The sequence below is a fragment of the Psychrobacter sp. WY6 genome (assembly GCF_018448495.1).
Classification (GTDB): domain Bacteria; phylum Pseudomonadota; class Gammaproteobacteria; order Pseudomonadales; family Moraxellaceae; genus Psychrobacter.
Genome location: NZ_CP049902.1, coordinates 2,133,843 through 2,191,513 on the forward strand (window position 1 = coordinate 2,133,843; position 57,671 = coordinate 2,191,513).

Consider the following 57,671-nt stretch of genomic DNA (forward strand, 5'->3'; position numbering starts at 1 on the left):
GTAGAAGAACCAACTTCACCATCTTTTAGGCGCTGTTTAAAATAGCCTAAGCTAATATATTGCCAAATATCACGGTTAAAATCGATTAAGATAGTATTAAAACGTTTGACAGCATCAAATAGCTCAGCGATATAATCATGCGGCTCAATTTGCGTGGTATAAGGGTTAAAAGTCAGCTCAAGACTTTCATCAATGAAGCGTTCTGCATGTGCTTGCCAATCGACGTCAGGGTATGAGGCGTAATGAGCGTTATAGTTACCAACCCGCCATTAATTTTGCCCAATAGTTCAACTTGACCGACTTGTTTGATTTGACGGGCTAGGCGATAAGCGACGTTTGCCATTTCTTTGCCTAGCGTCGTTGGGCTCGCGGTTTGACCATGGGTGCGTGATAACATGGGTTGATCAGCATGAGCAATCGCCAAATCAACGATGCTATCAGTCAATTGCTGCATTTTCGCAACCACAATCTCGCGGCTGTCTTTTAGCATTAACGCATATGATAAGTTGTTGATATCTTCACTGGTACACGCAAAATGAATAAATTCTAATGAATCTTCAAGCGCTGCCTGACCACGGAACTTGTCTTTGATGAAGTACTCAACGGCTTTTACATCATGATTGGTCGTCGCTTCGATGTCTTTGATAGCTTGGGCATCGGCTTCACTAAAGTCATCAACGATGCTGTTTAAAAAGGCATTGGTATCGGTATCAAATGCTGCCAATTCACCAATCGCATTGTTATCAGCCAATGACTGTAACCAGCGAATCTCGACAGTGACGCGGGCTTTAATGAGACCAAATTCAGATAAATAAGGACGCAAGCTGTCAGCTTTGGAGGCGTAGCGACCATCGATTGGGGAGAGTGCGGTAAGTAAGTTCATAATATGCCTTTAAATTAAAAAGTAAAAGTGATGAAAACTGTGAAATCACACAAATGAACACATCATATAACTGTGGTCAAAAAAATACGGGTAGTGTAGCAAATGTAGCCGTTGATAAAACCAAAATATGCATATAACGCTATTATTAAGGGGTATCGGGTGTATTAGAGTGTGTGGTGCCATACTTAGTATTAAAGTAAAAACTACGTTTTGTCCTTGGATCTAAAATTGAGGTTACCGTTTTAACAGTACCGTTATTGCCGATAGCGACACTGTCTGCGGCATATTCGCTTGCTTGATGAATTGGATTCGCAAGTTTTGACGTCACTATCGCGCCATTCACATTTTTTTCTTGCAAGACATCTTGTAGAACAAAGTGATTAATACTAAGGTTGGCTCGATTGGTCGCAGTAATTTTGTAGGCAATACATTGTCCTGGAGTTACTTCAGATAGGGCGGCTTTACTATAGGCAAGCTTGTTTTCTAGATTTGGTAACAATGAGGCGATTTTGCAATCGTTAAGTGCTTGTTCTTTTTCAAGGACTAAAGCTGTGCTTTTATCAATCACTCTGCCAAAGTTATTATTTTCATAGTTAGACTTGTTAGTAGTCAAGGAAATAACAGTCTTTTCATTAGTAGTACGAATGGGATAAGTGCTACCACTATTTTCTTCAATCAGGCAGACAGTACTTTTGCCAGTTAGAGAAGCGATAGGTATTTTAATCTCATATTTACCGACAATATTAGTAGGAATATTGATAGTTTCAAGAGGAGCATTGGTTGTACAGTCAACCAGCTTGACTGTGCTACCTGCAATACCACTTTCAGCAGAGTCAAAAGTACCATTGAAGAAGTTGGTATTGTTATATATACCGCTGTCTATCGTAGCGTTATCTTTTTTGACATTGATGTCGCTATCATTTATACCGCCATTATCATTGAATACAGTGCCTGAAAAGACGTAATTCAACGGTTCACTTTCTACCCCAAAGCTGATCCATTCGTTATAGGTTTCACCGATTACGTTACGCGCAATGCCGATATTACCATTCATAATCCCTTCATAAGTCAAAGTCACGGCGTTCGCGTTTCTTACCGCGACAACATAATTGCTTTGACTGTTTTCAATGCCATAACTGACATAACCACCATTGGAAATAGCGGTATTAGATGAGAGTGCAGAATACGTGCTGCCATTATTGATACTTTTAATAATATTTTCAAAAGTTGGCGTCGGTGGTAAAACTCCGTTATTTGAATTGAGGCTTACTTGTTTATTCGTATTCAAGGTAGGGGTATATGGGTTTTGGCTACCGGTAATACCAGCTAGATTAGTAATATTATAATAATAAACCACTACCATTCACATTTGAGCTATCGGTACGCAGCTGCGGGTTGAACACAGCATTTTGTGAATTCAGCTGGGTACTATTGACTTTGCTGCCCAAATAATCACCCATTGCATTATAGTAATAGGGGACATCTGGGTTGTTTTTGATAGTGGCTTGCGCAGGTATACTAATTTGACTATTTGAGTAAAATTTAACGTTTGACGTGCAATTTCTGAGTTACCACCCATTGAATAGCTGGCTTGACCAATCTTTATGGTATGTATAGAGGCGTTATCATTAGGCGTAATAGTAAAAGTGTACTTAAACTTATCTCTATCAATACTAGTATTAGAATCATTCCTGATCTCAATACCATTGGTACGCGTACCACTAGATGGTGTTATCTCAGCATTACTGTTATAACCAATATTTTCATTGCGCACTAAAGTAAAACGACCAGTAGCACCAGAACCTGCTGCGATATAGGTGCCAGAAGCAGTACCAGTCGAAGCATTAGAGCTGGTAACCGTAATACTACCCAGCTCTGATGGTGCTGACTGTGCACTAAATGACGCAGCAATAAAAGTAAGCGTAAGACCTCTCTTTACCCATATCGAACAAGAAAATGAGATATTCAGCAAGGCGAAAAGGCGAGCGGTCATTCAGTATCCTAAAAAAGACAAATCATTGTATTAATTAATGTTAACTGAGATGTCAAATTCCGCAAGGCGCATGAATAGAGGCAATGACGCCACCGCCCAAACAAACCTCATCGATATAAAACACCGCTGACTGACCTGGCGTCACTGCCCGTTGCGGCGTATCAAATATCACTCGTACTTCTAAACCTTTATCATCAACAGCAAACACTCGGCACGCTTGGTCTGGCTGACGGTAGCGCGATTTTGCCATACAACGTAAGCCGTCTTCGCTAAATATATCTGTAGGCGGTAAAATCGACCCAATCGAGCTTATAAGCTTGCAGCTCATTACTCAGCATCATGGGATGCTCATGACCTTGTCCAACGATCAAACGGTTGTTGTCCAAGTCTTTTGCCAATACAAACCAAGGCTCTTCTGGGCGATCTTTGACACCGCCGATACCAATACCACCACGCTGACCTAACGTATAATACATTAAACCATCGTGTTGACCGATAATGTGACCATCATCCGTGACGATATCGCCTTTTTGTGCCGGCAAGTACTGTTGTAAAAAGTCTTTAAAGCGGCGCTCACCAATAAAGCAAATACCCGTTGAATCTTTTTTTCAGTAATAAGATCATGTTCTTCAGCGATTTGACGAACCACTGGTTTTTCAAGCTCACCGACTGGGAACAGTGTCTTAGCGATTTTATCGCCGCCAACCGCATGTAAAAAGTAACTTTGGTCTTTATTGTTATCAAGCCCGCGTAATAGCTGCGCAACCTCAGTGCCATTAGCATTCGTATAGTTCATACTACGGCGCGTGTAGTGACCGGTGGCGATATAATCTGCGCCCAACGTCAAAGCATAGTCTAAAAATGCTTTGAACTTGATTTCTTTGTTGCACAAAATATCTGGATTGGGCGTACGACCCGCTTTGTATTCTGCTAAAAAATGCTCAAAGACGCGATCCCAATATTCCATGGCAAAATTAGCCGTATGTAGCTTCATACCGATTTTGTCACATACCGCTTGTGCGTCCGCTAGGTCGTCCATTGCCGTACAGTATTCGGTGCCGTCATCTTCTTCCCAGTTCTTCATAAACAGACCTTCGACTTTAAAGCCTGCTTGTTGAAGTAAAACGGCTGATACAGAAGAATCAACGCCACCTGACATACCGACAATCACGTGTTTGGCGCTAGGATTTTCGATATCGGCAAGTGTTAATGGACGATGAGGCGTAAAAGACTTAGAAATGGCTATGCTTGAGGTATCTTGTATGGCTGACATAAAGCGGCTCAACTATTTGTACGTTCTCCAAAATAGATATTGACGCCAAAAATTATGCCATTGCTACAATAGGTAGTCTCAGCAGAACGACGTCAGCTTATCTTTTGGATCTGGTATTATGATAAAATAAACGTCATATTATACCAGTTAATTGAAACTGGTGGCGACCGATGGTGTCTAGGCATTGGTAAAATCGCTTTAGAAATTTAGATAGTGGTTTTGAATTATTTTAATCACGTTTCACTCATCTTGGAATAATAATGATAAAAATTGGTCAAGGTATCGACGTTCACGCTTTTCACAATAATGGTCAGCAGCAGCATATGTGGTGAGCAGGTGTGCCTATTGAACACACGCACAGTTTGCTGGCACACTCTGATGGAGATGTGGTGCTGCATGCGCTTGCCGATGCACTGCTTGGCGCATTGGCGCTTGGAGATATCGGTCAGCATTTTCCTGATACAGATGCCGCCCATGCAGGTTTGGACTCGCGGGTGCTGCTACGTTATGTCTACAGTAAAGTGCAAGAGGCTGGTTATAGTCTAGGCAACGCTGATATCACTGTGATGTGTGAGCGTCCAAAGCTGGCACCGCACAGTCAAGCCATGCGTGATAATATTGCCAGTGATTTGCAGACGGCGGTTAATAATATCAGCGTTAAAGCCACCACCACTGAAAAGTTAGGCTTTACCGGTCGGCAAGAGGGCATTATGGCCAATGCCGTGGTATTATAGTCCCTAATGTTGTCGAATCTAGATAGCTTAGATCGGGTGTCATCGCTGCTTGAGCACTCCGAGTCATATTGACTTGGTGAGTTGAGCGTAGATTTTATATATAGACTCTATAGAGTTATACTTGTAATACCGTGGCGCTTGCCCCATGTATCAGCCATCTCTTTTCTCAATCATTTTGTAATATCAATCACTGTTTTCAATGAACCGCTTTATCAATAGGAGCTTTTATGAGTGAGCAAACCCCAAATACTGCTGCAAACGACGTTGAACAATTGATCCGTGATCAAATCCGTGACAATAAAGTTATTATATGAAAGGAACGCCGCAATTTCCGCAGTGTGGCTTTTCTGCTAAATCGATTGAAGTGCTTACTCAATCGGTCGTCCATTTGCGTTTGTAAATATTTTAGAAAACCCAGAAATCCGTGCGACGTTACCTAAAGTGGCTAATTGGCCGACTTTTCCACAGTTGTGGATTGACGGCGAATTGATGGGCGGATCAGACATTATTTTGCAAATGTATCAATCAGGCGAGCTTAAGCCATTGGTTGAAGCAAACAGCCCTGCTGCTTAATACTTGATAGTATGCTTTGGATGTCTTTGATATTCAAATAAACTTGATAAGATAAAGCACAGTAAACCCAAATGGTCAGTTAATGGCTATTTGGGTTTTTAGTGTCTTTACGCTTTAGTGTTTTTAGGCTTCGTTGTTTTATCGAATTTACCCCCATATAGTGTGCAAGATATCAGCGATATAAATAATAATTATCATACGAGTGAGAGAGCTTTATGAATAGTCAAGCAACGGAACAGCCGGACGTGCAAAAAGAAGCTGCTGAGCAAGCGGTAATCGAAAAACGCCGTGAGCATTTAAAAAATGAATCCACGCGCATCATTGAAATTGCTGGCAATGAGCCACATTCAGCGCTGAAATGTATTCATCAGCTTAGCGTGGCAGGCGGCGCAACAGAAGCCACTTATATTGCGATTGAGCAGCGTATCGTTGCGGATCAAGATTCTGCGGGCGCTTATCATTTGGCATTATTGGCACAGAATACGCCAGATTTACCCATTGATGCGCGTCAACTTATCGAGATGGTCGTTAATAAGGCGATAATCAGCAGCGTTTGGCATTGCTAAAAACTTGCTACTACCGCCAGTGGACATGATTAAAGAGCAAATTTTGGCGAGTAATGATGGCGATGCTATTGGCTTGATGAATGCTTATTTGCAGATCAATCCAGAAGGTTATGGCAGTCAGCATATGCTAAGCAGTGGTCAATCAGATCAAATCGTACCGCTGAGCCCTGGTAACTAGGCGCTAATTATTAAGTTACTAGTTACTAAGTTTAAAAATGATGCTTAACACTTAATGTAAATAGTTTCTACTGCGGCGTTTTTTAAGCATCAAAAAATTGTTATAATGATGGGTTAGCAATCCAATATCTAGCGGCTTTTCCAAGTCGTTAACTTTTTAAATCCGACTGACGTTTATTTGCTGATGACCATGCTATTTAGCCATAAAATTCTGGTAATGATAGTTTTTGGCTAAAAGCGGCGTTATGAGTCAAGTGAGGCGTATATGCAATACCCAAAAAATTACGACGTGGTAGTGATCGGTGGCGGTCATGCTGGCACAGAAGCTGCTTTGGCAGCCGCACGTATGGGCGCGCAGACCTTGCTGTTGACACATAATATTGAGACGCTCGGGCAGATGAGTTGTAATCCAGCAATTGGTGGTATTGGCAAATCCCATCTGGTACGTGAGATTGATGCACTTGGCGGTGCAATGGCACTGGCAACGGATAAGTCAGGCATTCAGTTTCGTGTGCTTAACAGTCGTAAAGGTGCGGCAGTTCGAGCTACGCGTGCGCAAGCAGATCGTATTTTATATAAAGCCGCTATTCGCCATACGCTTGAGAATCAGCCAAATCTTGATATATTTCAACAAGCGGCTGATGATATCTTAGTTGAAAATGGTCGTGCGACGGCAGTGGTTACTGCAACGGGTATTATCTTTAATACGCAAACGGTGGTACTGACCTCAGGTACGTTTTTAGGCGGAGTTATTCATATTGGTCTCGAAAGCTCAAAAGGTGGTCGCGCAGGCGATCAACCTTCTATCAAGTTGGCAGATCGTTTGCGTGAGCTTAAGCTGCCAGTCGGTCGCCTAAAGACAGGTACGCCCGCGCGGATTGATGCGCGTAGCGTTGACTTTAGTGTGATGACCGTACAGCCGGGCGACACGCCGCTACCAGTGATGAGTTATATGGGTGACGTGTCGATGCACCCTGAGCAGGTCAATTGCTACATCACGCATACTAATGCGCGCACGCATGACATCATCCGTGAAAACTTAGACCGTTCTCCAATGTTCTCAGGCAAAATTGAAGGTGTGGGTCCACGTTATTGTCCGTCAATTGAAGACAAGATTCATCGTTTTGCGGATAAAGACAGCCATCAGATATTTATTGAGCCAGAAGGTTTGACGACACATGAGCTATATCCAAATGGTATCTCAACGAGTCTGCCGTTTGATGTGCAGTTAGAGTTTATTCATAGTATGAAAGGCTTAGAAAACGCACACATTACCCGTCCAGGCTATGCCATTGAGTATGATTATTTTGATCCGCAAAACCTAAAGCCAACGCTTGAAACCAAATCTATCGATCGTCTTTACTTCGCTGGACAGATTAATGGTACAACTGGTTATGAAGAGGCTGGCGTACAGGGTTTGCTAGCAGGTACTAATGCCGCATTGGTAACCACTAATAACAGCGATTTTGACGTGTGGACACCGCGCCGTGATGAAGCCTATCTTGGCGTGCTCGTTGATGATTTGATTACCCATGGTACGACTGAGCCATATCGTATGTTTACGAGCCGCGCAGAATATCGTCTATTATTACGTGAAGACAATGCAGATCAACGCCTAACTGAGACGGGTCGCAAGCTTGGTCTAGTAGATGATGTGCGCTGGCAGGCTTATCAAGAAAAAATGGAAGCGATCACAACGGAGACCTCACGTCTCAAAGATATGTGGGCAACCCCTGCTAACGCGCTAGGCAAAAAAGTCACAGAGCAAACGGGCGAGGTGCTGTCAAAAGAATCGACTGCTTTTGATTTGCTCAAGCGTCCGCAGATTCATTTTGCTGATATCGCTGTCATCACTGATTCGCAAGTCGATGCCTAGGCGAGCAGATAGAAATCTCTGTGAAGTACGCAGGCTATATTGACCGTCAGCAAGAAGACATTGATCAGATGAAGCGCCTAGAAAATACAGCGCTGCCACTGGACTTTGATTATAGCGTAGTATCAGGCTTATCAAATGAGATTGTACAGAAATTGACGCAAATACGTCCTGCGACGCTCGCCCAAGCGGGGCGTGTAAGCGGTGTGACGCCTGCGGCCGTTCAATTGCTAGCCATGACAGTGAAGAAACAGAAAAAAGCGAAGGCCGCGCTAGATTCGTAATAGTAGTATAACTAGTATAACTAGTATAACTAGTATAACTAGTATAACAAAAGCCCATAACGATATATCGCTATGGGCTTTTGTTTGTTAAAAATACAGCCGCTGTTAAAAGAAAATAGAGCAGGCGCTTGTCTTACTTGCTATTTTGTCTCTATACTAGGTTAGAAAACTTAATGATTACTTGTCAATTTATCTCGCTGATGTCCATATCATGATGGGCTTGTCAACGAACTGAGCCTATTTATGATTGATGCTATTGTCTTTGCTATTACCATTGTCTTGCCCAACCTTGCCTTAATGTGGTTGGGTTTTTTTATGCAGAGACGCGGTGAGGCGAGCCAGACTTTTATTGATCAAGCATCGAGCTTTGTCTTTAATTACTGTTTACCCTGTTTGCTTTTTTTTAGCGTCGTTGATAGTGATGTCGATTACAGCAAACAAATCACGCTGATAGTGGCTGGTATTCTGGTGACATTCATCTTGTTTATAGGTGCAGAGATTTACGCCAAATATTTTGTGAGCAAACCGGCTGATCAAGGGGTGTTTGTACAAGGGATATTTCGGAGTAATATGGCTATTATTGGACTGGCAACGGTTGCTAATGCCTACGGAGAACGTGGCTTAAGTATCGGCGCTGTCTATATGGGTGTGGTGACGATACTGTTTATATCTTACTGTTATCACTCTCAGCCGTGTGTCCAAAAGTGTGGATGATACTTGGCTCAGTCGCAGTACCATGATTATTAAAAAACTATTTACTAACCCACTGATTATCGCATTGGTAGCAGCATTTGCTTATAAGGCATCACCACTGCCGCCTATTACAGGTGTGATTCATACGACTGGTGATTTACTGGCGGCAGTGGCATTGCCCTTAGCATTGATTTGCGCCGGTGCCAGTATTGATTTGAAGTCGATGTTGCACCCTTCAGGGCTATCCATGCAGGCGAGTATCGGACGTATTATTGTTGCGCCATTGATTGCCATCGCTATTGGACTCGGATTTGGTCTATCAGGTGTGCATATGGGTGTGTTGTTTTTGATGGCAGCTTCACCAACAGCCGCCGCCAGCTATGTAATGGCAAAAGCCATGGGTGGCAATGATGTGTTAGCTGCTAATATTTTGGCTTTTACCACCGTCGTAGGTATGTTTGGAATGGCGATTGGTGCGGCAATATTACGCGGGTCAGGATTAATGTAGTAGCCGTTTGGCGTGATAAAACATGTTCTAATAATAAATCTATAAATAGGAGTACTCAAATTGCAATTACTAAACAAAGCAATCGTGACCGAACATCTCAATATGCAATCTGCCATTGGGGCGATAGAAGCATTGTTGCATCAACAGGCAGCGCATCCCAATTGGATCAAAGCGCCTGAACGTTTGGTCATTGAAACTTTTAGTGAAGATGACGCCCATAGCTTAGGTTCGCATTTATCCATGCCAGCCACGATGTATGATGGTAAGAACGAGTATACAGCCGTAAAATTGGTCACCATTTGTCCTGATAATCCGAGCCGAAATTTACCAACCACAACGGCGATTATTACCGTGTCAAACAATGATACTGGTGAGATATTGGCAATTATGGATGGGGTTTATATTACCCAAGTGCGTACGGCAGCATTGTCAGGTATTGCGACCAAATATATGGCAAGCGCTGACTGTCAAAGTGTGGCGGTGGTCGGTTGTGGTGGCATGGCTTATGAGCAATTACATGCGGTAATGACAGTACGTCCTGAGATTAAAACAGTATATTTATGGAATAGAAGCAGGGAAGGCGCTGAGACTTTCAAAGTGAAATTTACTCGTGAGTATCCGCAATGGGACGTTACTATAACGGTTTGTGAAAATATCAATGATGCTGTCCGTGATGCAGATGTTATCAACGTCGCAACCCGCGCAACAGAAGGTTTGTTTGATCTCAACCATATTAAATCTGATGCACACATCAACGCAGTCGGTGCCTATCAGCCTTCAATGAAAGAGATAAGCAATGATGTCATTGCAAACAGTCGCATGGTCGTTGTCGATGATTTGGTTGGCAGTCGTCATGAAGCGGGCGATTTAATCCAAGCTCACGATAGTGTCGATTGTGCATGGACATGGGACGACCTCAGTGGTGACTTACAGGCGCTAGTCACAGGGGCGCTACAAGAAAAAACCGCTAAGTCTAATCATGGTGTTACGTTATTTAAATCGGTTGGTGCAGCCAGTTTTGATGCAGCAGTCGCTCTATATGTCGCACAACAAGCCGCACAAAAAAATCTTGGCTCGTCAGTTGAATGGTAATGCCATCTAAGTGAAAGTACGTAAAGATTGCTGTGTTTTTATTATGTAGCAAGCCAAAAAAAGCCCTCTTTCTAAATAAGAAAAGAGGGCTTTTTACATTGCTTTAAACGTTAAATTAATACGCCCTAGCATATTTTCAGAGCGGTTATTAATTTGGATTGTCTTTATTACGTTTGTCTTCGCGCCGCTGCTTACGTTTTGGGCTGGTGCGGTAGGTCAAATAACCACCGACAGCCATCACCGCAAGAAAAGCCACAATGTACATAAATATTGATGAGCCAATAAGTAGTGAGGCACCGATAATAGGAGTTGCATCCATGTCAAACATCCAGCTAAGGTTTATCAATAATTATGCAAGTGTCTGATTTCATTGTAAAGTAAATAAATTTAACTCAGGTGTAAGTTCCAGTGAACGCATGCGCGCTGCCTGATCGTAAACGTTAGCCGTCACAATCAGCTCGTCTGGCTCATACTGGGCAAGGAATGCCGCCAGTCTCGGTTTGACAGTTTCCACAGAACCGATGAATGACACTGACAATGCGCTATCCACCATCATTTTTTCAGCAGGGCTCCAGATACTGTCCATATCGTGAGTAGGTTTCGGCATTTGACCTGTTTCACCACGGCGCAAGCGTACGAAACTTTGCTGCGCAGAGGTAAAATGATACTGTGCAGTAGCATCGTCATCGGCGAGTAATAAATTGGCTGCCAGCATGACATAAGGCTTATCTAAATAGGCTGATGGTTTGAACTGTTCACGATAAGCTGTAATCGCTTGCCCAAGCATTTGCGGTGCAAAGTGTGAGGCAAACACATAAGGAAGTCCCAAATGCGCCGCTAACGTAGCCCCAAAAAGAAGAGCCTAATATCCAGATAGGAACGTTTGACTTTGCCCCAGGAAATGCCTGTACTGGGCTATTATCTGTACCGTTCCCTAAAAAGTACATCAATTCTTGGACGTCTTGCGGAAAGCGATCAGCATCTTGCATCTGACGGCGTAGTGCCTGAAAGGTTGCGCCATCAGTACCCGGCGCACGACCCCCCTAAATCTACGCGATCACCATATAATGCCTGCAAAGTGCCGAATTGCTCAGCGATGACGAGCGGTGCATGGTTCGGAAGCATCACACCACCCGCACCAATACGTATATGCTTGGTTTGGCTACCGATATGCGCTAGTAGTACTGACGTCGCTGCACTAGCGATGCCCGGCATATTATGGTGCTCTGCCATCCAATAACGGTTTAAGCCGACTTTTTCTGCTTGCTGTGCTGTCTCAACTGTTTGGGCAATGCCTTCAGCGATGGTTTTACCTTCAGGCACGGGGGCTAGATCTAAAAAGGATAAGGGAATAGCGTTACTCATAAATCACCTGTTTTTATGATGCCGCCTTTCAACGACATGGTTATATTGGTATTTGATTCTAGTTATAAAAGAGACTAGCGACAGCAATGATAAACCAGCACCTCAAGAATCTAGGGCTAATTCAATATTGCTGTAACTAGTCGCTCAATAGTTCATATAATGGGGCGGTTCTATTGAATATAAAGGTCAGAAGTTAAGACGATAACAAATCTTAATAATGGTGTAGAGTTATAATAATCACATGCGTGGCAGTCGATTTTGAGTAGAAATGAGAATAGAAAATGACATCATTATCTGTTGATAACGATGCCATTGACGTTTAGTGAAAATATGAATTAATGGTTCTTTACTGGCTAAATTGTTTTTGACACAGTTCCATAAATGCTCGACCATACTGACGAATTTCTGCATCATCACGTACCGCCATCCAACTGGTAAAGCGCCCAAAGTGATCTACAGGTATCGCCGTTAAATTTTGATAGTGACTCGGTTCAAACGCCATCTCTGCGATAATACCGATACCCAAGCCCAGACCTACGTAAGTACTGATTACATCAGCATCGAGTGCTGCTAGTACGATATCTGGTTCCAATCCTGCTTCTTCAAAAGTTTTGTCAATCGCACCGCGCCCCGTAAAGCCACCGTGATAGGTCACAATCGGATAGCTGGCGAGGGTCGGCAAATCCACAGACTCGTGATTGGCCAGTTCGTGATCGCTTGGCACAATGACGCGATGCGTCCAGTCATAATAGCGATAGCAGCGTAAATAATTGTTATGAAGTAAAGACTCGGTTGCAATGCCAATATCTGCCTGCCCGCGAATGACCATCTGCGCGATGGTCTCTGGATCCGCTTGTTGTAGTATTAGGTTGACTTTGGGGAAACGCTCTTTAAACTCTTTGACGACTTGCGGCAATACATATCGCGCTTGCGTGTGAGTGGTGGCAATCGTCAGCGTGCCAATATTCGGATTATTAAAATCGAGACTTAGGTTTTCAATCGTACGGATTTCGGCGAAGATAGATTCGATATGCGGCATTAGTGCTGTGCCCATGGTCGTAAGACCCGTTAGGCGTTTGCCTTGACGGACGAATACTTCCGTTTTGAGCTGATTTTCAAGTGCCGCAATATGTTTTGATAGGCTATTGGCTGGTGTGCAGTACGGTCGCCGCCTGACTTAAGTTATAGCCATTAATCACCGTATGCCATACTGTCTCCAACTGCTTGAGCTGAATCTGTAAATGCCGCTGATTGACCACTACGTCGATTGCCATAACTAAATCCTATTGTATAAATATACAAACCCTGTCTGTATACAAAAGTGAAAATGTACAAATATGCAGTAAGCAGGTAGTGTAAAACAAAGTGTTTATTCTTGTATATACTTAATAGTTATCTATTTATACGTATTTGGAATATGTGATTAAAAGTATACATTGAAATTGTTTTTGAGTACTCAGAAGTACTGATAGAATCTTTCATCTGCTAGACTCAGCAACTCTTCATCTTCTAATGTGTCTCCATAAGCATATATGTCAAAATTACTTAGATTATATTTTTGTTCAACCAACTGCTTTTTCGTTATTCCGCTACAGTCATCATTGAGATAGTTACCCGTCAATATACCATCAACGACATCTACCTTAGTACATATCAAGTCTAGTCCATATTTTATACACCATGGATTGAGATATAAATCCAAAGATGCAGAGACGATAACGACGATGTCTCCTCTTTGTTGATGCCATTTTATTTTTTCGAAAGCATTAGCTCTTATATAATTAGGTATCATCAGCTCAGAAAATGCTTCACCTTTTTTCTAAGCTGTCCCTCATTTGTCCCTTTAAAAGCGAAGTTATAAACTTTTTTTCGAATCTCGCTACCGTGTAATCTACCTAGCTTATATTTAACGATAGTTGGTAATAAAATGATTTTACCTACATTAATTTTTCTTTTATTTGCTGCGAATAATATAAATTTGGTAAAGGTGTCTGTGTTCGTTATGGTACCGTCAAAGTCAAATAAGGCTATATTCATAATTTAATTCTCTAATAAATAGGGCGTATTCATTATAATATTTACTTTGAATTAGATGTGATACAAACATAAAAAACAGCCATCTTTCGATGACTGTCTTAGCTTACAACTTCAATAATGATACGATTTGCGGCTGCCTCTAGCGAAAACGATCCGCATTCATCACTTTATTCCAAGCAGTTACAAAGTCATGAACGAATTTTTCTAGGTTATCGTCTTGTGCGTAAAGCTCAGCGTAAGCGCGTAGTATGGAGTTTGAGCCAAACACTAGGTCTACGCGGCTGGCTTGCCATTTTACATTGCCAGTAGCACGCTCACGCACTTCATAGAGGGCAGGGGCGCCATTATTGTCTGTCTTAACGGGATGCCAAGAATAGCTCATGTCTGTCAAGTTCACAAAGAGTCATTGCTAAGTGTTCCAGCACGCTCAGTAAAGACCCCTTGTTGGCTCTGAGCGTAGTTGGTATCCAAGACACGCATACCACCGATTAAAACGACCATTTCAGGTGCAGTCAAGCCCATCAGCTGAGTACGATCTAATAGCATCTCTTCAGGTGATATGGCATAGCTGCCTTTGATCCAGTTACGGTAGCCATCATGTCGTGGCTCTAAATCAGAGAAGCTCTGTTTCAGTCATCTCATCGCTCGCATCGCCACGACCCATCGAATGGCACTTCAATTTGAACACCTGCATTAGCTGCTGCTTTTTCAATGGCGGTGTTACCAGCGAGTACCACTAAATCCGCGATGCTGACGTCTTTATCAAAGTTCGTCTGGATGGCAGTGAGCGCCTCAAGTACGCGAGCCAATTGCTCAGGCTCATTACCTAACCAGTCTTTTTGCGGGGCTAAACGAATGCGTGCACCATTGGCGCCGCCGCGATAGTCTGAGGCGCGGAATGTACGAGCGCTATCCCAAGCGGTAATAATAAATTCGCGATGGTCGATACCACTGCCTAGTATCTGTGCTTTTAAGATCGCAATATCATCAGCGCTCAGATCAATATTGCCTTGTGGAATTGGATCCTGCCAAGTGAAGTCCTCGCTTGGCACATCCGCTCCTAAATAGCGAGATTTTGGCCCCAAATCACGATGGGTAAGCTTAAACCAAGCTTTTGCAAATACCTCATCGAAATATTCTGGATTTTGATGAAAGTTCTCTGAAATTTTACGGTAAGCAGGGTCTTTAATCATTGCCATATCAGCGTCGGTCATGATAGGGTTGCGGCGTACACTTGGATCATGTGCATCTAAAGGACGATCCTCTTCCTTGATATCGATAGGTTCCCATTGCCAAGCACCAGCAGGACTCTTAGTCAGTGCCCACTCATGATTTAGCAATAACTCAAAATATCATAATCCCATTGGGTTGGATGCGTGGTCCATGCGCCCTCGATACCGCTTGAGACGGTGTCGCCAGCATTGCCTGTACCTTTAGGGTTGCGCCAACCTAGACCTTGCTCTTGATATCAGCAGCTTCTGGCTCATCTTCTAATAAGGTAGCGTCACCATTACCATGACATTTACCAACCGTGTGACCACCAGCAGTCAAGGCGACCGTTTCTTCATCATTCATTGACATACGAGCAAAAGTGGTACGAATATCTTGTGCCGTTTTAATAGGATCGGGGTTGCCGTCGACGCCTTCAGGGTTGACATAAATCAAGCCCATCTGTACCGCTGCTAAAGGGTTCTCTAGTGATTCACGCTGATTATCATCTTCATAACGATTTTTGGTAGCCGCAAGCCATTCACGCTCAGAACCCCAGTAGATATCCTTTTCTGGATGCCAAATATCGGTACGTCCACCAGCGAAACCTAACGTTTTAAAGCCCATAGATTCATAAGCCATATTACCCGCTAGTATCATCAAATCTGCCCAAGAAAGTTTGTTACCATACTTTTTCTTGATTGGCCATAATAGACGACGTGCTTTGTCCAAATTGACATTGTCCGGCCAACTGTTTAATGGCGCAAAGCGTTGATTACCAGTGTTAGAACCACCGCGGCCGTCGGAGCGTCGATAAGTACCGGCAGAATGCCAAGCCATACGAATCATCAAACCACCATAATGACCCCAATCTGCAGGCCACCATGCTTGTGACTCAGTCATTAGATTTTTAAATCTTGCTTGACGGCTTCTAAATCTAATTGCTTAAAGGCTTTTGCATAATCAAAGTCAGGATCCATTGGATTGGTTTTGTGATCCTGCTGATGCAAGATATCTAAGTTTAAGCTATTCGGCCACCAATCGGTTGCTGCCGAGGCGTCGTAGTATGTGCTTGGTGCATGACAGGACAGCCACCCATGCTTGGACGTTGTGGCTCGTGCGAAGTATCTACATTTTCACTATGAATGGTTGGTCCATGACCATCTCCTTTATCATAAGTGGTGTTACTTGCAGCATCTGATGTTGAGTTTGAGTTAGTCATCATGTGGCTCCTAGGCAGTAATCAGATAAATAGCAATCGAGGGTGTTATTTACTATGTTTGCAAAAATTATTTGTCATCTCTAGCATATAGAATAATTATTGATTTAGGGAACTAATTTATACAAACGCATTGTTTTGTAAATAAATGATATATCTAATAAAATTATATTTTTTAAATATATAAAAGTAAGGATTTAGTAATAAGTTCTGGTTGTTGAAGCATTAATATTAATGACTTATCAGGATGATGAGGGCTAATCAAAAGAAGGGTTTGTATAAAATGGTTATGATGCAAAATGCGAGATTTTCCTTATTTTTATACCCATGCTCAATATGAAAGTAACCCTAGTCTATAAGCTAGGTTTTATTAACCAGTAGAAAGAAAGGTTAATGCAAAAATATCGTTAGAATGTCTAGTCAAGGTCAGCGTTCTCAAGTACCATAATTCAATTTTGTTGTAATGGCTGTATTTGTGCAACGTTAAGCAATTTTTATCGATCCCGTTTATCAGTGCTATTTATCAGTGTCAGTTACCGATAGATGATACTAATGATTGATAAAAATTGTGCGCGGTTGTGTTCTTTTTCTTAAGTGCTAGTGAGCGATTATGTCTGCTGTCAAATCTGTGCCACCCAATCAATCAGCTGTCAAAAAATCATGGGGAGAGGCTGCAAAGGCTTATTTAGACCCTCGTGTCATTATCATGTGTTTTTGGGCTTTTCAGCGGGTATTCCTATACTGCTTATTTTTTCAAGTTTATCACTTTGGCTGAGAGAGGCAGGCATTGATCGTAGTGTTGTGACCATGTTTAGCTGGGCGGCACTGGGTTATTCGTTTAAATTTATTTGGGCGCCATTAATAGATGCGCTTCCTGTGCCATTTTTGACCAAATGGTTGGGTCGTCGTCGCAGTTGGATGGTGGTATCACAGCTGCTTATCATATTGGCTATCTTTTTGATGGCAAATGTTAATCCAGTTAGTGAAGACGTTTTAGTCTACATGGCAGGCGCTGCGGTTTTGCTTGGCTTTTCTTCTGCCACCCAAGATATCGTGATTGATGCTTACCGCATCGAGCTTGCGCCGCCATCGATGCAGTCCATTCTATCCTCTATTTATGTGTCGGGTTATCGTATCGGCATGATCGTCGCGGGGGCAGGCGCGTTATATTTGGCAGATTTTTTGGCTCGAATGAGACTTTTTATAGTTATGAGGCATGGCGAAATACTTACTACATTATGGCAGGTGTCATGACTTTAGGAGTATTAACCACGTTTGCCAGCTATGAGCCAACGGCTGAAATGTTGCAAAGTAAAAGCAAAAGGGCAATTTAAAGTATTTCTTATTTATTCTGCTTTATTACTTATCCCAGGTCTGATTTTTGGCATTATTTATCTGATCAATATTTTGATTAATACAGTGTCGATAGCACATTGGCGATGATACCGTTAATGGTCATGCCAGCGATTAAGTTTTATTTTGGCACTGGTCGCTTGCGCACCGTTATTGCTGTTGTATTTCATCATCAATCAACCAAAAATTATCAATAAAGCCCCATTGGTTGCTGAAACTCGCGAAGACTACGTGAGATTGGTGGCTGGCGCTATTTGTATTTTCTGTGATCGCTTTTATCGCCGCTTATATATTGATGGGGCCAGTACTGCCAGAGTTTGAAGGAGCATTCTCCAGCTTCTTTGTTGAAACATTGCATCTGCTGATAAGCTTGGGTGTAGCGATAGTAGCAGGTTATGCATTAGTGCAAGTAGGGTTGGTGAAAAAAGAAGTAGCCATGGCTACTTGGGTTGAGCCGATTTTAGACTTTTTTAGACGCTATGGCAAAAAGGCGTTATTACTATTGGCGCTCATTGGACTATATCGAATTTCAGACATTGTGGCAGGCGTGATTTCCAACGTTTTTTATCAAGACATGGGGTTTAGTAAAAAACAGATATTGCCAATGCAGTGAAACTCGTCGGCGTGATTATGGCGATTGCAGGTGGGTCTTAGGTGGGCTATTGGCACAGCGTTTCCGTATGATGCATGCCATGATGATTGGCGCTATTCTTGCGTGTGCGACCAATTTATTGTTTGTACTACTAACTTACAACCCAGGCAGTTTGCCGTTTATGTATGTTGCGGTCATATTTGATAACTTAGCCGCAGGGCTGGCGAGTGCCGTGTTTATTGCTTTCTTATCTGCTCTAACGTCTATTCGTTTTACGGCAGTGCAGTATGCGATTTTCTCTTCATTAATGACGCTCATTCCCAAGGTGATGGGCGGTTATTCAGGTGCTATCGTCGATAATATGGGCTATCCATTTTTCTTTATCTTTACTTTCGCTATTGGGATTCCGATTTTGGTATTGATTTACTTTGTTGATAAACATATCGTCATTGGTGATAACGATGATATTTATGGCGATGACAATAATGATGGAAGCAGTGATAAGTTGGCCAAGGCGAATCCAAACCTGACCGACACCAAAGAGCCACCACGCGCGTCAGAGTAGGCTAAGCAGTATTTTATTCTCATTGATTCATCATATTTTTAAGAGTTACTTATGACAGCATCGACTATTCGTCAAATAAAGCAGCACATTCAGCAATTGACGAATGAGACTGCAAATAGCAAGCTACCGTCATTTTGGCTGACCGATTGGCTGTTGTATGTCGTTGATAAGCCTGCGATAGCGCTAATCACAGATGAAGGTTGCCAGCTAACAGACAGTGAGTTTGAGCAATTCAATGCAGGTGTAACGAAGATGCAGCAAGGAATGCCACTTGCGTATTTGACTGGTCAGCAAGAGTTCTGGTCGCTGACGTTTACTGTCAATAAGTACACTTTAATTCCGCGACCTGATACTGAGATACTGATTGAGCAAGTATTAACTTGGATAAAATATCAGCCAAACAGTGTCAGCAGCCCAAAACGGTTACTGGATTTAGGGACAGGTTCAGGCTGTATTGCGATTAGTCTCGCTCACGAGTTAAATACGCAGCGTTCAGACAGTAAGGCCGAAAGCTGGCAAGTCGTTGCGGTGGATATGTCGCCAGAAGCGCTCAAGGTTGCTCAGCACAATGCAGCTATCAATGATGTTGCTGATATTGAGTTTATACAAAGCAGTTGGTATGACGAGCTGCCCAGTCATGGTGAGCTATTATTTGATGTGATTGTTTCTAACCCTCCTTATATCGATGAGGAAGATGAGCATTTGGCACGCCTTGTAGCCGAACCTATTAGTGCCTTAAGTGCCCCCAATCATGGGCTTGCCGATATAGAGCATATCGTAGGACAGGCACCGAAATACTTGCGTGTCGGTGGGCTGCTGGCTATCGAACATGGTTTTGACCAAGGTGATGCCGTTCGCAAGTTGTTTGTAGACAGTGACTTTGAATCTGTGCGTACAGTACAAGATTATGGTGGTAATGATCGTGTTACGCTGGGTCAAATTAAGTCATCAGATTTTTGTTAGTAGACTTCTTTAATAATAGGTTATTGGTAATAAATATGGCGCACACATCAGATGAAGGGCAGTTGTTGGATGAGGAGCTGCTGCGTTATGCGAGGCAGATAGATAGATGGTTGGGATATTGACGCTCAACTACGCTTAAAATCAGCTCGTGTGGTTATGATAGGGGCAGGCGGGCTTGGTTGTCCTGCTTCTGAGACGCTGGTGCGTGCAGGACTTGGGCAAATTCATCTTATAGATGATGACGTCATTGAAGCCAGCAACTTGCAGCGCCAAACGCTGTTTTTACCTGAGGATATCGGTAAAACTAAAGCGCTAACAGCGGCGCAAATGCTAGAGCGTATTAACCCTTTAATTACCGCTCGCGGTACAGTTGCAAGATTAAGCGAAGACAATGCTTATGAATTGCTCGATATGGCGACAGGCAAGCCTCATTTACTTTTAGATTGCACCGATAATTTTGCTACGCGTGATGTCATCAATTGTATTAGCGTGCGCTATAAAATCCCGCTATTATCTGCCTCAGCCATTGCGATGCAAGGTCAGTTGGCGCTGTTTGAGCCGCAACTAAACACTGGTTGTTATCACTGCGTGTTTGGTTCGGTAGTACTTGATGCAGCGGCTGATGAGCGTACGTGTGCCAACTCAGGTGTGCTAGCGAGTACCACTGCTATCATGGGTAATTTGCAAGCGAATGCTGCTCTGCAGTATTTGGGATTAACCAAAAATCCACTGACAAATAAGCTATTAATATGGGATGGTAGCCAGATGCAGCAACGGCTGATGGGCTATAGAAAAGATGCGCAGTGTCCTGTCTGTGGTAGTCATTAGTTATTGTTCATTAGTGACTGTGTAACTTGTCATTATTTATGATCGCCTATTCTCAAAAACCTTTCTTATGACCATAGTTGTTTTTTATGAAAATTCATCGTCCGCATTTATTAAAGCATACCTTCAATGTCATGAACCGTGTTCGCCAAACAGCCAGCGTGGCAGGTTTATCTGCGCTGAGAGTGGCAAAAGGTGAAAAGCCTGATGCCACATTATTAAAAGAAACGTTTGAGCAATTGGGCACGACTTATATCAAGATTGGTCAGTTTATCGCCAGTACGCCGTCACTGTTTCCACGTGAATATGTAAAAGCTTTTCAGAGCTGTCTGGATCAAACCACGCCATTGTCCTATGCTTATATCGAGCAGGTATTGAAAGAAGAGTTGGCGGTTGATGGCATGACGCTTGATGATAAGTTCGCCCATATCGACTCAAATCCACTAGCATCAGCCTCTATTGCTCAAGTTCATGCGGCACGGTTGCATAATGGCGATGAAGTCGTATTAAAGGTACAAAAGCCTGACGTCGAGACCATTATGCAAACCGATTTGGGCGTATTGCATGGGGTGACTAAGTTACTTGAGATCTTGATGCCGTCGATGAAGTTTGCCAGTATTGCGCCGATTATCGATGAGATTCGCCTGCGAATGCTTGCCGAGACGGACTTTATCGCTGAGGCACAAAACATCCGCGATTTTCAGCAGTTCTTAGCCGTATCGGGCAATACACGCGTGGTAGCACCCAAAGTATATGAAGAGCTGACGACCAAGCGTGTACTAACCATGAGCCGCTTGTACGGCGTCTCTATGGTCGATGAGTCGCTCATGCGTCAGTATTGTGCTGATCCTGCGCAAGTCATGGCGGATACCTTGAATACGTGGTTTGCCAGTCTCATGCTGTGCAACAGTTTCCATGCTGACCTGCATGCGGGCAATTTGATGCTATTAACCGATGGTCGTATTGGCTTCTTGGATTTTGGTATTGTCGGTAAGCTAAAAGCTGAGAGTTGGCGTGCGTGCATGGGTATGATGCAAGCTATGCAGGACAGTGACTATCAAGCGATGGCGCGCCATATGATTGATATGGAAATGACCCATGGTGGCAATAAAGTCGATGTAGTGGCATTGGGTAATGATTTGCAGCGTATGATGAAGACTATTATGGCGGAGGACAAATCCTTTACCAGTGGTGTGCCTTTTAATAGTAAAGAGCAAGCCGATGAGCTAAATAAAATGATGCTTGAGATTGTAGAAGTCGGTAAGCGTCATGGTATTCATTTCCCACGTGACTTTGCTTTATTGACCAAGCAGATGCTGTATTTTGATCGCTTTATGCGTACGCTGGCACCTGATATGGATATGTTTAGTGATCAACGCGTACAAATGCTAGGACACACAGAAACAGATGTGACCATGCCGCCAATAGTAAACGTATCGTAGTTTTCGCTTGTATGTTTGATTATTAATCTGCCGCTGCTCTTGAATGCTCTAACACAAAGGATTGTGTGCTAATGGCCGCAAAAATGGCTCTGTCATGATGACTGCTCTCAAAAGCCGTGCTTTTCCTCATATTACCAATGAAGCTGCCATTGCCTGTATTGGTATGTACTGCATGGCAGTCGTCATGGGCTATGGACGTTTTTTGTTTACTGCCACCTTACCTGATATTATGGTGCAACTGTCGATTTCAACGACGATTGCAGGCTGTCTTGCCTCTATCAATTACATCGGTTATTTTATCGGTGCCCTCATCGCCATGTTTGTGCCTCAGCGTTCAACGTGGCAAGCACTGACACTGTGGGCGATTATAAGTGTCGTCACAACGATGCTACTTGTCGTACCTGATATGTCATTAACTCTATGGTATCTCATTCGTCTAATCGCAGGTATTGCAAGCGGGGTAGCGATGATTTTAAGCTCATCGTTTGTGATTCAAAGCTTAAGTCCTGAACGCCGCTCTGTACTGTCGGCAGTACACTACGCAGGTATTGGTGTGGGCATCAGTGCCTCTGCCATACTGACGTGGTGGTTGTTAATATTGGGCTATCATTTTGATGTCATTTGGTTGGTAGCAGGCTTTACAAGTTTACCTCTGGTATGGCTACTCTATGCGGTAAAACCAAGACAAACAAATGGTTCCGACTTGCTGCGGACTGATCCTAAACAGCACGTGTCAGTGCATCAAACCTATTTGAGCTTTAAGCGCGCTTTGTATGAGGCCATTGCTGGTCATCGTAAGGCTATTGCTTTGCTGTCAGCGAGCTATGTACTGGCAGGATTCGGTTATATTACCTCTGCGACCTTTTTGCCAGTCATGGCACAGCGGCTCACGACGCAGACGTATGCTGGATTGCTCATTTGGCTAGTCGTTGGTGTGTTTGCGATGTTATCAAATCCACTGTGGGGCGCACTTGCCAAACGAATTGGTGAAATAAAAACATTAATAGGTTTAACAATATTACAAGCATTTGGCATGTGCTTGCCCATATGGTTCGACGGCGCTATTGGGTTGTATGGTAATGCTGCTATTTTAGGGCTGACATTCGTAGGTATGGTGTCGATGACGCTCACTTTGATTAAAAACATCAATCCTGCTTACTCAAATTTGCTGATAGGATTGGCAACTTTGGCTTATGCATTGGGTCAGTTCTTGGGACCATTGGTGACGGTAGCATTGGCAGGGCAGGACGACAATTTCAATGCAGGGCTACTCGTTGCCGCCGCTGGATTGATGGTTGGATTGGTGCTGTTACTATTGTTTCGTCGACAGCCACCGACTACCATTTAAACGACACTACTAAACCACACTACGATTAAATATTTCTCGCAACTCAAAACTGGTATGCACTTGAGCAACACCTTCGATACGATTGAGCCTATGTAATAAAAATCCTCATAAGTGCCATATCGCGTACCCTTACCTTGATAAGGTAGTCTTCCGTACGACCCGTGACAATGCTACAGCTAATGACTTCATCAAAGCTCTGAATCTTGCGCTCAAATTGCTCAAAGCGCTCAGCCGTATGGCGGTCCATACTAATCGCGATAAAGACGGCGAGCGGGTAGCCAAGTTTTTGCGCATCTGTTTTGGTGTGATAACCTGTGATAATACCAGCATCTTCTAAGCGTTTAATACGGCGTGCACAAGGCGTGGCTGACAGGTTGACGCGTTCGGCAAGCTCGGTGATACTCATACGTGCCTGAGTTTGCAATACGCGCAAGAGCTGTCGATCGATCTCAATATCGGCTAAATATGGACTATCCAGATGATGTTTGGCATGATCTGTTGCTTTATTAGTGAATTCAGCTAATATACTGATTAAATTGTATTTTTTCACTAAAATAGCGCCATATATTATCAAAGAAAGCTGATTTCTATTGCATAAACTCTGATATTATTATGGTATAAACATTGGTTATCTCGTATGATAAACATTGATCTAATCACCAGCCGTCCAGCTAAAAACATAAATTCCCATATCATCTAAGGATTGATTATGTCTGACCAAGCCAAACGCACTGTAGCTTCAACGACTGCAAAGATTACACCCAAAAATGCCGCTTTTGATTATAAAAAGTATCGTCCATTTGCTTTTGCGCCATCGCTGTCAGATCGTACTTGGCCGAGCAAAACGATTGAAAAGTCACCAATTTGGGCAAGTGTGGATCTGCGTGATGGCAATCAAGCACTGATTGACCCGATGACGATCGAACAAAAATGCGTTTTTTTAAAACGTTGGTTGAGGTTGGTTTTAAAGAAATTGAAATTGGCTTTCCATCAGCGGCGCAGGTTGAGTTTGATTTTGCTCGTAAACTTATCGAAGAAAATCACGTCCCAGACGATGTGACTTTGCAGGTATTGGTACAGGCTCGTGAGCATTTGATCGCCCGTACGTTTGAGTCATTGAAAGGCGCGAAGCGTGCGATTGTCCATGTTTATAATTCAACGTGCCGTGTACAACGTGAAAAGGTCTACGGTAAAGATAAAGCTGAAATCAAAGAAATTGCTGTTACTGGTGCTAAATTATTGGTTGAATATGCGGCTAAATACCCAGAAACAGAGTGGGTATTCCAGTATTCACCAGAGAGCTTTAGTCAAACGGAAACTGAATATGCTGTAGAAGTCTGTGATGCGGTCTGTGATGTGTGGCAACCACAACAAGGGCAGGAAGTAATTTTAAACTTGCCAGCGACGGTTGAAGCGTCTATGCCCAATGTTTTTGCCGACCAAGTCGAATATTTCTGCCGTCATCTTGCCCAGCGTGAGCATGTCATTATCAGCTTGCATACGCATAATGACCGTGGCTGTGCGGTTGCAGCAGCAGAGCTTGGGGTATTAGCGGGCGCCGATCGTATCGAAGGTACGCTATTGGGTAACGGTGAGCGTACGGGTAATATGGATATCATGGTCATGGCGATGAACTTGTTTAGTCAAGGTATCGATCCAGAGCTTGATTTTAGTAACATGAGCGAAATTGTACAAGTGGTCAGCGAATGTAACAATTTGCCCTTACATCCGCGTCATCCATACGTCGGCGAATTGGTCTTTACGGCCTTTAGTGGCTCGCATCAAGATGCCATCAAAAAATCTCTCGATTATAACGAAAAGCATCAAAACGAGACGGATAACGTTTGGGATGTGGCTTACTTGCCAATTGATCCGGCGCATATCGGTCGTAGTTATCAGGATGTGGTACGTATCAATAGCCAGTCTGGTAAAGGCGGTGTGGCTTATATCTTGCAGCGCAACTATGGCTTTAATTTGCCGCGCTGGATGCAAATTGACTTCAGCGGCGTGGTACAGAAGCAAGCTGAATCAGCTGCTCGCGAATTGCAGAATGATGAAATCTTACAAACCTTTGAAGACACGTATCTACAGCAAGGCAGTTTTGAGCTATTAGATTATACGGTCAATAATAAAGGCGGTGAAGTCTACTTTACTGGTCAAGTACAAATGAATGGGGACATCATTAATATTGATGGCACTGGTAATGGTCCATTATCATCGTTTATAGACGGACTTGCCCAGCACACTGGTAAATCTATCCATGTTATTAATTACGCTGAGCATGCCATCAATCCACAGCACAATAGCGGTGATGGCATCGATGATGATACCAATAATGACAACAAAACCAATGCCAATGCCGCTGCTTACATTCAGTTGAATGTTGATGGGGAGGTTTATTCTGGTATTGGCACTTGCAGCAGTACTGTATCAGCGATGCTTAAAGGCGCCTTATCAGCGTTTGCTCAAGCAGTTAGTACTATCACTGCTTAATGTCTTTATGATCGTTTTGATAACTTGTCGCTATAACGCTGTCGCTTCTTGTCTTTAGCAAGTAAAGCGATGGCGTTATTTTTTGCATGAAAAAAGACAGTCTATATGTAGAAAGTAGACATTTATGATTATCGCCTATCTTGCAGTTGGCTAAAGCATCGCGACTAATAGCATAATGTTACTTGTGTTTTTGATGTCTAAGACTTACGCTAATGTACATAACTCATATTATTATATATTATAAACAAAAGGTTAATTATGGAACCTATCTCACTTGCTTCATTTTCATTGGCTGCTATTTTGGCGTCATTGCCAGTAAATGGCGAAGTGGTCACTAAACCGACTATTACCACTCATATCAGCCCAGCTATCGCAGGACAATGGGAAATCGACTTAGACAGTAGTATCACGATGACCAAAGAAGCCAAAGCCAGACAAGCTGTAGCAAAAGAGCTGAAACAGACAAAAAGTGATGAGCCAGAAGTAACTGCTGGTACAGAAGGCGGTGTCCTTGTGCAAAGTGAAAAGCGCGTCCTTAATATTAAGCCAAATACCAACAACCAGTTAAAGGTCTCTGCCAAAAAAGCAAGCCAGTGCCGCGAGCTATACAATTTTGCGGCCGATAATGAGATGTGGGCAGTGAGTGGCAAAGAGTGGACATATGGTCGTTACCTAATCACGCACCGCGAAGAAGGGCTGCCCATTATTGCGCTAAAAACAGTCTATGACAACAATGAAGTAGATTGTTCAGGTAACCAAATCGACCAAACTGACGAAGCGTTGATTGCGTTTTTAAACCACGACGGCAACCAAATGCAGTGGTGTGCGGATCCTGATGGTAATGAATGCTTTATGAATTTTAATAGAGTGTTGCCATAGCACTTTATCGTTAATCATAAGACTTAAGACCATTTTTTTCTACAATAGAAACATAAAAAAACCGCTATCTAAATAGGTAGCGGTTTTTTTATGTTTAACAATGAATCAAAGCAGGTTATACATCCGCCTTCTTTTTATTGCCAGTTAGAAGCTCTCTTTCAAGGTAATGAATATTTTGTGCTTCGTGAATAAAATTGTCATCTGCCAAAATGACATCGCGATGCAGCGGGATATTGGTTTTAATACCCTCAATCACCAATTCATCGAGTGCATGCAGCGTCTTAGAGACGGCTTGCTGGCGCGTTTGACCATGGCAGATAAGCTTGCCAATCAATGAGTCATAATAGCTTGGAATCTCGTAGCCCGGGTAGAGGTGCGAGTCAAAGCGTACACCAGCACCACTGGGGGCAAATAACTGAGTGACTGTACCAGGACAAGGCATAAAGGTGGCTGGATCTTCAGCATTGATGCGACATTCAATGGCATGGCCTTGAATTTCAATCTCGCTTTGACGATAAGACAAACCGTAGCCGGCTGCGATTTTTAACTGCTCGACAACCACGTCGATGCCAGTAATCATCTCAGTTACCGGATGCTCAACTTGCACACGAGTATTCATCTCAATAAAAAGTATTCATTATTTTCAAATAAAAACTCAAAAGTACCGGCACCGCGATATTTCACCAACTCACATGCTTTAACGCAAGCATCTAAGATAGGCTGACGTACATCATCAGGGATATCAGGCGCAGGGGCTTCTTCTAATACCTTTTGGTGACGACGTTGCAATGAACAATCTCGATCGTATAAGTGAATGGCATTACCGTTACCATCGCCAAGCACTTGTATCTCTACGTGGCGCGGATTTTGTAGGTAGCGTTCCATATACACGGTATCATCACCAAACCACAGCTCAGCTTCTTGCTTAGCAGCCTGTACTTGCCCAATGACTTCTTCGAAGCGCTCAACCACACGCATACCGCGACCGCCGCCGCCAGAAGCGGCTTTAATCAATAACGGAAAGCCGATATGGCGTGCTTGCTCTTCAGCATTATGCAACGTTACCGCGCCCACTGAACCAGGGACGGTCGGTACGCCAGCTTTTTTCATCGCATTAATGGCAGAGACTTTATTGCCCATTAATCGAATATGATCAGCATTAGGACCAACGAAAGTGAGACCTGCTTCTTCGACGCGTTCAGCGAATTCAGCATTTTCAGCCAAAAAACCATAACCCGGATGGATAGCGTCGGCACCAGTGATTTCAGCTGCGGTTAAAATAGTATTGATATCAAGATAGCTTTGATTGGCATTGGGTTTGCCAATACAGATTGCCTCATCAACAAAGCGCAGGTGCATCAAGTTTGCATCAGCTGTGGAGTAGATACCGACGGTCTCTATGCCAAGGGCTTTGCAGGCTCGAACGATACGTAGGGCAATCTCACCTCTATTGGCGATGAGCAGTTTTTTTATCATGGGGTCATCCTTGTCGAAGCGGCGGTCATTGATAGAGTCGTTATTTTAGGCACCATTAAATCGAGCTACGATAAAGATAAAATAACTCAAGCTAAAATGCCAAATGATAACGAAATCTCTATCATAATGAGGTAAAGGTTGGTAAATAGTGTCGTTAAGCTCTATAGCGTATGACGGGTTGACCAAACTGTACCACTTCGGAGTTATCGACTAAGATTTCGTCAACGACACCACTTTGCGTTGCCTCAAGAGGATTCATAATTTTCATGGCTTCGATGATGCCCAATGTGTCACCAGCTTGCACCTTTTGTCCGACCTTTACGAATGGCGGATCATTAGGGCTAGGGGCTGAGTAATAAACACCAACCATCGGCGATGTCTCAACGCTACCCGCTTTTACCGCTGGCTTTGCTTCAGCAGTGATAGGGGTAATGCCAGCAGCAGGTGCGGCCATCATGGTCGGTGCAGGCGCATCATAGTGACGAGTTAAGCTGATGTGCTCATCATCTGAGCTGATTTCTAAATTAACCAGTTCACTTTCTTCCATGAGGGCGATTAGGTGCGTATTTTTTCAATATCCATAGTTTTAATTTTGCCTTCTACTAATTTCAAGAAATAGTGTAACTAAATATTGTGTAGGTAATTGCTAATGATACCTATATTCATGGCAATGAGCAATCGATGTACAGTTGTTACTGAGTTTTTTTACATATTTGACGTAAGCATTTCTACGAGTAAGAAATGCTTAATGATTTATCATAGTCTATGTGACCATGTAGCGCTAGTCATGGTTAGTAGATACTGCATTTACATCAGTATAGCTGATGCATTAACCCCACATCGTCGTCAGACGCTTTTGTTGATAGCGCAGGCGTAGGGTGAGTAGAATAGACGATAAGAATAAACCCGTGATTAATGCCATCCAAAACCCTTGTGCGCCTATATCGGTGAAGCGCACCAAATAAACACCGAGTGGCAATGCCACCAGCCAGTAACAGAACAACGTGACCCACATTGGGATCGTGGTGTCTTGCATGCCGCGCAATATACCAGCGACGTTGACTTGCCAGCCATCGAACAGCTGATAACCAAGAGCAAAAATAAGTAAATGCATAGATTGCGTGATAACGGCTGGGTTATCAGAGAATGCGGCTGCCAATTGCGGCCTAAATAGCCAAATACCAATCATACAAGTGAGCGCAATCAATACTGTCCAGATAAGACCAGTGGCTTGCACTTGACGTAACGCTATGAGGTTTTTTTCGCCAAAACGATTGGATACCATTATTGTCAGTGCCATCGCGACCGATATCGGAATCATAAACAGCTGGGAAGTCACTGCTAATGCCACCTGATGCGATGCGGTTGCTAGCTCACCTAATGGACTGATAACAAGAGCGCCCAAGCTGAACAAACTGGCTTCAAAAAAGATAGAGATACCAATCGGAATACCAAGTTTAAGGAGCTTTTTAATCTGTGCACGATTAGGACTGGCAAAGGCATAAAAGAAGCGCGTGCTGGCAAACTGCTGTCGCTTAGTGAAGCTGGTATAAGCCGCCAGTAATAAAACATTTATCCATAACACAATAGCCGTTGCGACCCCGCAGCCTGCGCCGCCCATTTCGGGCATACCAAACAGACCGTGGATAAATATATAGTTAAGGGGAATATCGGCAAGTAGTCCGATGATACTAATCACTGTCACCGGCTCAGGTCGCCCAAGTGCTTCGCAATAACTGCGTAGTACCGCATAGACAGCCAGTGCGGGAAAACCAAACGACACGCCATGCAAATACTGCGTTGCTATCGGTTGGATGTTTTCAGGCACACCCATGACCCCAAGTACATTGGGTGCTAAATTAACGATGATAAAGCCCATAATACCAATGACACTGGCGGTCCATAAAGACTGCTGCGTGATATGTGGCACTTGATGGTGCTTATTTTGACCGATCGCCTCACCAATAAGAGGGGTGGTGGCGATTAAAATACCAGTGGGCTAAAAAACAGCGGCAGCCAAATACCAGAGCCAACGGCGACGGCAGCCAAATCAAGCGCGGAGACTTGACCTGCCATGATAGCATCGACCACACCAAGTGCTGCTTGGCAAAACTGAGTAATTAAAATAGGAAGCGCGAGCACGCCTAAGCGTAAGCTGTAGCTTTTAAAATCTCTAAAAGATAATGGGAAAACCATAGTGAGCAACTTTTTATTCTTTGCGGTAATTATGATAGATGAGCAAATATTGCCATCAACAAAACAATAGCGAGACAGTCATACCCTGACCAAAAACTTGAGCGGAAAAGCAAATGAGAATGAGGACATGCTCTAAGCAAGTTTAACCAAGCCAATCTAGTTTTTTGGCTGGATGTAAAAGGGGGAGTCGTGCCGACGATAATACTCCGATAAATAATATGAGCAAGCCTATATAGACAGAGTATGCAAAAAAAAGTCAGGCACAAAAATAAAAATAACCCGTCAATCCAAGCAGTGGATTGACAGGTCATAAATAAATAGAATGGTAAAGAAGCCACGCTATGATGTCAACGCTTTAAAAGCGTTGTATCGATCTTAAAAACTGACTGTGAAAGGTAATCGATTCAATAGAGCGTGCACTGGACGATAACCGTTCTAATTTATAGGCACATCAGCAGGCATTTATAGCGACTCAGGCAAATCTTGCACCACTGCTTGATAGCCAATCAAGGTATTATTGGCATCAAATGCTTGCACGACAATCACGTAATTGGTGAACATGACTGGAATAACAGGAGCAAACTGCGTTTCAAGATTACTTAATATCACGTTCTGCACATAGCCGTTGGCACCAGACTCGGCTTTATTGACATCAATTTGGCTGACCAGTAAATGCTTGGTATTGGCAGGATTTTGCCAAGTGACAGTCTTTTGACTGCCATTACCGATGACATCAAGAGTCATTTTGCCCAGACTATAATCAAGTGGGTACGTCTTAAAATTAGAGCGATCGCTGATGGTGTAGGTGACGTTGCAATTTTTTTCGCTACTGGTCAGTTTTTTACCGCCGATGCCATCCTGATACTCAAAGCTACCTCTCCAAGGTGATCCTGCTTCTTTTTCCTCAAAGCTCCCCGCAAAAGTGGTTAATAAGTTTGGTGTTTCTACGCCCAAATCATTGACATATTTAATGTCTAAAACGCTAACGTATCGAGACTGCCTGTTATTTTACCCGCGATATAGTTGTCAACCTTAATGGCTGAGTTGATACCCAAAGTGTTATTTTCTTGGCAGGCTTGCTGCTGATAACTAACGCTACCATCGACGCTGCCAGCGCCATCTTTGCTGATGTCAAAGTAAACGGCACCGATATCGATATCGTCGTTGTCACCATCGTCAATCTCAATAAAGTGTCCGACATATAAACCGCCGCGACCGCCTTCTGGGGTTATTTATCCAAGAAATTATCGAGTGATTCTTCTGGTAAAAATACCGACTCCAAAATCTCAGCCATGGATTTTCATCATCGCTCAGCTTATCTTCGACTTCTTTATACTTCTCTTTGACCTTGTCTTCCACACGATCATATTCATCTTTCACCTGATCTTCTATTCGGTCATATTCCTCTTTCACCTTGTCCCCGTCACTGCCACAGGCGCTAAGGGTCAGACTGAACATGCTGACGGTTAATACAGATAATAGTAGTTTGGGTGCGCTCATAAGCGGGTCCTGATAATGGGGATAAAGGCATGATAAAGAAAATCGATAAATGAATTGTTGAGCATAAATCGCAAATATAGCAAATTTTTTGCAGACAGCGCATCAATAAGTGTTCGTTGATAACACTAAAAACCTTACTCAATCGTTACTATCTCACCACTGGTTGCTCAGATAGTAGATGAAGGGTTTCTGCCATATCCATAATGGCGTACCAGTGTTTGGCGTCTAGTGGAATCACGGTAAGTTGCTCACAGCCTTTTCTCATTAATAGTGAATCCTCAAGTGCGGGTAAAAATTTAAGGGCTGATAGTGGTAGAATATCAATAAATGCTTGCTCAAAAGTGACGTCTACCATATACCAGCGTGGCTCATCTTCGGTGGCAATAGGATCGTAATGACGGTGCTCAGGATGGAACTGGCAAGGGTCAGGGTAGCCTGCTTTGCTTACCGTCATGATGCCAGCGACGCCAGACGGCTTAGCGCTAGAGTGATAAAAGAACACCTTGTCGCCGACCTGCATCTCGTCACGCATGAAGTTACGAGCGCGGTAATTACGCACACCATCCCAACTGTCGGTCTCTAGGCGTTGCAAATCATCAATACCAAAAAACTTGGGGTTAGACTTCATTAACCAATAAGCCATATCTTTATCCTATTTATCATTATCAGCCATTCATTATTTGCAATATCACTTTATGCAATGTCATTTAATACAATGTCACTTTATGCCATCATTCTTCACTATTTTGCCTATAAAAGTACAGGGTTAACATGGATGTTTGTGACTGGTTTTGTTATTGATCGGCTTTTCTTTAAGATAGCCTTTTTTTTAATCACATTAGCCGTTATCCTAGCGTTACTTTCTGCTAGTGACAGCAGTCATCCATTTATGTAACCTTTTTTATAGATACCTTCGTTTATGTCAAATATTACACCTGCTCATTTTTCTGATAATCTCAGCATCTCTAATAATACTGCGAGTGGGATACAGGTAAGCGCCATCCCACTGGCGCTTTATATTCATATCCCGTGGTGTGTCAAAAAATGCCCTTATTGTGATTTTAATTCGCATGAGCTGCCGATGGATACGCAGCTATCTATGTATGACGAATATGTGGATGCGCTGCTGTCAGATGCCGCCATGCAGCAGTCGTTAACCCAAGCGCGTGAAATCAGTTCGATTTTTATCGGTGGTGGTACGCCTTCACTGCTACCCATTGCGCAATACCAGCGATTGTTTACTGGCTTACGCAACATTTTTAAGTTTGCTGATAGCATTGAAGTGACGATGGAAGCCAATCCGGGCACGCTTGAGCATGCGCCTTTTGCCCAATATTTAGAGGTGGGTATCAATCGTTTGTCGATAGGGGTACAAAGTTTTGCTGCTGATAAGCTCAAAACCCTTGGTCGCATACATGACCCTGCACAAGCATTGTCAGCGATTCGTGCGGCTCGCGAGGCTGGGTTTGAGCGAGTCAATGTCGATTTGATGCATGGGCTGCCGCAGCAAACGATGAATGAGGCGCTGAACGATATCCAGATGGCGCATGATGCTGGGGCGACGCATATTTCTTGGTATCAATTAACGATTGAGCCCAATACCGTATTTTACCGTAGCCAGCCGATTTTGCCAGATGAGGATAACTTGGCAGATATTGAGCAGGCAGGTCAAGCGTTGTTGCAGCAGTTGGGCTACCATAATTACGAAGTATCCGCGTGGGCAGGCGCGTCAGATGAGGCATGCTGTCACAATGTTAATTACTGGCAATTTGGTGACTACCTAGCGATTGGTGCGGGCGCGCATGGCAAAGTAACGATTGCTCATGAAGCATCAGCATTAACAGAGAATGGCTTAAAGAATGACTTGCTAGCAGACTCTGGTATTTATCGTTTTAGTAAGTCACGACTGCCTAAAGATTATGTGGATTATCAAGATAACACTGATTCTTCTGTTAAACAAAGCGCACCAAAAATGGTGGGTTGGCAGGAAATTGACAGTGAGGAGTTGGTCAGTGAGTTTATGCTGAATGCGCTACGTCTACATGACGGTGTCGCTTGGTCGATGTTTACCGCAAGGACAGGGCTGAGTTACGATGATATTGCTATACAAGTGGCGCAATTGATTATTCAGGGATTGCTAGTAGACAGTACTGAGCGGCTACAGCCAACGCTATTGGGTCAACGTTATCTCAATCAGATATTGCGAGCCTTTTTATAATTGGAGATATTCACGGTGTCTTTAATGTCAGTCTTTACTATCGAAAAATAAAGTCATAAAAAAAGGCTTATCACATAAATGATAAGCCTTTCAAATACGCAAAAAAAATCAATACTTAGATTTTATTTTGTACGTCTTGTGCGCCGCCAGTAACAGCTTCGCCAGCGCTTGATACGTCTTGGCCCAAACCTTTAAAAGTGTTGCAACCAGTTAGAACAAACATAGCAGTTAAAGATGCAATGATTAATTTTTTCATAATAGAATCCTCAAAAATGGGTCGTTATAAATAATAACAGTGATGCTAAGCATTAGGCTTGAGCCTCACTGAGGGGTTATTGGATAAGATAATAATTGATAAATACTATCTCGATATCCGTTAGAGACATCATAGTGAAAGTTAAAAACTGTGCAAAGTATCAAAATGTAATTATTGGCAGTAAACTGTAACTTTTAATTACCTTTTGCTCAGAAATTCAAATAACCATCATCTTAGTAGAGTCTGTCCACGTTATCTTGGATCGACGATAACACGCAGATTTGACGACTTAAGGAGTCGATATGACCACCCATATTGTGTTGGTAGCGCCAAAAATGCCTAGTAACACGGGCAATATTATCCGCTTATGTGCCAACACGGGCGCGCAGCTACACTTGGTCAGGCCATTAGGGTTTGAGCTTGATGATAAAAAGCTACGGCGTGCAGGTTTGGATTATCATGAATACGCGCACCTACAAGTACATGATGATTGGGCAGCAGCAAAACTGGCGCTACAGGCAGCGGATTGTCATATTGTCACAGCATTGACCACCAAACTGAGCAAGCCTTTTTATGACTATGACTTTGGTGGGCAACAGATGGCTGCCGAATCTGATCGTGCTTTGATGCCTGAACAGATACCTAATGTCGCCTTAGTATTTGGCTCTGAAACAGCAGGTTTGGCAGATGATATACGTGAAGATATCGGCGCTGATCACTGGTTACGCTTGCCTATGCTGGCTGATTCACGCAGTTTGAACTTATCGAATAGTGTGGCGATATGTCTGTATGAGGTCTGGCGTCAGCAAGGCTTCACTGGTGATGAAGGTCGTAGTATCGGGTATGAGACGTTGACAGTGTACGATCCAAAATAGCCGTGCATTTTTTACTGATTGCAGGCGATGATCCAACATTCAGGTATTCATCGCCATTCATAATCCCTTATCAATCATATATCTTACAAACAGTTGGGTGGTTTGGGCAGACCGGCAAGGCGATTAACATGGCGGGCAACCAAGCCAGTGTTGAATAACTGCTGTAGTTTCTGATTGCTAATATCATGCTCTGGCAAGGTTTTCTGTAACCATTTAATCAGTGGGCGCGTGGCTGGTGCGTGATTAAACTGAGTAAAAAATGCCCGTACCTGTTGTAAAATTTGTAAATGCTCAGTTTCTAGATGCACCTCTAGAGTGTCGGCCAATTGCTGAGCGACATCAGGGGTCCAGATATTATGGTCACATAAATGACCGTCTTGATCCAATTCAACGTTGATTGCCGCTGTTATATCGTGATTAATCGTATTATCGTTATTCATAGGGCGATGGTCACTACTTTATCAAACCCCGCATTATTAGCATCGGTATTCTGAGTTAGATTGACCCATTCTTCATCGGTTAACAGCCCACTCAACTTGGTTTCTAGATTGAGCTTAGCACTGGTATTGTTACTCAGCTGCGCCACATCATCGGCTAAGGCATAAATATTTGCGATGCCTTGTATTTCACTGTCACTCAAATACGCATCAAGCCAACTGATAAAAGCCACGGTGCTACCAAGCAAGAGAATACTGTCACCGGTGCGCCATGTCCGTGACATCTCATCGACACTGCGCCTGAGCATATCCATTGTGCTGTGTATTTGATATAAAGTTGCCATAACAGTGTCCGATTCGTTGCTAGATTTAGGATAAGGCGTGTCCTCATTTTCATCTCTATTTTTAAAATGAGGACACGCCCTAGTATTTAAAGTATTAAATAAAATTGCGAGGCTAAAAGCGTAGTATTTGCTCAAAGTCTGAAGCGTTCACCACTTCAGGTATCAATGTCAATTGTGAAGCCAAATCAATAGGCAGCATACCTGTGACCCACCCGCTAAAGACATCGTCAGGTAGCCAAGCGGCTGGCATGTCATATAGCTCAAGCGACTGAATCATGCCATGCAAACGCGACGCAGGCTGCATCAACAAGCCAAAAACAGGCGCATCCAAATACAGCTGTACTTCATGACCAAAGGTCGCTAGCGTTAATGCAAGCGCACAGCCTTCATAACTCGCCATTTCAGTCGGCGTGAGCAGCTGAATTAATAATTTCATGGTTAATTCCTAATCTAATTGGTCGCTGACAATTTATCATAAGATGTAATCTGTCTGCACGGCAAGTCATCAAAACTGCATCAAACGACAGTCGCCTTGCATCATCATCGCAAGCTCACTCAGTCCGACCAGTGAAAAGCCGGTGGCAAGGTTGTCACCATTAAGTTGATGGCGTTTGCTGTTATCCGTGTCGCTAATGCCGCGACTGAGTGCAGTACTGACACAGACAGGCAGCGCTAACTGGAACTGCTCAGCGAGCGTTTGCCACTCTTTGGTCAAATTAATTTGATCCGCCGACTGCCAGCGTAAACCATTGGCCGTATGCGCCGCATCGCCATAAAAAAACACGTTTAAGGTGATATTATCTAAGGTGACATTGTCATTGGTATCTTTATTATTGGCAGTATTTGTCAGATAAGCGCGTGCATAGCGTAGCGCTAAATGGGCAAGTGGGTGGCTAGGATCAGCAGTAATCAGAAGCAATGGGGTCATGGTTGTCATAAGAGCTCTTTTCAATCATCTGCGCTAAAGTTGTTTATGCTACCATAAAGCGCTCAAAAGCAAATAGGGTCACTGTCATTAAACGTAGTTTTATATTAAATACTGACATATTGCGTATCGTTAGTTGATGCTGTGACTGCTTCGTAAGAAAAAACGATAAACTTATGCGCTAAGTTCACGTAGTCTTATCACTCTATGCAAGGAGTTATGTTCCCTATGTCACCCGCTATGCCTTCACGTGCGACCCATGGTACAGATTGTCAGTATACAACCGAACAGCTGCAAATATTGCAGACGGCAAGCGAGTTCGCTTATCAGATTTGGGAGAGTCGAACGGTTTCATGCCAAACGTTTTTACGCAGCTACCCGTTAGATCGAACCTTAACTCGGCAGCAAATCGATGATTTGATTCAAGATTATACGTTAGATGATAATTACCAACTTGCTGATGAAGTGAAGGTGATGAGTGGCCTGCGTCATCTACGTACACTGCTGATGATGCGCTGGATTTGGCAAGATGCCTTACAACTGATAGCACTTGAGCAATTGACCGACGAGCTGTCTGAGTTTGCAGACGGCTGTATCTCATTTGCCAAAGATTACACCTACCAGCATTTGATTAAACAGTACGGCGAACCGACTTTTATCAATGCTAAAGGTAACGTGCAAATTGATGATATGGCGATTATGGCGATGGGCAAGCTTGGCGCTCATGAACTGAACCTATCGAGTGATATAGACCTTATCTTTGTCCATCAGGCTCGCGGTGTAACCAACGGTGATAAATCAAAAGGCACGCGCAGCATAGATAATAAGCGGTTTATGACAAGGCTCGGTCAAGGTATTATTAAATTACTGGATCAAAAGACGGCTGATGGCTTTGTCTTTCGGGTCGATATGCGTCTGCGACCGTGGGGTGATGGTAGTGATTTGGCCATTCATCTGTCCGCATTACAGAAGTACTTCTCTCAACATGGACGTGCATGGGAGCGTTTTGCATGGCTGAAAGCACGAGTAGTCGGGCAGATAGAACAGCCGTTTTATGATGAGATACAAGCGCTCATCAAACCCTTTGTTTTCCGTTATTACGTGGATTATAGTGCTTTTTCAGCGCTCAGGGAGATGAAATCCCTTATTCAAAACCAAGTCGCTCAGCGGGAGGATTTGGATAACATCAAGCTGGGTGCTGGTGGTATCCGAGACATTGAGTTTATTGTGCAGGCCTTTCAGTTGATTTATGGTGGCAGGCATCCTCAATTACAGGTGAAATCTTGTTTACAAGCAATGCAGGTATTACATAAGCTTGAGTATCTAGAGAGGACTACTTATCAAGAGCTCCAAGCCGCGTATCGTTTTTTACGTCGGCTTGAACACGCCATTCAAGCGATTAATGATCAACAGACTCAGCGTTTGCCACATGATCCGCAGTGGCAGTATAACTTGGCGGTTACCCTTGGGTTTGACGATTGGAATGCGCTGTTAGATACCCTTAATCACCACCGAGACAATGTCAATGTTCCCTTTGAGCGTATGGTGACCGAACGTCAGGTACCGGATCATGAAGACACAGATCTTGAGCCCGAACATCTTGATGAACAGATTGCACGATTGAATGATGTGCTCACGGCAGAAAATCGAGTGTTATTACAAGATTTTTGGCAGTCAAAGATGGTCGCTAACTTAAGCGATGAGGCTCGCGAGCGGTTGGATGACGCTTATCCTGTGATTATCCATGCGTTACTCGCTCATCAAGAGCAGCAGCAATTGGCCAATACCGCTTTGCCGCGTCTCATTACATTGCTCGAAGCGATTTGTCGTCGTTCTATCTATTTGGTGATGATTGCAGAAAATCCCAATGCGACAATTGAGCTGATACCCATGCTATCGGCCAGTCCTTGGATTGCCAAAGAGTTGGCACATTATCCTGTGCTTTTAGATACTTTTTTACAGCAGCGCTATCGCCACTTGCCGGACAAGCCAGAGTTGCGTGATATTTTGCGTCAACAGCTATTGCGCGTAGAGCCTAATGACGAAGAAGAGCTGCTCAGCGTATTAAGACTATTTAAGAAGAACCAAGTGTTGGCGGTCGCCGCCAGTGATGTATTGGCTGAGCGTCCGATTATGAAGGTGTCGGATTCTCTTACGTATATCGCAGCGGTGGTACTAGAAGCCGCATTAGAACGGGCCTTTGCAGAAATTGTCAAACGCTACGGCTATCCTATTGGTCAAGATGGCGACCCAGTGACCGAGGCAGACTGCGGTTTTGCCATCATTGGTTATGGCAAGCTTGGCGGGCTAGAGCTGTCGTATTCTTCAGATTTGGATTTGGTGTTTTTGCATAAGATAAAAGAGCAGGGTATGACTACGGGTGAAAAATCAGTCAGCGGTATGAAGTTTGCTGCCCGTTTGGTACAAAAGCTGATGAACTATCTCAATACCCAAACTCGAGATGGCCGCGCTTATGAGATTGATATGCGTCTGCGCCCCTCAGGTAATGCTGGCATGATGGTGGTGTCTTGTCATGCTTTTGAAACCTATCAGCTAGAAAAGGCATGGTCATGGGAGCATCAAGCCTTGGTACGGGCACGAGCGATTTGCGGTGACAAACGAGTGACGGCACGCTTTTGTGATATTCGCCGAGACGTTATCATTACCACGCACGATAGAGCAGGTGCGTACAGAAGTCACCAGTATGCGTATTAAGATGCAAAAACATCTGGGCACCAGTCAATGGCAACAACAAGCAGGTAAGTTTCATCTTAAACAAGATGCAGGCGGGATCATCGACATTGAGTTCTTAGCACAATTTGCAGTATTGGCTTATTCGCATGAGCATCCGAGCCTGACCAAATGGAGCGACAACGTTCGTATTTTTGAAGAAGTGGCATCACTGGGTATTTGGGAGGAGCAAGTCTGCCAAGATTTAACGGATGCTTACCTCAGAATTCGTGCTGTACTCATCAATTGGCACTATCAGAGCAATCGCTATTGGTGGATGAGTCACTGTGGAAAGAAACACGAGCATTAGTACAAGCGCAATGGCAACATTTGATGGGTGTTAATTTGTCCGATAGCGATTCGCCCAATTCTTAAGAAGGTTTTTGCTTATAAATAATAGCCTGTGATACTCAAACTAAAAGATTTCATTTGCTAGCACCGCCAGTGATATAATCGGCGACACATTACGATAAAGCTGTCAGTTGTTGGTTATTTCTGAGTAAGGATAACACTATATTTTAGCAATAAAATTTGACGCTGCGGTGTTATCATATGATGTTGATAAATACGATTAAACAAAACCTATAGTCGAAGCATTTATACGTGCGTCGACTATACCTAAAAAAATAGCCGTTAGTGCTAACATAAGGATTATAAAATGAATATGGCAACACAAGATGGTAAGCTTTGGATGAATGGCACAATGATTGAGCAGCCAGATGCCAAAGTCCATGTGCTGACGCATAGCTTGCATTATGGCATGGCTGTGTTTGAAGGTGTGCGCGCGTACCAAACTGCTGACAAGCGTACAGCAATCTTTCGTCTAAAAGAACATACTGAGCGCCTGTTAGGCTCTGCAAAAATCTTTCAAATGAATGTACCGTTTGATGCAGCGACTCTGGAGCAGGCGCACAAAGATGTGGTCAAGCAAAACAACTTGGCAGAAGCCTATATTCGTCCGCTCATTTGGGTCGGTGCAGAAAAGCTTGGTTTATCGTCACGTGATAACAGTATCAATGCAATGGTTGCTGCTTGGCATTGGGGCGCTTATCTGGGTGAAGAGGGTATCAAAAATGGTATCCGTGTAAAAACCTCGTCATTTACTCATCATATGACCAATGTGACCATGTGTAAGGCAAAAGCCTCGAGCAACTATCCAGTTTCTATCATGGCAAACCAAGAAGTCACTCGTAATGGCTATGACGAAGCAATTTTGATGGATCCGCAAGGTTATGTCTGCCAAGGTGCTGGCGAGAACTTGTTCTTAGTAAAGGATGGTGTATTGCATACGCCAGATTTAGCGGGCGGTGCACTTGACGGCATCACGCGTCGTACTATCATTCAATTTGCCGATGATCTAGGAATCAAGGTCGTTGAGCGCCGTATCACCCGTGATGAGTTCTACTTGGCGGATGAGATATTCATGACGGGTACGGCGGCTGAAGTCACACCTATCCGTGAATATGATGATCGTAATATCGGAAATGGTGGCCGAGGACCTTTGACTGAGCAGCTACAGACCTTGTACTTTGATGTGGTTCATGGTCGCAATGAGCAGTATATGGATTGGTTAAGCTTTATTGATTAAAACAGCTGTATGATTGTGAATTAACGATTAAAAAGCTAAGACCATGTGGGCTTAGCTTTTTTATACTTATGCGATTTTATTCAAATATCATAAAAAGGTTGATATGAAAATAGTAGTTACTGGCGGTGCCGGATTCATTGGTTCGGCTGTTATTCGTCATATTATCCACAATACGGATGACGAAGTATTAAATATTGATAAATTAACCTATGCGGGTAATTTAGAATCACTCAAAGACATTGATCAAAGTCCACGATATGAGTTTCAACAGATAGATATCTGTGACAAAGAAGCGTTAGAGCAAGTATTTGACAGTTTTCAGCCCAATCTTGTCATGCATTTAGCAGCCGAGTCACATGTAGATCGTTCTATTGATGGGCCTGCTGAATTTATTAATACTAATATTGTAGGCACTTATCATTTATTAGAAGTCGCACGTCAATACTGGCAAAAGCTTGATGGCATAGGTAAACAGCAGTTTAGGTTTCATCATATCTCTACCGATGAGGTTTATGGCGATCTGGAAGGGACGACTGGTTTATTTACCGAAACCACTCCTTATGCGCCAAGTTCACCTTATTCTGCATCTAAAGCAAGTTCTGATCATTTGGTTCGTGCATGGCATCGTACTTACGATTTCCCTATCTTAGTTACTAACTGCTCTAATAATTATGGCCCCTATCATTTTCCTGAAAAACTTATTCCGTTGGTTATCTTAAATGCTCTAGATGGCAAAGCTTTGCCTATCTACGGTAAAGGCAACCAAATACGAGATTGGTTATTCGTAGAAGATCATGCGCGTGCACTATATAAAGTGGTCACTGAAGGGAAAGTGGGTGAGACTTATAATATCGGCGGACATAACGAAAAACAAAATATTGAAGTAGTCAAAACGATCTGCCAAATTTTGGATGAATTGCAACCTCGCGCTGATGGGATTCAATACGAGTCATTGATTACATTTGTAAAAGATCGTCCAGGACATGACCTACGCTATGCAATCGATGCGAGTAAAATTGCTAATGAGTTAAATTGGACACCAAAAGAGACCTTCGATAGCGGTATCAGAAAAACAGTTGAATGGTATTTAAGTAATACGGAATGGTGTAGTCGTGTCCAAAATGGCAGTTATCAACGTCAAAAATTGGAATAAGCAGAATAGGAGCAGGTGAGTAATGAATACGAAAGGTATTGTTTTAGCGGGTGGCTCAGGCACACGTCTTTATCCCATTACTAAAGGTATCTCTAAGCAGCCAGCTGCTACCTATCTATGATAAACCGATGATTTATTATCCGTTATCCGTATTGATGCTTGCAGGTATCCGTGACGTGCTCATCATTAGTACGCCTGATGATATAGGGTGTTTTAAGCGTTTACTTAGCGATGGTAGCGAGCTAGGGATTAACATTAGCTATGCAGTACAGCCAAGTCCAGAGGGTTTGGCTCAAGCATTCATTATTGGTGAAGACTTCATTGGTGATAGTAATGTTTGTCTAGTACTAGGTGACAATATCTTTTATGGTCAAGGGTTCACGCCATTATTACGTCAAGCCGTCAATCGTAAAAACGGTGCAACCGTCTTCGGCTATCAAGTGAAAGATCCAGAGCGTTTTGGCGTAGTGGCATTTGATGAAGATAAGCGCGCTATTTCGATAGAAGAAAAACCTACCAAGCCTAAATCCAATTATGCGGTGACGGGTTTATACTTTTATGATAATGATGTCATAGAGATTGCGAAAAATGTTAAGCCTTCCGATCGAGGCGAAGTTGAGATTACCACCGTCAATCAGATGTATATGGAACGTGGTGATTTAAGCGTAGAGCTACTAGGTCGTGGGTTTGCGTGGCTTGATACAGGTACACATGAAAGCTTGCTAGAAGCAGCACAGTTTGTTGAGACTATTGAAAAGCGTCAAGGTTATAAAGTGGCATGCTTGGAAGAGATTGCCCTCAATAATGGCTGGTTGAGTAAGCAAAAAGTGTTAGAGATTGGTCGCAGTATGAACAAAAATGCTTATGGCCAGTATTTGATTTCTCTAGCGGATGAAGAGTCATGAGCTTAATAAAATGGGTTGATTTTCCAGCATTGGGCGATGAACGTGGTTCACTAGTTGCTTTGGAAGCAGAAAAGACTGTGCCATTTAAAATAAAGCGTGTCTACTATATTTTGGTACACAGATAGAGGCGTCACGCGGTTTTCATGCGCATCACAACCTCCAACAGGTTGCTATTTGTGTGACTGGTAAGTGCCGTATGGTTCTTGATGATGGTGCGCAGCGTCAAGAAGCTGGCTTGATTCTCCTACGAAAGGCTTAATCGTTGGTGATTTGTATGGCGTGAGATGCATAACTTTAGTCACGAGTGTGCTTTTGGTACTGGCAAGCGAGCATTACGACGAAAATGATTATATTCGCGATTATGATGAATTTTTGAGGTGTCTATGAGTATCCATCCTACGGCAATAGTTTCGGACAAAGCTATTATAGGCTCTAATGTAAAGATTGGTGCTTACACCATTGTTTATGACAATGTAGAGATCTGTGAATACAGTGATTGAAGCGTTCTGCGAGATAGGCGTTTCAAATCATTTGTCAAATGGAGAGAAGCTATATATAGGGGTTAATTCCCATATTCGATCACATAGTATTTTCTATGAAGGCTCACATTTTTTAGAAGCATTAGTGACAGGTCATCGAGTCACGGTAAGAGAGAAAGTAAACGCTGGAAAAAACTTACAAATAGGCACTTTGTCTGATTTACAAGGTCATTGTGACATAGGCGATTTTGTACGTTTTCACAGTAATGTCCATATTGGGCAAAAAAGTAAAATCGGCAACTATGTTTGGATTTTTCCATATGTGGTCTTAACCAATGATCCGCATCCGCCTAGCGACACCTTGCTTGGTGTCACTGTTGAAGATTATGCTGTCATTGCCACCATGAGTGTTGTTTTGCCAGGTGCTAAAATAAGTCATGGCTGCCTAATTGCTGCGCATTCATCGATTAAAGGTATCACAGAAGCCGATATGATTTATGCCGGCTCTCCTGCTAAGAAAATATGCCCCACTACTAAAGTCAAATTGCATGATGGAACGGGTGATGCTTATCCGTGGCGTAAACACTTCCATCGTGGTTATCCAGAAGAATTGGTAACATCGTGGATGAGTGAGTAAAAAAGATAAAAAGGTATGAAAGCCCTTGTAGCCTAGAGTCAATCACCAAACACAATAATACTCAATTTAACTATTTGCTTAAATATTTACCTCATAGGGTTACCACATGATTCCTTTTCTTGATTTAAAAGCAATTAATGCTCAATATCGTGATGAGCTTGTAGACGCTTGTGCTCGTGTTATTGATTCAGGCTGGTATATCGGCGGCAGTGAGCTCGAACAATTTGAGCAGCAGTTTGCTGATTATTGTGAGACGAAATTTGCCATAGGTGTTGCTAATGGTTTGGACGCGCTTATTCTAACGCTGCGAGCATGGAAGGAGCTAGGTAAGCTAAAAGATGGTGACGAGGTCATTGTCCCATCAAATACGTATATGCGAGTATATTGGCAATTAGCGCTAATAACTTAATGCCTATTTTAGTTGAACCATGTGTCGACAGCTTCAATATTGATCCCAAAAAAATTGAGATGGCTATTACTAGCAAAAAAAAGCGATACTTCCTGTGCATTTATATGGGCAACTAGCAGATATGCCAGCGATTATGGATATTGCTAAATGTCATGAGTTGTTGGTATTAGAAGACTCTGCGCAAGCACATGGTGCTTCTCTTGAAGGTAAGAGAGCAGGGAGTTGGGGTGATGCATCAGGTTTTAGTTTCTATCCTGGTAAAAATCTTGGCGCCTTAGGTGATGCGGGTGCAATTACTACGAGTGACGAAGCGCTGGCTCACACATTGCGCGCGTTACGTAATTATGGCTCACATGAAAAATATAAAAACCTATATCAAGGGATCAATAGTCGTTTGGATGAAATCCAGGCCGCTATGTTGAGTGTTAAATTAAAGTATCTTGATAAAGAAATTGCGCATCGCCGACAAGTCGCGAACGCTTATCTTGAAGGCATTAAAAATAAAGCAATCATCTTACCTACTCAGGAAAATGATAGCGCCCACGTTTGGCATGTTTTTGTGATTCGCTGTAAACATAGAGATGCGCTACAAACATACTTAGCTGAAAATGGGATTCAGGCACTGATACATTATCCTATTCCGCCACATCAGCAACCTGCTTATAAAGAGTGGAATAAGCTTAGCTATCTCATTTCTGAAAAAATGCATGATGAAGTGTTAAGTTTACCAATAGGGCCTACCATGACTATGGAAGACGTCACTACAATTATTCAGAGATGTAATGATTTTTGGATGTATTCTGAATAATTTGATTACGACAACGGGAGTTAAACCAGTTATCTAATACGGCCGTCTTTTATGATGCAAATTGTTTTAATTTTATTATGGATTAGCAATAAAGGAATTGAATGAGTCTTATAAGTATAATTGTACCAATGCATAATGAGCAAGAAAATATAAAAAGCTGCATTGAAACTCTCAAGAATCAAAAAAATCAAAATTTTGATGTTGTTTTCGTTGATGATGGATCGACTGACCACACTTTAAGAGTCATTAAAGATCATTTGGCATTGGGGGTTAGCTTTAACTATAAAGTTTTTGAGCAAGAAAATAAAGGTGCAGCCCAAGCCAGAAGATTAGGCATAGAAAATGCTTCTACTGAGTTTATACTGTTTCTAGATTGTGATGATAGTCTCTCAGAAAATATGATAAGTGAAGTTTATAAAACATCATAGTAATCTAGATGTAGACATAGTATACCGGAGATGTTAATTGAAAAAAAATAATTTTGGAATAAGCTCTGTTTTTATACATTAGATAATGAGCTGGATCCTATGAATGTATAGTAAATTTTTAAATGGATGGCCAGTACATGGTTGCTTGCTATTAGAAGGAAGTTATTAAGAAAAGCTATAAAGATTACGAAAAGTATAATATTAATAACGATAATTACATAAATAATGATGAAGTAATAACAAGGTTAAATTTTTTCAACTCAAAAAAATAATAAGAATTTCATCAGTGTATTATTATCACTACAATTTTCTTTCTACTACTCAGAAAGTGAATGATAATCATTATTTGATGTTAAGAAATGCATTTATTTTAAATGATATTTTCTTAGACCAGCCGAAAATATATGCGAGTACTAAAGATAATATAGTATATGTCCTATGGAGTACTTATAGCTATATGCGTAAAAAAGACAGAGCTTAGAAATAAGGCAGATTGGAAAAAAGCTATAATTGAAGGTATGAGTAAAATTAATTATTCTGGACTGTTCAGTACAATAAAGTTCACGAGAAAAATAAGATTAATTTTTTTTAGAATAACAAATTTTTATGAGTCTTGATATGTCAAAACCTTTAGTTTCCGTAGTGATACCTTGCTATAACCATGAAGATTTTGTCCAAGCTTCTATCCAAAGTGTCATAAATCAAACATACGAAAATATAGAACTTATTATCATAGATGATGGCTCAAAAGATGGATCGTTTGCAAAAATTGAAGAGATGACAAAGTTATGTGAGCAACGCTTTGTTAATTTTGAGTTTAGATCTAGACCAAATAAAGGTTTGAGCGCTACTTTGAATGAAGCCATCGAGTGGTGTCAGGGAGAGTATTATTCTGGTATCGCTTCAGATGATGTCATACTGAGTCATAAGCTTAAGGTGCAGGTCGAGTTTCTAAATAGTCACCATAATGTTTTAGCGGTGTTTGGCGGTGTTCAGCATATTGATGAAAATGATAAAATAATAGCAACCAGCTTAAGTAAATCAAGATATTATGATTTCAAAAGAATAATAATGCACAAGTTTGACCTGCCTGCAGTGACACAGCTGATTAGACTCCAAGCATTAAAAGAAACTGGTGGCTATGATTCCAGCATCGTTTTAGAAGATTGGTACATGTGGCTAAAATTAACAAAGCATGGCAGGATTTATTATATGAGTGAAATATTTGCTTTATATAGACAACATGATAATAATTTTTCAAAAGATTCAGAAAAAATGAAACAGGGTAGACTGGATGTATTAATTTTTTTAAGGATTCAAAATATTATAATAAAGCGCTGGCCAAATAAAGTGGTTTAATACTAAAAAACAGTATGAAGAAAGCAGTAATAAAATAAAATATTCACTAAAGCTATTTTCTATCAAGCCATTTAAAACTGCGAATTATTTTTTCAAGAAATTTGTAAAGATAATAAAACTGTCTTTAAAGTAAATAAATTTTTATATCTATTTAGATGTACTTAAGGAGAAACCATTGAGAGTTTTACATTTTGTCACGGGCGGTTTCTCTGGAGCTACAAAAGTAGCTGTTGACTTGATCGCGGCACACAATCAATTACCTTCAATTGAGAGTTATTGGTATTACGTCGCAAAAGTACAACAGTAGCGGAAAAGCTAAAAGGATTGGATGACAAAAATATCGAGTATCAAGTAATCACAGGTGCGACCCATATACGAATACTGGAGCTAAAAAATCTATGTGAACAATGGCGGCCAGATATTTTAGTTGCTCATGGATTTCCTGAGCATTTGTTAGGGCGTCGAGCAGGATTACTGGCTAAAGTTCCTCATTTAATCCAAGTTGAGCATAACTCTAGAGAGCGTTATACTCCTTGGAAGCTTTACCAAACACGCAAACTAAGTAAATATACCGATAGAGTGGTCGCGGTTTCACAAGGGGTTGCAAAAACCTTGTCTAATCAAGGCCTACAGTCACCTATCCAAGTAATCTCAAATGGCATCGATACCACGCGATTTGGAGGAGATAATCTATCGCCTATAAGTGCTAGACCACAAGACTTGATTATGGTTGGTAGATACGCAAAGAGTAAGGATCATGTTACCTTAATTGAGGCAATGCATAAGCTCAAAAAACAAGGAGTCATCCCACATTTAACGCTGGTAGGCACTGGGCGTGAGCGTTATAAGAAAGAAGTTATGCAACTGGTGCAACAATACGCCTTAGAAGACCAAATTAAATTTATAGACTATAGTAACGAAGTTGATAAATTACTGCTAAATCATAAAATATTTGTGATGTCTAGTAGGTTCGAAGGACTAAATCTCGCTGTAATAGAGGCAATGGCGAGCGGCTGCTTAATTATTGGAAGTGAGGCGAGTAGGGGTAGAAGAGCTAATAAATCACGAAAAAGACGGATTTCTTTTTCCTATTGGAGATGCTAGCAAATTGGCTGCTACGATATCATCGGTATTATCTAATCCTGCGGAGTATCAGCAATTAGCATCAGCTGCACGACAAAAGGCTTTACACTCATATAGTAAAGACCATATTACTCAAGGCTATCATGAATTATTTGGAGAGTTACTCAAAAAATAAGCTATCTATTTGATAGTTATTTTATTTGGTAATCATTAATCTGGTTTTTAATATGCTTTTCAATTTTTCTAACGTTACGACTATTAATGCTTTTACTCATGGCTCTAAAAGGTATAAGTAGCTTTTCGCCAATACCATCGACCAGTACGAATTCAGGAAAGCCTCTTCTTTGTTCGGTATAATTCCTGCGATATTAACTTCACCAAATACAACATGCTGCTCTACGCATTCATTGAATAGGGCATCTAAAGCAATAGCATGCTTATCCTCAAAACTATGGTTTGTTGCAATCTCATATAGTGAGGTTGCCGTACCATTCGGATCTAGAACTCTTTCAGTTACCAAACCTAAACCTTGGTCAGTAGGCACAAAACCGTAGACCGTTTCGATAGGAAAGGTAAAGTTAAAATTAGCATAGTTATTTTTACATAGCTGTAAATTGTAATAACTCTCTGCGAAACTGTCTGTAAATACCTTGTGATCGATGTGCTCGCAAGTGATGCTGACCTGCTCTACCACCAGTCGCTGTTGCATGCTCTGTCTTCATTATTTTAATGACTTTCTCTAAGTCATCGGGATACTCATAAACCTTTTTTTGCGTACCTTCTCCCAGTAATCTGAGGTTTTTCACTAAAAACATTTTTGTTACCTGCTAGGTTTATAAAAAACCTGTAAATAAGACCTGTAAAATATTCGCTAGATAAAATGACATTGCGCTTATTTAGTCGTTAATAATAATTTTCTGAGTCTGATTTTATTTGGATGATTAACATACAGTATAGTTAGTCCTAAATAAAAAGAGTACAATTATTCCAGTAACACTGTATTTACTTTATAGTAGATTGACTATAGATTATTTAAAAGGAATATTTTCAGCAGACAGCGCTTTTTTCATCTGTAAAGCAAGCCTACTAACTTCTCTTTTTAGTTTATAAGTGAAAGGTTTCTTTATTTTATTTACTTTGTTGCTGCGATCTGTCATTAATGAGCCTGGCAATAACAATGCTGAGTTAGCACCGCACAATATAATTTCTTGTATGCATAGAGCAGGCGTCATTTGGTAAATAGGTTCTAAACCTTCACTCAGAAAAGTATCAAACATCAGCTCATCTATTGGTATTAACTTGTTTTTAGTAAAATAATCAAAGTAAAGCTTAGCACCATGTAATGATAAAATATAGCCACCTGAACCTAAATGAGTACCCTTTAATTGAGCAAGGTATCTTTTTTCAGCGATAACCTCATATCTATCGGAAGACAAAAGTATTTTATCATTGACCGTCTCAGTTTTTATAATATGCCATGTAGGCTGAATCCAATCTGTCGTATTTAATAAATATTCAGCATCTTCGCCCAAATAGACATCATCTTCAAAGATAGCCAGATAGGGTATGCTTTCGTCAATCATTTTTGCCAAATTGAGACATGACTCATCATACATGCCAGCTCACCACCACTAAGATTGCTACTTTCAAAGTTTGTACAGAGTTTTTTAGCATAAGCTTCAGCCACACTTGGCGTAAGCGCATCAAAAAATTCAAAGTTGATATTATGTTTGTTAAACTCAGTTTTGATGTGTTCTCTTCTGTCTATAGCAGCAGTTAAGCTGATAACAGTATTTTTCATAATATAAGTACTATTTATGTGAATATAAGTTTTTAATGGCAAGTATTTTGTTGTGCAATATTCTTTGCTTCTTTTTTAGGCTATAAGACCAGTCTCTATTCTCTAACTCTTTACGTTGTATATTTTTTGCTTTTGCTTCACTCCAAATATCACTGTCCATATCTGAGGGAGTTACCAATGCTGGCCAAACCCCCAAACCTTTAGCGCTTTGGCTGAGCCAGTTTTGAAAAAACACATCAACTGGCATGGTAATCATTTTGCCTTTTTCTATAAATTCTTCTGCCCCTTTTCTGGACCATATCAAGCCCAAGCCTAAAATAGGAAAATAAGCATGCCACAAAGTATGGTTATTGATTTGGGTAATATCTTTCGTTATCTTTTTTTTATTAGCGGCAATATTGATTAAATGCCACTCTAAATTTTTATTGGCGTACAAAAAATCTAACAACTGCGTGGTAACGCTCTTAAAATTATCAGACAACTGCATATCATCTTCTAAAACGATTAGGTAGTCTGCATCGCTCTCTAAAAATGCCGACACACAATGATAGTGGCTAAGATAGCAACCGATCTCGGAGTTTAAAAGGCTACGACCGAGAGTCTGCCTTGCTTGCTGGTCGTCATAATTTTCAAAGCTAGACAGTGATTTGCCACGTCCATCAAAAGCAGGAAACCTCTCAAAACTCCAATCGATACTATCGAGTTGCTTTTTAGCATTCTCTAAGCGCTCATGGCTACCATCAAGGTTGATTAGGTAGGTTTGTACTTTCATTGTTTTCCTCAAGTATTGATATGCTGTGATACGTTTATTCTTTACAGTTCTGTATTTTAAACCGTTCAGTATAAATTCGTCACTACTACTGCCAATAATCTTTTAGCCAAGGACTTGGTTTAACATGACGATACCATTTACCGCCGCTACCATTGATGGCATCTGGCGGATTAATCTCACCATGAAATGACAATCTTTGCGCCATCCGGCAGAGTAGGCGCACGCACAAAGTTAAAGGGAATAGGGGCGATGCATTGGTACTTGAAGCTGACACACCACGTTTTATCCCAATACTCTAAATGATGATGCTCACGTAATAGTTAGATAGATAAGCCTGCTCATGGCGCACTTGGGTACGAATGGTGGCAAAGTTACGCTCAAAGTTTGCGAGCAAATCAGGATAGGTGTTCATGCCAATATTGAAACGATAAACAGAGCTATTACCAATCATTCGCCACGGTTTTTTCCAATCACGGATAATCACCACGCTGTCTTTGTGCTGAGCTTGATAGGTAAAAAAGGCATCTATGTTGTCAACAATAACAATGTCGATATCTAAAAATAAAGCCACACCTTTAAGGCCATATAGTTCAGGTTTGAAAGTCGTGAGTTTTTTCCAACCACGCTCAGGACCGGCAGGCAAATCCATCTCTGGAATAGGATGGCAAGTCACAGCAGGGTCGATACCGCTACTATCATCAGTGAGGCAGATCATTTGGAAGTCTAAGGTCAAATGGCGACTGACCATATTATAAAGACGGTTGACGTACTCAGCGCCGTATTTGTCACCCCATTTCATACAGATAACATAACGCTGCTCAGCAGTGCTGCTGCGTGCGTGCGTGTGGTCTGTCGATGAGGTATTGGTTACGTCAGTTGCCATAATGCACTCATATTAATATAAATAAAAATATTTAGGGCGTGTTCTCATTTTTTACATGGTGATAAAAATGAGATAAATTGTCGCCAAATGAAAAAATAGCGCAGACAATATCGAGCTATTGACTGAATATTTGACGCTATTTGGCAAAATTTAGTCATCTCTAATCCATTTATAAGACGATCGATTGAACTGAGGACACGCCCTAGTAACGTCTAAGGGTACAAAAGTCAGCCAATATTATCACAGCTATGATTCACGAGCTCTCTAAACGTTTGGCTAATTGTAAGGTCATTGTTCATGGCTCATTGCCAGCGCGCGTGGTTGTGTCATGAACGTTTTGATCAGCCCGCTTGTTGTCACGAATGAATTTGGCCAAAGTTTCTTCATCAACGTTGTAAGGATTTCCTAATGCGGGAATATGTTTGAAACGTCGATAGCCCCACATATAGTGACTGCATTTTTCTTCAATCATCTGTTGCATGGCTTGGTTAAGTGCATAAGCGGCGGTCTCAGCATGACGATCATAAAGTGCTGGATCATCAAGCTTATAACAATAGATGTCAAATCCACGACCATCGTCACGGCGAATACAAGATAAGCCGACCAAGGCACATCTGGTTTTACTAGCAAGTTTAGAAGCAAGCGTACTGGTTAGCGTTTTAATACCAAAAAAGGGCACAACCACGCCGCCCGAAGGGTCGGGAACATGATCGGGTAAGACGATACTAAAGCCACCTTGTTTGAGGGTTTTAAATATGGCTTTCACACCGCTACCATCGGTTGGTACTAGGGTCGCATTAAGCCTTGAACGCCCTTGTAACACAAAGTTGTTGGTAATGTCACCTTTGACAGGTTTGTACATAATGGTTGGGGAACCAAATTGATTGAGCCAAGCGTTCATCATCTCCCACGTACCAAGATGCGGCACGATAGCGAGCATGCCGTTGGCACTCGCAAGTCCTTCTAATAAAATGTCTTTATTATGAACGTCGCGAATCTGAGCGATACTCCACTCAGGTGGCATGGCCCAGCTTTTAATCGATTCAATACTGGTCAAACACTGGTGATAAATATCTCTTTGGTTAACACTTGTTTTTGCACATTAGTCAGCTTAGGCGCAATTAACGCCAAATTGATACTGACTGTACGCATGATACTCAAATTGGGTATCTTGATAATCACCCACGCAACAAAACGTGCCAGTATCTGCAAGACAGACAATGGCACGATTTTAAAAATGTGATACGGATTCATAACCATTCACACGGTGATGAATCACGTAATAAGTACTGAAAAAAATATCCGGACATCGTTAGACCATTTATTGCGCAGGTTTGTTGGTGTCAGCCTGTGCTTTTTCGCGCACACGGATACCAAGATCACGTAGCTGCTTGCTATCAACTTCAGCAGGTGCTTGAGTTAGTGGGCACTCAGCAGTTTTGGTTTTCGGGAAAGCGATAACATCACGGATAGAGTCTGCGCCTACCATGAGCATAATTAAGCGATCTAAACCAAAGGCCAAGCCACCATGCGGCGGCGCACCGAATTTTAAGGCGTCAAGTAAGAAGCCAAACTTATCTTCAGCTTCTTGCTCGCCGATACCTAACGCTTCAAGTACGGCTTGCTGCATATCATAGGTATTGATACGTAAGCTACCACCGCCAACTTCTGTACCATTTAGTACCATATCATAAGCGATAGAAAGGGCAGATTCTGGGTTGTTTTTCAATTCATCAACAGAACCTTTAGGTTTAGTAAACGGGTGATGCATTGACGTCCAACGACCATCATCCGTTTGCTCAAACATTGGGAAATCAGTGACCCAAAGTGGCGCCCACTGACAAGTAGTCATCTCAAGGTCTAGACCAATTTTTTGACGTAGTGCGCCGATTGCGTCATTGACGACACTGGCTTTATCCGCACCAAAGAATATAATATCGTTGCTTTCTGCACCAGTACGCTCAATCAAGCTGACCAATACGTCATCGGTCATATTTTTGATGATAGGAGACTGAAGACCAGATTCTTGGTCAACGCCGTTGTTGATATTGCTCGCATCGTTAACTTTGATATACGCCAAACCACGTGCACCATAGATGCTAACGAATTTGGTATAAGCATCGATTTGCTTACGGCTTAATGACGCGCCACCAGGAATTCGTAGGGCAGCAACGCGACCTTTAGGATCGTTAGCAGGACCGGCAAATACTTTAAAATCAACGTCTTTCATTAAATCAGCAACGTCGATGAGTTTTAATGGAATACGTAAGTCAGGCTTGTCTGAGGCATAGTCACGCATCGCTTCTGCGTAAGTCATGCGTGGGAATTGCTCAAAATCAACATCCATCATGGTTTTGAATAAATGCTTAATCAAACCTTCGTTGATGTTCATGATTTCTTCTTCGTTTAAGAAAGAAGTCTCAATATCCACTTGGGTAAATTCAGGCTGACGGTCAGCACGTAAGTCTTCGTCACGGAAACATTTAGCGATTTGATAATAACGATCAAAACCTGACACCATCAATAACTGTTTAAATAGTTGTGGTGATTGTGGTAAGGCGAAAAAGTTACCCGGGCGTGTGCGTGATGGCACAAGATAATCACGCGCGCCTTCTGGTGTCGCACGAGTCAAGATAGGGGTCTCAACGTCTAAGAAACCATGGTCATCTAAGTAACGACGAATGGCTGACGTGGCTTTAGCACGGAAAACCATACGCTCTTGCATTTGCGGACGACGCATATCAAGATAGCGGTATTTTAAACGCAAGTCTTCTGATACTGTGGTTTTCTCATCATTTAATGGGAAAGGCGGTGTTTCAGATTTCGCCAATACTTCAATTTCTTTGCCCAACAGCTCAATCTGACCACTGGTCATATTATTGTTTTCAGTACCCGCGTAGCGTTGACGTACGCGACCAGTGATTTTTAGCACATATTCAGGACGTACCGCATCAGCCATTGCAAAGGCTTCTGGTGTATCAGGGTCAACGACGACCTGCAAGATACCAGCGCGGTCACGCATGTCTAAAAAAATCACCCCACCGTGATCGCGACGACGATGCACCCAGCCTACGATACTGATGGTTTGATCGATGAAGCTTTCGGTTACGGCTCCGCAATATTCGTCTCGATATTCGCTATGCGTCATAGTGCTTTGCGTCATAATATAATTATCCAGTTATCAGCCCAATTCGAAATACAATAATGCAGCCATTGCTGTACGATTCAAGCTATCCGCTAAAAACGCACAAATAACGCGATTAAGACAAATGGTCATCACGTTGGCTACAGAAAATTTGGTGTAAACGCATATTATGCCTAATCTGCCCTTGTTATACAACCAGTGGCGTCCAATCAAAGCGTAGGAAAGTATCAGTAATGGGCGTATTTATTCAGTAACATTTGCATCGGGTTAAATATTGTCATATTGCTTGAAAATATCAGCCACTGTGCACATATCAGGCTCACTTATAAAATCTTATTAAAATTATTCTAATCATGTAAGGAATGCTACTCATGCTTTTTCACCCTGCTAAGAACCCTATTGAGCTACAAGTTGTTCATCTAAATAAAAGCCAAGAACAACGCCGTGAAGACTTAATGGAGGCAACTCAAGGTAAAGCCGCGCTTAAGCAATTCAAAAAAGTAATGGCTAAAAAAGCCAAGCAAGCATTGAAGGCAAAAAGCAAAAATAAGAAAAAAAACAGTGATAATAAATCACAAGTTTTCGTTCTCGACTTTGACGGTGATATCAAAGCCACGGCAGTCAAGCATTTACGCGAAGAAATCAGCACATTAATCAGCAGCGCAAATAAAGGTGATGAAGTCGTGGTACGTCTTGAATCAGGTGGCGGCTTGGTTCATGGTTATGGTTTGGCAGCAGCGCAATTGGCACGTCTAAAAGAGGCTGGTTTAAAACTAACAGTCTGTGTCGATAAAGTCGCGGCCAGTGGTGGTTATATGATGGCGTGTGTGGCGGATAACGTAGTGGCTGCGCCCTTTGCCATTATTGGCTCAATCGGTGTGGTATCACAGTTGCCAAACTTTCATAAATGGCTAAAAAATCATGACGTCGATTATGAGATGTTTACCGCTGGTGACTATAAACGTACTGTCACTATGTTTGGTGAAAATGACGCTGACGACCGTGCCAAGTACCAAGAAGAGCTTGAGCAAACGCATGAGTTATTCAAACATTTCGTGAACACCTATCGTCCAGCATTGGATGTCGCAAAAGTAGCAACAGGCGAGCATTGGTATGGCGAAGATGCGCTGAAACTCAAATTAATTGATAGCCTACAAACCTCAGACAGCTATATTTTAGAGCGTATGGAAGACAATGAAGTCTATGCGCTGCATTCCCGTCAAAAGCCAACGCTCGCAGAGAAGCTAGGATTGTCACAAGCTGCCGAAGCAACGGTAAATATGGCGATTGACAAGCTGCCAGATGCATTGGCACGTTTTGATTTTAATAGCCGTTTAAATATCCTAAAGTAATTTTCAGTTTTCCACTCTAAATAGATGCATTGTTTGTATTTTGTAAAAGGCGTGTCCTAGCGGGTCGCGCCTTTTTGCTGTTTATTCATAAATGCTGTGTTATAAATGTGGCATACAGAACAGAGTATACGCACGTACACTATAAAGTTAGCATTGAGCTTTTTATAAAAGTCTTATGTAAACGTGATGAAAATCATTAACCATCAGCAAGGAAAAGGATGCCAGCTATGTCTGAAAATACATTGATGTTTACCGCCACCGAACATGGTCAAACCATGCACGCCAAAGTCAAAGCATTTATCGAAACCTATATTGAGCCAATAGAAGCACAGTTTTGGGCGGATTGTCATGCGCAAAACCCAGACGGCAATTGGAAAAATTGGCAGTGGCCAGAGAAGTATGAGAGTTTGCGTAAACAAGCACGCGAAGCCGGTCTATGGAATTTATTTTTGCCAGATGACACGCTAGGGGCAGGGTTGTCGGTGACCGATTATGCACCGATTGCCGAGCTCACTGGTCGCAGTTTATTAGCGCCTTATGTGTTTAACTGTAATGCCCCTGATAGCGGCAATATGGAGCTTTTATGGCGCTATGGTTCTGAAGAGCAGCAAGACAAATGGCTAACGCCAATCTTAGAAGGTAGAACGCGTTCGGTATTTTGTATGACTGAGCCTGATGTCGCCTCCAGTGATGCGACCAATATGCAAGCGACAGCTGTGGTTGATGGCGATGAGATTATTATCAATGGTAGCAAATGGTGGTCATCGGGTCTTGGTGACCCTGCGGTCGATATTTTGATAGTCATGGCGTACACGCCTGATGAGAATAAAGACCGTCATCATCAGCATTCGATGGTATTGGTGCCAGCAAAAACCGCAGGCGTTAACATCGAGCGTATGTTAAAGGTATTTGGTGATTATGATGCGCCGCACGGTCATGGCGAAGTCCGCTTTAATAATGTGCGTGTGCCAGT

At 42.3% G+C, this 57,671-nt stretch carries 34 protein-coding genes and 23 pseudogenes (2 of these 57 cut by a window edge); 30 read left to right on the top strand and 27 right to left on the bottom strand.

Features of this window, described 5'->3' with window-relative positions:
• The 4 genes and pseudogenes from purB to mnmA all read right to left on the bottom strand — a co-directional run.
• A pseudogene (purB, locus tag G7Y90_RS10640) lies at positions 1-883 on the bottom strand (adenylosuccinate lyase) (it extends 508 nt beyond the left edge of the window).
• Between the two features lie 145 nt (positions 884-1,028).
• The gene (locus G7Y90_RS10645) at positions 1,029-2,240 is read right to left on the bottom strand and encodes a hypothetical protein (RefSeq protein ID WP_250162360.1); all 1,212 of its coding nucleotides are present in this window, start codon (positions 2,238-2,240) and stop codon (positions 1,029-1,031) included.
• Between the two features lie 60 nt (positions 2,241-2,300).
• Complete coding sequence (locus G7Y90_RS10650; protein ID WP_250162361.1) at positions 2,301-2,876, bottom strand: hypothetical protein; 576 nt, start codon at positions 2,874-2,876, stop codon at positions 2,301-2,303.
• A 52-nt stretch (positions 2,877-2,928) separates the two neighbouring features.
• A pseudogene (mnmA, locus tag G7Y90_RS10655) lies at positions 2,929-4,149 on the bottom strand (tRNA 2-thiouridine(34) synthase MnmA).
• Between the two features lie 260 nt (positions 4,150-4,409).
• Between mnmA and ispF the strand changes: the two are divergent.
• The 7 genes and pseudogenes from ispF to G7Y90_RS10690 all read left to right on the top strand — a co-directional run bounded on the left by ispF (position 4,410) and on the right by G7Y90_RS10690 (position 10,649).
• A pseudogene (gene ispF, locus G7Y90_RS10660) lies at positions 4,410-4,883 on the top strand (2-C-methyl-D-erythritol 2,4-cyclodiphosphate synthase).
• A gap of 227 nt (positions 4,884-5,110) precedes the next feature.
• A pseudogene (gene grxD / locus G7Y90_RS10665) lies at positions 5,111-5,456 on the top strand (Grx4 family monothiol glutaredoxin).
• 215 nt (positions 5,457-5,671) lie between these two features.
• Positions 5,672-6,022, top strand: a complete 351-nt coding sequence (locus G7Y90_RS10670; protein WP_250162362.1) for a hypothetical protein — start codon at positions 5,672-5,674, stop codon at positions 6,020-6,022.
• Positions 6,023-6,026: 4 nt separating this feature from the next.
• Positions 6,027-6,200: a hypothetical protein gene (locus G7Y90_RS10675; RefSeq protein WP_250162363.1), complete on the top strand. Its 174-nt coding sequence runs from the start codon at positions 6,027-6,029 to the stop codon at positions 6,198-6,200.
• Positions 6,201-6,464: 264 nt separating this feature from the next.
• A pseudogene (gene mnmG, locus G7Y90_RS10680) lies at positions 6,465-8,356 on the top strand (tRNA uridine-5-carboxymethylaminomethyl(34) synthesis enzyme MnmG).
• Between the two features lie 243 nt (positions 8,357-8,599).
• A pseudogene (locus G7Y90_RS10685) lies at positions 8,600-9,557 on the top strand (AEC family transporter).
• A 60-nt stretch (positions 9,558-9,617) separates the two neighbouring features.
• Positions 9,618-10,649 carry an ornithine cyclodeaminase family protein gene (locus G7Y90_RS10690; RefSeq protein WP_201559812.1) on the top strand — a complete coding sequence of 344 codons (1,032 nt, stop codon included), beginning with the start codon at positions 9,618-9,620 and terminating at the stop codon, positions 10,647-10,649.
• Positions 10,650-10,797: 148 nt separating this feature from the next.
• On the opposite strand, the gene G7Y90_RS10695 is transcribed toward G7Y90_RS10690, so the two are convergent.
• The 5 genes and pseudogenes from G7Y90_RS10695 to katG all read right to left on the bottom strand — a co-directional run bounded on the left by G7Y90_RS10695 (position 10,798) and on the right by katG (position 16,359).
• Complete coding sequence (locus G7Y90_RS10695) at positions 10,798-10,968, bottom strand: hypothetical protein (protein ID WP_157908376.1); 171 nt, start codon at positions 10,966-10,968, stop codon at positions 10,798-10,800.
• Between the two features lie 48 nt (positions 10,969-11,016).
• Positions 11,017-12,014 (bottom strand): annotated as a pseudogene (locus G7Y90_RS10700) (LLM class flavin-dependent oxidoreductase).
• Positions 12,015-12,360: 346 nt separating this feature from the next.
• Positions 12,361-13,288 (bottom strand): annotated as a pseudogene (locus tag G7Y90_RS10705) (LysR substrate-binding domain-containing protein).
• 182 nt (positions 13,289-13,470) lie between these two features.
• Positions 13,471-13,806: an HAD-IB family phosphatase gene (locus tag G7Y90_RS10710; RefSeq protein WP_250162364.1), complete on the bottom strand. Its 336-nt coding sequence runs from the start codon at positions 13,804-13,806 to the stop codon at positions 13,471-13,473.
• A gap of 384 nt (positions 13,807-14,190) precedes the next feature.
• Positions 14,191-16,359: pseudogene (katG, locus tag G7Y90_RS10715) on the bottom strand (catalase/peroxidase HPI).
• A 730-nt stretch (positions 16,360-17,089) separates the two neighbouring features.
• On the opposite strand from katG, the pseudogene G7Y90_RS10725 reads away from it, so the two are divergent.
• From G7Y90_RS10725 to G7Y90_RS10745, 5 genes and pseudogenes are all read left to right on the top strand, one after another.
• Positions 17,090-18,989, top strand: a pseudogene (locus G7Y90_RS10725) (AmpG family muropeptide MFS transporter).
• Positions 18,990-19,040: 51 nt separating this feature from the next.
• Positions 19,041-19,952 (top strand): peptide chain release factor N(5)-glutamine methyltransferase, encoded by a 912-nt coding sequence (gene prmC / locus G7Y90_RS10730; RefSeq protein ID WP_201559814.1) that lies wholly within the window; start codon positions 19,041-19,043, stop codon positions 19,950-19,952.
• Positions 19,953-19,987: 35 nt separating this feature from the next.
• A pseudogene (locus G7Y90_RS10735) lies at positions 19,988-20,780 on the top strand (HesA/MoeB/ThiF family protein).
• A gap of 86 nt (positions 20,781-20,866) precedes the next feature.
• Positions 20,867-22,219, top strand: a complete 1,353-nt coding sequence (locus G7Y90_RS10740) for an ABC1 kinase family protein (RefSeq protein WP_055124146.1) — start codon at positions 20,867-20,869, stop codon at positions 22,217-22,219.
• 94 nt (positions 22,220-22,313) lie between these two features.
• A complete protein-coding gene (locus tag G7Y90_RS10745; protein ID WP_250162366.1) occupies positions 22,314-23,567 on the top strand; it encodes a YbfB/YjiJ family MFS transporter in 1,254 nt (417 codons plus the stop codon).
• Positions 23,568-23,576: 9 nt separating this feature from the next.
• On the opposite strand, the pseudogene G7Y90_RS10750 reads toward G7Y90_RS10745, so the two are convergent.
• Positions 23,577-23,973 (bottom strand): annotated as a pseudogene (locus G7Y90_RS10750) (Lrp/AsnC family transcriptional regulator).
• A gap of 303 nt (positions 23,974-24,276) precedes the next feature.
• Here G7Y90_RS10750 and leuA point away from each other — a divergent pair.
• Positions 24,277-26,060, top strand: a pseudogene (gene leuA / locus G7Y90_RS10755) (2-isopropylmalate synthase).
• A 258-nt stretch (positions 26,061-26,318) separates the two neighbouring features.
• On the top strand, positions 26,319-26,939 hold the full coding sequence (locus tag G7Y90_RS10760; RefSeq protein WP_201559819.1) for a hypothetical protein: 621 nt from the start codon (positions 26,319-26,321) through the stop codon (positions 26,937-26,939).
• Between the two features lie 115 nt (positions 26,940-27,054).
• On the opposite strand, the pseudogene accC reads toward G7Y90_RS10760, so the two are convergent.
• The 4 genes and pseudogenes from accC to G7Y90_RS10780 form a co-directional block, all read right to left on the bottom strand.
• A pseudogene (accC, locus tag G7Y90_RS10765) lies at positions 27,055-28,415 on the bottom strand (acetyl-CoA carboxylase biotin carboxylase subunit).
• Positions 28,416-28,569: 154 nt separating this feature from the next.
• A pseudogene (gene accB / locus G7Y90_RS10770) lies at positions 28,570-28,997 on the bottom strand (acetyl-CoA carboxylase biotin carboxyl carrier protein).
• A gap of 247 nt (positions 28,998-29,244) precedes the next feature.
• A pseudogene (locus G7Y90_RS10775) lies at positions 29,245-30,611 on the bottom strand (MATE family efflux transporter).
• Between the two features lie 462 nt (positions 30,612-31,073).
• On the bottom strand, positions 31,074-31,565 hold the full coding sequence (locus G7Y90_RS10780; RefSeq protein ID WP_045454977.1) for a hypothetical protein: 492 nt from the start codon (positions 31,563-31,565) through the stop codon (positions 31,074-31,076).
• A gap of 113 nt (positions 31,566-31,678) precedes the next feature.
• Between G7Y90_RS10780 and G7Y90_RS10785 the strand changes: the two genes are divergently transcribed.
• Complete coding sequence (locus G7Y90_RS10785) at positions 31,679-31,816, top strand: hypothetical protein (protein WP_250162367.1); 138 nt, start codon at positions 31,679-31,681, stop codon at positions 31,814-31,816.
• Here G7Y90_RS10785 and G7Y90_RS10790 read toward each other — a convergent pair.
• Both G7Y90_RS10790 and G7Y90_RS10795 read right to left on the bottom strand, forming a co-directional pair.
• The gene (locus G7Y90_RS10790) at positions 31,794-32,111 is read right to left on the bottom strand and encodes a hypothetical protein (protein WP_250162368.1); all 318 of its coding nucleotides are present in this window, start codon (positions 32,109-32,111) and stop codon (positions 31,794-31,796) included. The two genes, G7Y90_RS10785 and G7Y90_RS10790, sit on opposite strands and share 23 nt — an antisense overlap.
• A 148-nt stretch (positions 32,112-32,259) precedes the next feature.
• Positions 32,260-32,754 carry an EVE domain-containing protein gene (locus G7Y90_RS10795; RefSeq protein ID WP_201559823.1) on the bottom strand — a complete coding sequence of 165 codons (495 nt, stop codon included), beginning with the start codon at positions 32,752-32,754 and terminating at the stop codon, positions 32,260-32,262.
• A 276-nt stretch (positions 32,755-33,030) separates the two neighbouring features.
• On the opposite strand from G7Y90_RS10795, the gene hemW reads away from it, so the two are divergent.
• Positions 33,031-34,329, top strand: a complete 1,299-nt coding sequence (gene hemW, locus G7Y90_RS10800; RefSeq protein ID WP_201559824.1) for a radical SAM family heme chaperone HemW — start codon at positions 33,031-33,033, stop codon at positions 34,327-34,329.
• Positions 34,330-34,444: 115 nt separating this feature from the next.
• Here the strand turns inward: hemW and G7Y90_RS10805 are convergent, their stop codons facing one another.
• Positions 34,445-34,585, bottom strand: a complete 141-nt coding sequence (locus G7Y90_RS10805) for an entericidin A/B family lipoprotein (RefSeq protein ID WP_045447789.1) — start codon at positions 34,583-34,585, stop codon at positions 34,445-34,447.
• A gap of 302 nt (positions 34,586-34,887) precedes the next feature.
• On the opposite strand from G7Y90_RS10805, the gene G7Y90_RS10810 reads away from it, so the two are divergent.
• On the top strand, positions 34,888-35,460 hold the full coding sequence (locus G7Y90_RS10810) for a tRNA (cytidine(34)-2'-O)-methyltransferase (RefSeq protein WP_045454970.1): 573 nt from the start codon (positions 34,888-34,890) through the stop codon (positions 35,458-35,460).
• An 83-nt stretch (positions 35,461-35,543) separates the two neighbouring features.
• Here G7Y90_RS10810 and G7Y90_RS10815 read toward each other — a convergent pair whose 3' ends face one another.
• From G7Y90_RS10815 to tusD, 4 genes are all read right to left on the bottom strand, one after another.
• Complete coding sequence (locus tag G7Y90_RS10815; protein WP_087945575.1) at positions 35,544-35,900, bottom strand: TusE/DsrC/DsvC family sulfur relay protein; 357 nt, start codon at positions 35,898-35,900, stop codon at positions 35,544-35,546.
• Positions 35,897-36,241, bottom strand: a complete 345-nt coding sequence (locus G7Y90_RS10820) for a hypothetical protein (RefSeq protein WP_201559825.1) — start codon at positions 36,239-36,241, stop codon at positions 35,897-35,899. The genes G7Y90_RS10815 and G7Y90_RS10820 overlap by 4 nt, the downstream gene beginning before the upstream one ends.
• 112 nt (positions 36,242-36,353) lie before the next feature.
• Positions 36,354-36,677: a hypothetical protein gene (locus G7Y90_RS10825; RefSeq protein ID WP_045454966.1), complete on the bottom strand. Its 324-nt coding sequence runs from the start codon at positions 36,675-36,677 to the stop codon at positions 36,354-36,356.
• A gap of 69 nt (positions 36,678-36,746) precedes the next feature.
• Complete coding sequence (gene tusD / locus G7Y90_RS10830) at positions 36,747-37,178, bottom strand: sulfurtransferase complex subunit TusD (RefSeq protein WP_201559826.1); 432 nt, start codon at positions 37,176-37,178, stop codon at positions 36,747-36,749.
• A 216-nt stretch (positions 37,179-37,394) separates the two neighbouring features.
• Here tusD and glnE point away from each other — a divergent pair.
• The 11 genes and pseudogenes from glnE (at position 37,395) to G7Y90_RS10875 (ending at position 48,766) form a co-directional block, all read left to right on the top strand.
• A pseudogene (gene glnE, locus G7Y90_RS10835) lies at positions 37,395-40,271 on the top strand (bifunctional [glutamate--ammonia ligase]-adenylyl-L-tyrosine phosphorylase/[glutamate--ammonia-ligase] adenylyltransferase).
• A gap of 283 nt (positions 40,272-40,554) precedes the next feature.
• Positions 40,555-41,484 (top strand): branched-chain amino acid transaminase, encoded by a 930-nt coding sequence (locus G7Y90_RS10840; protein ID WP_201559828.1) that lies wholly within the window; start codon positions 40,555-40,557, stop codon positions 41,482-41,484.
• 103 nt (positions 41,485-41,587) lie between these two features.
• A complete protein-coding gene (gene rfbB / locus G7Y90_RS10845; RefSeq protein ID WP_250162369.1) occupies positions 41,588-42,637 on the top strand; it encodes a dTDP-glucose 4,6-dehydratase in 1,050 nt (349 codons plus the stop codon).
• Positions 42,638-42,659: 22 nt separating this feature from the next.
• Positions 42,660-43,542: pseudogene (rfbA, locus tag G7Y90_RS10850) on the top strand (glucose-1-phosphate thymidylyltransferase RfbA).
• Positions 43,539-43,929, top strand: a pseudogene (locus G7Y90_RS19085) (sugar 3,4-ketoisomerase). Before rfbA ends, G7Y90_RS19085 begins: the two co-directional pseudogenes overlap by 4 nt.
• Positions 43,926-44,042 carry a hypothetical protein gene (locus tag G7Y90_RS19090; RefSeq protein ID WP_502937351.1) on the top strand — a complete coding sequence of 39 codons (117 nt, stop codon included), beginning with the start codon at positions 43,926-43,928 and terminating at the stop codon, positions 44,040-44,042. The pseudogene G7Y90_RS19085 and the gene G7Y90_RS19090 overlap by 4 nt, the downstream one beginning before the upstream one ends.
• Positions 44,026-44,658 (top strand): acyltransferase, encoded by a 633-nt coding sequence (locus tag G7Y90_RS10855; RefSeq protein ID WP_250162371.1) that lies wholly within the window; start codon positions 44,026-44,028, stop codon positions 44,656-44,658. Before G7Y90_RS19090 ends, G7Y90_RS10855 begins: the two co-directional genes overlap by 17 nt.
• 106 nt (positions 44,659-44,764) lie before the next feature.
• A pseudogene (locus G7Y90_RS10860) lies at positions 44,765-45,875 on the top strand (DegT/DnrJ/EryC1/StrS family aminotransferase).
• A gap of 101 nt (positions 45,876-45,976) precedes the next feature.
• On the top strand, positions 45,977-46,303 hold the full coding sequence (locus G7Y90_RS10865; RefSeq protein ID WP_250162372.1) for a glycosyltransferase family 2 protein: 327 nt from the start codon (positions 45,977-45,979) through the stop codon (positions 46,301-46,303).
• Positions 46,304-46,921: 618 nt separating this feature from the next.
• A complete protein-coding gene (locus G7Y90_RS10870) occupies positions 46,922-47,662 on the top strand; it encodes a glycosyltransferase family 2 protein (protein ID WP_250162373.1) in 741 nt (246 codons plus the stop codon).
• 276 nt (positions 47,663-47,938) lie between these two features.
• Entirely contained in the window at positions 47,939-48,766 is an 828-nt protein-coding gene (locus G7Y90_RS10875) for a glycosyltransferase family 4 protein (RefSeq protein WP_250162374.1), read from the top strand.
• 250 nt (positions 48,767-49,016) lie between these two features.
• On the opposite strand, the gene G7Y90_RS17960 is transcribed toward G7Y90_RS10875, so the two are convergent.
• The 6 genes and pseudogenes from G7Y90_RS17960 to aspS form a co-directional block, all read right to left on the bottom strand.
• On the bottom strand, positions 49,017-49,454 hold the full coding sequence (locus G7Y90_RS17960; protein WP_349773336.1) for a YrbL family protein: 438 nt from the start codon (positions 49,452-49,454) through the stop codon (positions 49,017-49,019).
• A gap of 319 nt (positions 49,455-49,773) precedes the next feature.
• Positions 49,774-50,546: pseudogene (locus G7Y90_RS10890) on the bottom strand (glycosyltransferase family 25 protein).
• A 10-nt stretch (positions 50,547-50,556) separates the two neighbouring features.
• Positions 50,557-51,318 carry a glycosyltransferase family 25 protein gene (locus tag G7Y90_RS10900; RefSeq protein ID WP_250162378.1) on the bottom strand — a complete coding sequence of 254 codons (762 nt, stop codon included), beginning with the start codon at positions 51,316-51,318 and terminating at the stop codon, positions 50,557-50,559.
• 85 nt (positions 51,319-51,403) lie between these two features.
• Positions 51,404-52,117: pseudogene (locus G7Y90_RS10905) on the bottom strand (glycosyltransferase).
• Positions 52,118-52,496: 379 nt separating this feature from the next.
• A pseudogene (locus G7Y90_RS10910) lies at positions 52,497-53,455 on the bottom strand (lysophospholipid acyltransferase family protein).
• 67 nt (positions 53,456-53,522) lie between these two features.
• Positions 53,523-55,349: an aspartate--tRNA ligase gene (gene aspS / locus G7Y90_RS10915; protein ID WP_045455030.1), complete on the bottom strand. Its 1,827-nt coding sequence runs from the start codon at positions 55,347-55,349 to the stop codon at positions 53,523-53,525.
• Between the two features lie 368 nt (positions 55,350-55,717).
• Between aspS and sohB the strand changes: the two genes are divergently transcribed.
• Positions 55,718-56,698, top strand: coding sequence for a protease SohB (sohB, locus tag G7Y90_RS10920; RefSeq protein WP_055124124.1), 981 nt, complete (start codon positions 55,718-55,720; stop codon positions 56,696-56,698).
• A 245-nt stretch (positions 56,699-56,943) separates the two neighbouring features.
• Positions 56,944-57,671, top strand: the 5' portion of a protein-coding gene (locus G7Y90_RS10925) for an acyl-CoA dehydrogenase family protein (protein WP_045455026.1). It continues 523 nt past the right edge of the window; only the first 728 of its 1,251 coding nucleotides appear in the window; it begins with the start codon at positions 56,944-56,946; the stop codon falls past the right edge of the window.

Bases quoted from the DNA above. Each gene is read 5' to 3' on its own strand.
- G7Y90_RS10795 (WP_201559823.1), bottom strand. From the start codon at position 32,754: ATGGCTTATTGGTTAATGAAGTCTAACCCCAAGTTTTTTGGTATTGAT.
- G7Y90_RS10695 (WP_157908376.1), bottom strand. From the start codon at position 10,968: ATGGATGCAACTCCTATTATCGGTGCCTCACTACTTATTGGCTCATCA.
- G7Y90_RS10825 (WP_045454966.1), bottom strand. From the start codon at position 36,677: ATGAAATTATTAATTCAGCTGCTCACGCCGACTGAAATGGCGAGTTAT.
- G7Y90_RS10865 (WP_250162372.1), top strand. From the start codon at position 45,977: ATGAGTCTTATAAGTATAATTGTACCAATGCATAATGAGCAAGAAAAT.
- G7Y90_RS10670 (WP_250162362.1), top strand. From the start codon at position 5,672: ATGAATAGTCAAGCAACGGAACAGCCGGACGTGCAAAAAGAAGCTGCT.
- G7Y90_RS10710 (WP_250162364.1), bottom strand. From the start codon at position 13,806: ATGATACCTAATTATATAAGAGCTAATGCTTTCGAAAAAATAAAATGG.
- G7Y90_RS17960 (WP_349773336.1), bottom strand. From the start codon at position 49,454: ATGCAACAGCGACTGGTGGTAGAGCAGGTCAGCATCACTTGCGAGCAC.
- prmC (WP_201559814.1), top strand. From the start codon at position 19,041: ATGACAGCATCGACTATTCGTCAAATAAAGCAGCACATTCAGCAATTG.
- G7Y90_RS10840 (WP_201559828.1), top strand. From the start codon at position 40,555: ATGAATATGGCAACACAAGATGGTAAGCTTTGGATGAATGGCACAATG.
- hemW (WP_201559824.1), top strand. From the start codon at position 33,031: ATGTCAAATATTACACCTGCTCATTTTTCTGATAATCTCAGCATCTCT.
- G7Y90_RS10870 (WP_250162373.1), top strand. From the start codon at position 46,922: ATGTCAAAACCTTTAGTTTCCGTAGTGATACCTTGCTATAACCATGAA.
- G7Y90_RS10760 (WP_201559819.1), top strand. From the start codon at position 26,319: ATGGAACCTATCTCACTTGCTTCATTTTCATTGGCTGCTATTTTGGCG.
- aspS (WP_045455030.1), bottom strand. From the start codon at position 55,349: ATGACGCATAGCGAATATCGAGACGAATATTGCGGAGCCGTAACCGAA.
- G7Y90_RS19090 (WP_502937351.1), top strand. From the start codon at position 43,926: ATGAGTATCCATCCTACGGCAATAGTTTCGGACAAAGCTATTATAGGC.
- G7Y90_RS10900 (WP_250162378.1), bottom strand. From the start codon at position 51,318: ATGAAAGTACAAACCTACCTAATCAACCTTGATGGTAGCCATGAGCGC.
- G7Y90_RS10815 (WP_087945575.1), bottom strand. From the start codon at position 35,900: ATGAATAACGATAATACGATTAATCACGATATAACAGCGGCAATCAAC.
- G7Y90_RS10790 (WP_250162368.1), bottom strand. From the start codon at position 32,111: ATGAGCGCACCCAAACTACTATTATCTGTATTAACCGTCAGCATGTTC.
- rfbB (WP_250162369.1), top strand. From the start codon at position 41,588: ATGAAAATAGTAGTTACTGGCGGTGCCGGATTCATTGGTTCGGCTGTT.
- G7Y90_RS10820 (WP_201559825.1), bottom strand. From the start codon at position 36,241: ATGGCAACTTTATATCAAATACACAGCACAATGGATATGCTCAGGCGC.
- G7Y90_RS10740 (WP_055124146.1), top strand. From the start codon at position 20,867: ATGAAAATTCATCGTCCGCATTTATTAAAGCATACCTTCAATGTCATG.
- G7Y90_RS10810 (WP_045454970.1), top strand. From the start codon at position 34,888: ATGACCACCCATATTGTGTTGGTAGCGCCAAAAATGCCTAGTAACACG.
- G7Y90_RS10805 (WP_045447789.1), bottom strand. From the start codon at position 34,585: ATGAAAAAATTAATCATTGCATCTTTAACTGCTATGTTTGTTCTAACT.
- sohB (WP_055124124.1), top strand. From the start codon at position 55,718: ATGCTTTTTCACCCTGCTAAGAACCCTATTGAGCTACAAGTTGTTCAT.
- tusD (WP_201559826.1), bottom strand. From the start codon at position 37,178: ATGACAACCATGACCCCATTGCTTCTGATTACTGCTGATCCTAGCCAC.
- G7Y90_RS10745 (WP_250162366.1), top strand. From the start codon at position 22,314: ATGATGACTGCTCTCAAAAGCCGTGCTTTTCCTCATATTACCAATGAA.
- G7Y90_RS10650 (WP_250162361.1), bottom strand. From the start codon at position 2,876: ATGACCGCTCGCCTTTTCGCCTTGCTGAATATCTCATTTTCTTGTTCG.